This is a genomic window from Streptomyces desertarenae, from assembly GCF_042681365.1.
Lineage (GTDB): Bacteria > Actinomycetota > Actinomycetes > Streptomycetales > Streptomycetaceae > Streptomyces > Streptomyces desertarenae.
In genome coordinates, this window is record NZ_JBHUFU010000009.1 from 1 (window position 1) to 57671 (window position 57671).

The following is a 57671-nucleotide window of genomic DNA, read 5'->3' on the forward strand; positions in this document are numbered from 1 at the left end:
GCCTCGCTCCGCTCGGCCCGACAGCCCGGCGCTTCGCGCCGGGCCAGGCGCCCTCGCTCCGCTCGGGCGGGCCGGGCTCAGCCCGGCCAGGGGCCGCTTCGCGGCCCGGCGCCCCGGGCGGGCTCCGCCCTTCCGGGGCCGGCCGCCGGTTCGCTGCGCTCACCACGGCCGAAGGCGGCCCGCTCGCGGGCCGGGGGTTCCGCTCCGCTCCACCCCCGGAACACCCGACCCGTGGGCCCAGCGTGGTAGGCCGTCAGCGGGTAAACCCCGGGCGGGTGTTGGACCCGCTGCGCGGGCAGCCAGCTGTCGTGGGGAAGGTGGGCGCAGTCGGGTATGGTCACGGGCCAGAGGTGGTCGGGGTGATCATGCATCATGATTCATGCCTGTGTGGAGTCTGGGGATCCGTGTCACCCTCTCCCAGGGGTAGGAAAATTCGACGAGTCACCGAAATTCTCGGGGCGGGGATTCCCGCCCCGCCCCGAAAAACCTCATCAGGTCGTTCCGTCCCCTCCCACTCGAAAAGCGGTTGAGAGGGGACGGAACGTCATCGAAAAAAGAGCCGGTGATAGAGGACCAGTTTTGGGCTGGCGTTCCGAGGACCATCCCGGCGGCTGTGGCCGTGACCTTCGAACCATCGGCGATCGCCTCCTTGACCACCTTGCGGTCGATGGCGAACAAGGGGCGGTCGCCGTCGACTCCGGCCGTGCCACCGAGGCGGGTGACACGGCGGCCCGGCTTACCGGGCCGCGGTACTGACGACGAGCGTCACCAAGGCCGCCAGCAGCATCGCCCCGCTCACAGCGGCCGTCAGCGGCTGGGCGAGGGTCGGGTGACGGTGGACGGCATAGCCGAGCCCACCAACGAACATCAGGCCCACCAGGACCATCAACAGAACAACCAGCAGAACAAGCGCGGACATATGGACTCCTCCATCTGAGTCAGGGCACGCAGGCACACACCAGTGCCTCCCGCTCCTTCGTTGTGGACGCACGCGGCGGAAACGCTCGCCCCCACGTGGGAACCGGCGAGCGACTGCCGCAGCCGGCAGCACAGTGAGGGATGCAGGGGTTAGCCGCGCAACCCCTGCCTGACCTGCAACAACACCGACAGGAGGCCCGCCCGTCGGCGCCCATACACGATCACGGACCTAGAGCGTGTCTCTTTGATGGGTTGATCAGTTGATCGGGTGTGACTGTCCGGTTAGTGATCACTGATGCGATGTGGGATCGGATCGAGCCGCTGATGCCGGCCGATCCGGTCCGTGGACGACGGTGGGCCGATCACCGTCGGACCCTGGAAGCCATCGTGTGGAAGTACCGCACCTGCTCGCCCTGGCGCGACCTGCCAGAAGAGCTCGACCCCTTTCAAACTGCGCACAAACGCCTGATCAGGTGAGCCAGGGACGGCACATGGGAACGGGTCCTCGCGGCCGTCCTTGCAGCGGCGGACGCCGATGACGACCTGGGCTGGACAGTCTCGGTGGACTCCACCGTCTGCCGGGCTCACCAGCATTCGACCGGAGCCAGGAAAAAGGGGCGCCCGGTCGTTTCGAGCCCGAGGACCACGCTCTCGGCCGCTCCCGCGATGGCTTGAGCACGAAGGTCCACCTGGCCAGTGACAGCCGGGCACGGCCTCTGTCCATCCACGTCACCGCAGGCCAGGCCGGTGACGCGCCGGCCTTCGAGGCGGTCATGGCCGGGATCCGAATCCCGCGGAGCGGACTTGGCAGGCCAAGAACCCGCCCTACAGTCGTCCTTGCGGATCGCGCCTACTCTTCCCGCGCGATCCGTGGGTACCTCCGTCGACGTGGCATCCGTGCGGTCATTCCGCAGCCCGCCGACCAGATTGGCCATCGCCTGAGGCGAGGCCGCGCCGGAGGCCGCCCGCCCGGCTTCGACGCAGAGATATACAAGGAGCGCAATGCCGTCGAGCGGTGCATCGCGCGACTCAAGCAATGGCGCGGTCTCGCCATGCGGACGGACAAGCTCGCCATCACTTACCAGGCCGCACTCCACCTTGCTGCCATCCTCATCTGGACTCGGCACTGAGCAAAGCGCCCAAAGGGTTCGTCAGGCCAGCCCATGGGATGAGTCGATTCTGCTCTCCGTCAAAGATGCTGACCAGGACGTCGGCCTCCTGCCGATGTCCGTCGAAGAGACCCTGCTGGTCGACGTGCACGATCAGGATGTCGTGGCTGTCGATGACCTTAGAGATGCCCCGGGTCTGGATCGTGTCTGACCACGCGTCCAGGTTCCGACCGAACCACTCTGGCAGACCGCATGGCTCGCTCACCGCGTCCCAGAAGTCGTTGAGTGTCTCGATCAGCCGGCCGCGCAGGTCAACGATCAGCTCGTTGTCCATCATCGCAGCAGACTAACCAGCCACACCACGAGTCACTCACTGGTTAAAGAGACAGGCTCTAAGGCCGCCAGCGCGGTCGGCAATGCCGCCGGGAAGGCGACTGTCCACGCCAGGGCGGCGGGTTCCGCTGCCAGCAACTATGGCCTGATCGGCAGTCTGTACGGGACCCCGCCGGCCGGTGTGTCCTCCGACGCACCCGTCTCAGCGGACGTGGTCTTCGACAAGTGACACAGCAGCACCTGGGTCTCAGGAGGGCGGCGCTGTTGGTCGGTGCCGCCCTCCTGGGCGGTCACTTCGCCATGGCGGCTCTCTCCCAGGCGCCCCTCAGCCCCGCCAAAGTCCGCTACTACGAATCCGTTGACTCCTACCTCTCCCCGTATTTCTCCCAGAACTGAATGCTGTTCGCTCCCGACCCCATTACCGACGACCGGGGAATACTAGCCCGCGCCAAATGCTCAGACGGCACGGTGACCGACTTCTACGATGTCACCTACCCTCACATCAAGGCGGCGCAGGACAGCCGTTTCTTCCCGTCTCGCATGTCACGGCTAGTGACGAACGGCCTCCAGGCCATCAACAACAGCGATGAACTGCTTAACCGTATTCGCAGAAATTCTCAGAACGACAAGAAGCCGGCCCTGCCCCTGACGCCTTTCGAGAAAAATAGCAGAACCGACACGATCTCCTTTCTTGCTCGCTACTCCACGAGCCAGATGCCGACAGCGTGTGGGGGAAGTTCGATGAAATACAGGTCCGCATGTACATTAATCATCTCCCTTTTTGGTCGCAGCGCAACAATCCGCAGGCCAAGGAGAAGATTGAGGTGGAGGACTTTCCCTGGCTGAAGGCAAAGGAACTGCGATGAGAAAGATCCTTGTCGGTCTTGACAAGTGGGCCAGCTGCCCAAGAGGCATCCTAGGGGTATCGGCAGCGCGAGCTGTACTAGGGTTCGTCGGACTCATGTTCTATGTGAGTCAGTACAGTGAACGCCATTACCTTTTCGGCCCCAACGGAGTGATCCCCCATGACGATTTTATCCGCCAGATAAACGACACAGGAACTTTCAGCCTCTACGCGTGGAGCGCCTTACCCACCTGGTCTGAGATCGTCTTCCACGCAGGAGCACTCGCTGCGCTGGCAGTCATGCTGGGCGTCGGAGGCCGGGTCGGCCTCGCGGTGCACTGGGTCTTCCTGTGGTCCGTCTACCAGCGGCAGATCGCGATTATCGACGGCGGTGACAATCTCGCCTACATCGTGATCCCTATGCTGCTGACCCGCTGCTACGACCGATTCTCGTTCCCTACCGGCGCCGCTCGCCGTCTCACTCGCAGGATTCCCGGCAGCATCAAGACTCTGTCGACGCCGCTGCATAACCTTGGTGTCCTGGCGATCGCGGTACAGATCTGTCTGGTCTACATGGTCAGTGGACTGTTCAAGGTCCAAGGCGATGTCTGGCAGGACGGCACCGCTCTCTTCTACATTCTCCGCGTCCCCGAGTTCACCCTGCCTGGTGTCTCCGAACTGGTATACGGCAACGACTTGCTGGTGTACCTGGGCACTTACATCTCCGTCCTCTTCCAGATTTACTTCCCGATGGGCATCCTCGTACCCCGCCTCCGCCCGTGGGCTGCCCTGGCCTCCATCGGCTTCCACCTGTCTATCGCCGTCCTGATGGGCCTGACCAGCTTCGCGCTCACCATGGTGGCGTGCGACCTGATCTTCCTCAGCGGAGCCATCGACAAAGCCCTCGCACTCGCCCGCAGGACCTCCGAGCGGACGACGCGCCGAGACACATGGGATGATCGTGTCCAGCCCGGAGCCAAGGGCCCTCGGCCCATTGCGCAGCCGGAACCTGCCACACGACAAGAGTCGGAGGCCCCAGCATGATGGTATTAGCGGAGCTGCTGTCCAACTTCCTGCCCGGCAAGATCAAGACACGCATCGACTACCTATGGTCAGCCCTGATCATGTCGGTGATCACGCTGCTCGTGCTCACCGGCACAGCTCATTTCTTTGGACAGGAATGGTCCAAGGCCCTGCGGTGGACCTCCATCGTCGCTGCCTGCGTAGCTGCCGGATATGCGGTCGTCTACCCCTTCCTCAAAAACAAGCTGGTCAACGAGTGAACCGCCCCCACTCCAAGGTGTGGCAGTCGGCGTCCCGCGGCGGCGCACCGCCAGTCCTGGCCGCCACCGGCTGCTTCCTGCCACTGAGGTCATTCGAGAACAGCCGGTTGCCGCAGCTCACCGCTGACGCGCCTCACCAGCGGGGAACCACCGCCTCTCTGCTCCGGCCAACTGCACGGACACGCTGATTCACAAGACAGCCTTGGCTTGACGGAACGACCGCTTCGGTCCACTCCCCCTGGGCCGACTGCATGCGACCGGATCCGCTCGCACGGCGAAGGCGCACGCCTGGCTTTCAACACCTCGGCCGCCAAGGCCGACCCAGGTTGGAGGAACCCACCAACACACACCTGCCCACCTTCGGGGCCGGGCCGGCATGCAACGCCCGGCAGACACGGCGATCAGGGAAGAGGAAGCCTGCCGCGATGATGTTCCGAACACCCACCTGCGTCCTGGGAAGCAGCAATACCCGCCTCCAAGCCTCGAACGGGCACAGCCCGGATCAGTTCATTTAGCTGGGCTCACCGACCAAAGTCGTCACCGGGGCATTGCTCATGCAACTGGCGGCCACGGGAACGGTCTCACTCGACGAGCCCATCAGCCACTGGCTGCCAGCGCCGAAAAGCACAGCTATCACGCTGCGGCACCTCGCACAGCACACATCCGGCCCCCCCGCCTCCCCCCAGGACTCGCTCCCAAGACCCCTACAGGAACTTCACCGACCAATCCCTGTGGGATCTGCTGCCCCACCTGAACGAACTCGCCACATCCAGCCCGGGGAGCCGCGAGGAGTACTCCAACCTCGGTTACGCGATCCTTGGCGCTGCACTGGCCGCCGCCACAGGCTGCCGATACGAGGACTTGATCCATGACCGCGTCCTCGCGCCTCTTGGCCTGCCGTCCACTGCGATGACGCCGCATCCGCCCTTGGACAACCGGCTCGTGCCGAGAAGTTCCGCCGCAAGCTCACACCCTGGACACTGGACGGAGCAATCCTGCCGGCCGGAGGACTATGGGCCACCGTCCGCACCGTCGCCACCATGGTCACAGGGTTGATCGTTGACCGCGCTCTGGGAGAGCCGGCCCCCACCTGGATGAAATCCGGTTCCCTGCTGTGGCACAACGGCGGCACCCGCCACGCTTACCTGTCAGCCTGGGCCTCACCGTGCGGACAGTGGGTAGTTGTCCACCGGCTCGGCGGATCGCCCTCTGAAACAGACCGGATAGCGCTCAAGCATCTTCGATAGGCTCCACGGCGGTACCTCTGCCTGGTCAGAGGAGAGGCGGCAGGTCTCCCGAGGAGGTCCTCCTCGGGGACGGTGAACGGCCCGCGGCGACTGCGCTCGGACCGTTGACGCTGGGGACGTTGGTGGTCAGACCCGGGGCAGGGGCCTCACCCAAGTGGAGGATTATCCACGGAGTCGCCACTCACGCTTGCCGAATACTCCGTAAGTTGTCCGGCCACTCCAGATGGCCAGCGACCTGCCGAAGACGCCGTGCCCGCTTGGTCAGTACCTGGTAGGTGTGCTGCGGGGTGTCGGCCATCACCTCGAAGACCCGGCGCACGTAGTCCAGTGGCACCCGGGCGTGGAAGAGGCCGCTCATGGAGTTCACGAACACCGTGCGCGGGCTCTTCCACCCGTAAGGCACCCGCAGGGCGTCCGGGTGAAGCGTCAGCCCGAACCCGGGGCCGGAGGTCCGCGGGTCACCGTCGGCCTGATACTTCGGCGAGCCCACCGCCTTCAGGCGCTTGGCCAACGTCAGCGCGTAGCAGTTGTCGCAGCCCTCCGATACACGGTCGCATCCCGTGGTCGGGTGGACCATCCCCGCGGGTGCAGGGCCGACCCGCCTGCGTCACCACCCGCCCGGGTGAGCGCCGGACCATCCCCGCGGGTGCGGGGCCGACGCTTGCTGAGCTGCGGTTATGTCCGGGTGGGGGCTGTTTTCGTTTAGGACTTGTCCGGTCGATCTTGTGACTGCTCCATGTCCGGGTCGTTGAGGTGAGCATGGGCCGGGGTGATCTGACGGATGCCGAGTGGGAACGACTGCGGCCATTCCTGCCGGTCAGCAACGGGCGGTGTGGCCGGTGGCGGGACCACCGGCAGGTGATCGACGGGATTCTGCACCGGGTGCGGACCGGCGTTCAGTGGCGTGACCTGCCCGAACGGTTCGGGCCGTGGAAGACGGTCTACGAACGCCACCGCCTGTGGTCGGCCGACGGAACCTGGGAGCGTCTGCTCCAGCAGGTCCAGGCTGCGGCCGACGCGGCCGGCAAAATCGACTGGGACGTCTCGGTGGACTGAAACCATCGTGCGGGCCCACCAGCACGCCGCCGGCGCCCGCACCGAGCCGCCGCCTGCACCAAAGGGGGTCGAAGCCGCAGAACACCAGGGCGAAACACCCTGGCAGAGTCTGCCGGCCCGCCTGGTGGAGGTGGTGCAGGAGGTGAGGGCCTGGGGCGCTCGCGCGGCGGGTTCACCGGCAAGCTCCATCTGAGTGCGGACGGCCGCTGCCGCCCGCTGTCCCTGATCGTCACCGCAGGCCGGCGGGCAGACTGCACCCAGTTCATCGACGTGTTGGAGAAGATCCGAGTGCCGCGGACCGGTCCGGGCAGGCCGCGCGGGAAGCCCGCGAGCCTGGCGGCCGACAAGGCCTACAGCAACCGGCCCGTCCGTGCATACCTGCGACGCCGGGGCATCCGGCACACCATCCCGGAGAAGACCGACAGCCAGGCCGCCCGCCTGCGCAAGGGCTCCCGCGGCGGACGGCCACCCGGCTTCGACGAAGAGCGGCACAAGAAACGCAACACCATCGAGCGCGCGATCAACCGCCTGAAACAACACCGGGCGGTCGCCACCCGCTACGACAAACGCGGCTACGTCCACCTCGGCACCGCAACCGCCGCAGCCCTCACCATCTGGCTACAAACATGATCGGCCGGACAAGTCCTAGTGGAGCTCCCGCCCCGGGCGGTGGGTCGGTCTGGACGACCAGGTCGTCATTGATCTGTGTGATCGACTTGTCCGGGCCGGGCCCGGGCGAGTAGACCGCGTCGGAGTTCCCCACCAGGACTCCACGAAAACCGGCTTCAGGCCACACCCCGGCCGGGCCGGTGGAGTGGCCAGTGGCCAGTGTGGACATCAGTCACCGGTGTCGCCGGATGGGATACCGGGCCGGACGCGGCGGCAGATGGAGTGGCCGAGGAGCATGTCAGGGTCGCCGACCTCGTTACTCCGCCACCACTTCCAGGCCCTGACCTGGGTTCGAAACAGGAGTAAGGGCCAACACGGACAGCAAACGCCATATGCCCCTTTTATTGAAAAATACAGCAGTTTATGGGTCATGGTCCCTGGTGACTCCGCACTGTGGTCCCGCCTCGTCGGCATGGGCCGTCAGGGCATTCCGAAGATCACCGACATCGTCAAAGGCAGGTGCACATGACCACCCAGATTGCCTCTCGGACAGCAAGGGCCACACGTCAGGTGGAGTTTCCGGTCATCGAGCCCTTCACTTCCGGGCACACCGCCAACCCCCACTGGAAACTGAGGGGCAGCGCCGCGCTCAACGGCAGCCTGGAACTCACGCCGAACCAGAAGGGCAAGGCCGGCACCGCGTTCCTCGACCAGGCGTTCAGCTCCAAGCTCGGGGTGACCATCGACTTCGACTTCGCCGTGGCCGGTGGAATCGACCCGACCTTCGGCCTGGGCGACGGCTTCTGCGTCTACCTCATCGACGGACAGTACACCACCGAGCCCGGCGGCCTCGGCGCAGGGCTCGGCTACGCCATGGAACGCCGCGCCACACCACCCCAGCCGGGGGTCACCGGCGGATACGTCGGCATCGGCTTCGACAACTTCGGCAACTTCGCCTCCGATCTCGCCGGCCCGGACGGCCCCGGCAGCCGCTCCAACATGCTGGGAGTCCGCGGTTCCGGCAGCGGAACGGAAGGCTTCAGGTGGCTCACCGGAGTCCAGGTCCCCAACGGATTCCGCGCAGACTGGAAGGCGGGTGCCCACCTCCAAGTCTCCGTCATCGACGGCCGCCTCACCGTCCGCCGCTCCAGCACGGCCGACCCCAACGGCACCCTTCTGCTCGACGACTACCCGCTGACCGACCAGCCCGGACAGCAGCAGATGCCCCCCACCTTCAAACTGGGCTTCTCCGCCGGCACAGGCGGCGCCACAGCCTCCCACCAGATCAGGAACCTGAAGGTGGCCCTGCCGGTCCACATGTCGCTGGACATGGAGGGCCCCATCCAGGCCGACGCCGGGCAGCGCATCCACTACCTGGTCAACGTGTCCAACTCCGGCCCCAACGACGCGCCCGACGCCCTCGTCGAAGGCACCATCCCCACGCAGCTCTCCGACGTGCGCGTGGAGTGCACAGCGAGGGACGGAGCCGTGTGCGGCCCGGCCTCCACCTCGGACGGGCTGCACCAGCCGGTGGATCTCCCCGTGGACCGCTCGGCGCAGATCGTGCTCAGCGGCAAGATCGATCCGGCATACGAAGGCCCCATGACCTGTGCCGCACTGATCAGCTCCCCCACCCGGGCCAACGCGGCGCTGCAGCACCACGACTCGATACGGACACAGGTCACGATCCCCCCGGCGAACGCCGACCAGGAGATCGCCGGCCAGTGGCAGCAGACGTGGCCCGAGGACGCCCTCGGCCATGTCGTCAGCAGCAATCTGAAGATGCGCGCCAACCAGGACCGGGTCGTGGAGTGGGAAATCCGCTTCGACGTGCCCGAGGGGACCAGGGTTAACCCGGTCCAGCAGCAGTGGTACCAGGTGAAGGAGGACGGCCAGAACGGCTCGGTCGTCCTCGCCTCCCCTGGAGACGGGAAGCACACGATCGAGCCGGGCGCCGGCCTGACGGTGCAGGTCCAGATGCTGTACCCGTCCAAGGCGGTCGCGGGAACCGGCGAGCTGAGGAACCTCCGCGTGGCAGAAGTGACAGGAGGGTGATCACAAAGTCGCCCGGCCGTCCGCAAGGCCATGCGGTGGTCGCTCTCCTCACCGGCGTAGCCGGTGAGGAGAGCGACCCGGCCATCGCTGACGGAACGACCGGCCCCAACCAGGGCCGGGTGACGCCACCGCTGTCGAGTTCGCCTCTGCCGGCGGCGTGAGCGCGGCAGAGGGAGTGGCTGTCGCGGCTACGCCCGAACAACTCGATGATGGGGTCTCGTCATCGCCGAGCGCCCGTAGCGGATAGGCAACGGGTTGCGATCGGGAGAGCCAAGTCAACACCGAGGGCCTTTGCACGCTCGCCGCGCGCCCCGGCCCACCGCCGCCGGTGAGAATCCGCCGCCGCGGACCGGTCGGTCAGGGTCCGCTCCGCGTCCGGGTACCGGCCCTGGCCGAAGAGGTTCCGGCCCGCGCCCCGATTGACCTCCTCCTCCGCCGCCGGGCACGGCCCATCCCCCAGCCCGCTGCGGACAGGCCGTCGGGAGAGGGTCACTCGACGGCCCACCGGCAGCCTTGCCCGCGGCCCGACGGGGACGGTGCGCCGGCGGCGGAGTGGGGTGGCGACTACTTCTTCAGGCCCGTCTCGTCTCGCTGCGGCCTCGGCAAGAGACGGGGCGGGTGAGCTGGGAGTCCCCCGATCAGCGCGGTAGGCCGCCGCGTGTGAGGATCCGGGGCTTCCCCTTTACCTCTCCGGTTCGGTTACCTCACGCATGCTGGTGCCGCCGCAGGCCCGCAAAGGTCTGCGGCGGCACGGTGTCAGCGGTCGAGCCGATTGGGGAGTGGGCCAGGGCGCGGCCCTGACCCGGTGGCAGGGGTCAGCCGGCGTAGCTGTGCTGTCCGAGGACGGGGGCCGCGACCTTGGTGGTGTAGCTGTTCTCAGCGATCGCGAGTACCGGGGTGGTGCGGTTGGTGGCGGTGCCGTCGCCGAGTTCGCCGTTGGGATTGTGGCCCCGGGCGCGGGCGGTGCCGCCGGAGACAACGGCGAGGCTGTGGTGACCGCATCGACCGACAGAACCGGACCCGTATGCCTGGATACAGCATCGCGGACCGGCCTCGGCAGGTCCGCCAACGTGAGTGCCTTCATCATCGATCGTCTGCCTCTCGCCCGTAGGGTCCTGCTGCACACCATGACCCGGGAGTGTCTTCTTGTACCGCATGCGCCCCGCCTCCGTGAGCGACCGCAGCGACATCGAGTGCCTGGCGGCCGACCGCTTCCGGTGGATGGCCGACCGGGGGCACGCCCCGTGGCCGCGAGACGCCCGTGAAATCGCCGACAAGGCCGGGCGGGCGCCCATGTGGCGCCTGCAGTCCGGACGCGGTCGGCGACGCGTCGGCTCAGGACCGGGGCCGCGACGCTGCTGGGGGGTAGCCGATCCCCTCCCATTCCGGTGGGCCCTGCCGGTCGGCCTCGACGCGCTCGGGGAAGTCGGCCGGATCGCCTCGCATCTGCCAGCGGACCAACTGCTCACTGGGGACGAAGACGGTGCGCAGGCCGTCCCGGAAGAGAGGCAGGATGCGGTACACGGCAGGGCCAACGGAGTGGGGCGCCGCATGCTCCGCAGCGTCCCTGAGAGGCCGAGTGTCAGCGCTCTCCAGCCGCCACGCGGCAGCAGGCGTTGCACGGTGCGGCACCCCGCGGGTGCCCTACTGGGACCGCTGGAAAACGTTCCCCACAGGTCAGCAGGCTCACAACCGCTCCCCCGTATCCGCGCTTCAGGCGAGCAGGCGGTGGCCGCCCTCAAGCCCTGGCGGCTACTGCGCAGGCTCTGATGCTCCACCACCCGCATCACCAGCCTCGTCCAGGCGTTCCTCACCCCACCTGACGTGCTCAAACTGAGGTTGGAAAACGCTCACTGGGTGTCGGAGGCGCCGGCGGCCTGGGCGTCGGACAGGCGGGCGGCAGGTGCTGGGGGACGCGGCGCATCCGGCCGTCGTCGGTGGAGTCGGGGCGGCGGTGAAGCCGAACCGGGCGCGGGCCTCCACCGCGATGCCGCCGGCGGTCGCAGCCCGGCGGCGGGCCCGCTCCTTCACTCGCGGCTGCCACCGGGCGCGCACCTCACGGTCTCGCCCGCCCGGTCCGCGGCAAACAAGCCCCTCTACGCCGGGTCAACCCCGACCCATGCGACGCCCGCCCGGCAACCCGAGCCTGGGCACCGCGCCTGCGCCGGGGCCGGATGCCCCCGCTTGTTGATCTTCTTCCCGCTTCGGCAGGCTGCCCACCTGGGTTCTGTCCGGCGGATCACTGGCGGAGCCAGAGCCGGACTGCTGCGGCGGTGACGGCGCCGTGGAGGACGTAGGCCCGTTTGTCGTAACGGGTCGCGACCGTGCGGGAGTTCTCGAGCCGGTTGATGGTCCGCTCGACCTCGTTGCGGCGCCGGTAGTGGTCGCGGTCGAAGCCGGTCGGCCTGCCGCCCGCGCTGCCCCTGCGCTGCCGGTTGGCCCGTTGGTCCTTCGGTTCCGGGATGGTGTGCCGGATGCGGCGTTTTCACAGGTAGCGGCGGTTGCGGCGGGAGCTGTAGGCCGTGTCGCCGCTGACGTGGTCCGGCCGGGTCCGGGGGCGTCCGCCCAGTGGCCGGGGGATCCGGATCCGGCCCAGCACCTCGGCCGGCTGCGGGGCGTCGCCCCACCGGCCCGGCGTGAGCAGGAGGGCCATGGGGCGGCAGCCGCCCTCGCCGGCCAGGTGGATCTTGCAGGTCGGGCCGCCCCGGGACCGCCCCGGTCCCCCGTCGGGGCGGTGGTGCCGGGGCGTCGTCCCTTTTCTCGGGACCCGCAGGCGGGCTTTGCGGGCGCCGACCGCGTGCTGATGGGCCCGGTAGGACGTCGAGTCGACGCCGACCATCGACCGGTCGACCCGCCCCGCCGGGTCGGCGTCGGCCTGGACCGCGTGCAGGAGCCGGTCCCAGGCGCCGTCCGACGACCGGCGCCGATGCCGCTCATGGACGGTCTTCCACGAGCCGTAGCGCTCCGGCAGGTCACGCCACGGGACACCGGCCCGGACCCGGAACCCGTTGGCCACGGCGCGGTGATCGTTCCACCGGCCGCCCCGACCACCCGAAGGCGGCAGGTGCGGCTCCAGCAACGACCACTCGCGATGCGTCGGATCCCCCCGGCCCATGACCGAACCAACGAACGACCGGCTAGAAGGCCACATGATCCACCGGACAGAACCTGGTGAGCACGGCACTGCGCGCGGTGCTGGAACTCCACGCCTGATCACCGCTCACGAGCAGGGATCGCCCGCCCGTGGGGCGGCCCCCGGCGGAACCCCGGTTTCATCGCCGGTGAAGCCGTTGTGAGACGGTACAGGCCGGGCGGCTATCGGCGAAGCTCCGGTTCGGGCAGCGGAGCGCCGCCGGAGGGCGGGGAAGGCTCCTGGAACCCGCCGCTGCGGACAGCTTGGACCATCCGGTTGAAGGAGTCGTTGTCGGAGTAGTAGAACACCGACGGATCACTCGTCTCCTCACCGTCTCCGCGCGATCCGGCCGCGACGAGCAGCCGGGCGAGCCGGTCGTAGAAGCGGTCCCGCGGGAGCCGTGTCCGGAAGAGCGAGTGGTAGCAGTCGAACAGCTCGGGGTCGTCGTCGACGAGTTGGTCGCGGACCTCGTCGTAGAGGTCGGTGCCGGGCAGGGGGGTCAGCACGGAGAAGCTGGGCATGTCCACACCGAGTTCCTCGACGGTGCGGCTCAACCGGTCGAAGTCCGCCTCGTCCCAGGAGGGGTGCACGATGAAATTGGCCCGGACCTTCACTCCCAGGCTGTGGAACAGGTCGAGCGCCTCTCGTGTCTGACGGGCGCTGGTGCCCTTGTGGTACCCGTTCAGTTCGTCGTCCGTCATGGACTCGGCTCCGACGAGTACGGAATCCAGTCCTATCTCCGCCCAGCGGGCGATCACGTCCGGACGGCGGAGCGCCGTGTCAGTGCGTACGTACATGTGGTAGCGGCGGTCCAGTTTCGCCTGGTCGATCGCGTCTGCCAGTTCGAGCATGCGGGCGGGCTGGATGAAGGCCTCGTCGTCCACGACGTACAGGTTCCGCTGCTCGATTTCCTCCAGCTCGCTCACCACGCGCTCGGCCTCCTTGACCAGGTAGCGCCGGTCGGTTATCCGCCAGAGCGAGCAGAAGTGGCATTGGTAGGGGCAGCCCGCGCTGAACCGGACCAGCGCCACGGGGTTGTAGAGGGAGTGGAAGTAGGAGTTCCGGTGCCGGGCCAGCAGGGATCGGTCCGGGCGCGGCAGCGAGTTCAAGGTGGCCGGTTCCGGTTTGACGGTCCGGCGCAGTTCCGATCTGGCCTCGTACGGTGTCAGCCCGGTCACCGGTTCCACCGGGGTGCCGCGCTCGAGGTGGCCGATCAGTGTGAGCAGCGGGTCGGCTCCTTCGCCGGCTATCACGTAGTCGGCCGCGAAGCCGTCCGTCCATTCGCGGGAGACGGTCACGTGGTGGCCTCCGAGCACCACGGGGACATTCGGCCACAGTCGTTTGGCCTCGTGGCTCGCCCGTCGGCTGACTGGCACGTTGGTGGTGTAGGGAACCGCGATCCCGACGAGGTCGGGCGGCTCGTTCGCCTCGGCGTACTCCCGCAGCGGGGGGTCGAGCCTGAGATCGTGGATGGTGACGTCGTGGTGCGCGCGCAGCGCACCGGCCAGATACTCCAACGGCAGGGGCTCGCAGCGGCTGAGTTCGTCGCTCAGAACCGCACGCTCGTTGCGCGGCCACACCAGGAGTATTCGCATGGGCACTTCCCCCTTCAGTCCGGCGGACCGCTGCCGGGATCCGCCGTGGCGAATTGTCTGCGCGTTCCTCAGTACACGCCTTCGACCCTGCCCGACTCGGTGAACTCGGGGCTGTAGGGGTCACCGATCCAGGCCCAGGGATGCGTCTCGGCGGCCGTTCCGTACGGGCGTACACGACGTGCCCGGTCCCGTTCCCGGAAGCCGGGGATCAACTGGTCGTCGGTGAGCCGCCAGACCCTCACCCACCCTTCCTCGCCGTACTCCACGTCGGTCCCGTCCTCGTCCACCACGTCCAGGAGGATGTGCGGGGAGGCGGGGATGTAGACCACCCGGTGGTCGTCCTCGGGCTCGAAGGGTTTCTGCCAGCTGACGCCGGTGGTCGAGGTGCCGTACATCCCGACGACGGGAACGCCGGGGAACACTTCTTCCCGCAGGATCCGGTGGGACTCCGGCTCCAGGGTGGTTCCCGCGTGGACGATGGCCCGGAGTCCCGGGAGGAGGGACGGCTCCAGGTACTCGGGCAGCATCTCCAGCAGGCGGGAGGTGCAGAACAGAACATCGATGTCCTGCGAGCGGACGATGGCCTCGGTCTGGTCCCAGATGTGCCGGACGTACCGGTCGGCGGACGCGGTCATCCCTTCTTCACCGAACACTTTGACGATGCGGGGGTCGAGGTCGATGGAGAAGCAGCGACCGCCCCGGCGCTCCGCGTACGAGACCACGAGGCGGCCCGTCGTGTGCGGTCCCATGGGGCCCATGAAGAGCCAGTTCCCGCCGCGCTCGACTCCGTGCAGGTCGAGGAAGTAGTCGGACCAGTCCAGTACGTTCCGCCAGTAGGTGGAGCCCCAGGTGCCGTGCTTGGGCACGCCGGTGGTGCCGCCGGTCTGCGCCGCCCACAGGAACTCTTCCCGGGCGAGGACGTCGCGGGGGATGAAGTCCTCCACCGGGCGTCGGCGCACCGCCTCCTCGTACCGCGCCTGGTCCTCGGCGTCCCGCAGGGCGACGAGTTCCATCGCGTCGGCGAGTCCGCCGACCTTCTCGTAGGCGTTCGCGCCCAGTTCGCGGTCGCGCTCCAGCCAGAACGGCGAGCCCGTCTCCGGGTGGAAGTGCCGGCGGACGACGCGGCGGACGTGGTCGTCGTCGACTGCGTGGAGAGGAGAGGGCGTCGCGGGTCGGGGCACGGGAATCTCCTTCGGGTGCGTGTCGTCCCTCACGGGAGGAGGGCTTTCTTCTGGAACAGGAAGTCGGCGAGGTAGCCCTCCTGCGGGTCGACCGGGTCGTAGCCCCTGTCGAACATGTCTCCGCCGAAGACCTTGGTGATGGTGGGCTCCTGGGCGAGCGTCCTGGCCACGTCGGGGTGTTCTCCCACGACCGAGACGATCAGGGAGTGCGAGCACGCCCTGCCCAGTCGGTTCCGGTCCACCCGCGCCACGGCGGTGAAGGGGAAGGGCAGTTCGGTGCGGAACAGTGGGGAGTCGGCGTCGGTGAGGAGAACGGTGGGGCGCAGGAAGGCGGCACCGTCGATCTCGACAAGCAGCGGGGTGCCGCTGTGCCGAGCGGTCACGTCGACGGCGCCGGCCGCCACTTCGCGCTTGATGTGGCGTACCAGGGCGTGCAGTCGGTCGCGGTCGGGGAAGGCGGGGACCCGCGCCCGTGGTGACGTCAGAGGCAGGACGGGGTGGTCGTCGAACGCCTCGGCCAGGCGGGTGGCGGCCGATTCGGCGTCTCCCACGACGGCGAGCGAGCTGACGTTGGTGCACAGCCGGCCGGACCCCTGGAAGGCGAGGCGTGCCAGGCGGGTCCATGTCTCCGGAGCGGGGTCGTCGTCGAGCAGTACGGCCTTGCTCCGGCCGAAGTGGTAGGTCTTCAGGCGCGACGGTTCCAGCGGAGGAGCGTTCTCGCCGGGCCAGACGACCTGGTCGGCGAGGCGGACCCAGGTCTCGGCGTCGCCGTGGCACAGGGAGACGGCTCCGTCGGGCAGCCCGGCTCTGTACAGGGCGGATGCGAAGATCGCGGCGGTGAACGGGTCGCGTTCGGAGGTGTTGACGAGGGTGGGGCGTCGGGCGGCGAGGGTTTGAAGCCACTCGATCTGGATGGTCGGGAAGTTGCCTGGCACCCGCACCATGCAGGTACGGCCCGCGGGGAGCCATGCCCAGGGGGCCGCGACCTCGCCCGTCCGGTAGGCGGAGACGCTGCCGTCCGGCGATTGGGCCGCCATGATGTCCGCCAGCCGGCGCATGTGCGCGGTCACAGCCGTGATGCCTCGCTCCACCCGGAGTCGCGGCAGGCCAGTGGTGTCCGAGATCGCGCGGACGGTCTCGGAGAGCTCGCCGGTCGACAGTTCGCGCTCGATCAGGTCGGCGGCCCGCCGGAAGTAGCCGAACCAGGTGTCGTCGTCGATTTCCCGCAGTTCGCCGGCGACGGCCTCGGCCATCCGCGCTCCCTTGGCGAGCAGGAGTCTGTTCGGCCGGGCCACCTCCGCGACGATCTCACCGCCGCATCCGCTCAGCGGTGTGCGGCGCGTACCCGGATGTTTCTCACGGCCCGTCCAGACGGGCGATTCGAGTACGGCACGGGGCCGGAGCTTCTCCTCAAGCACGGTGGACTTCCGGTGTCGGGGTGGTGGGGAGGACGTCCGGCCGCCGGGCCGGGCGTGGGGGACGGGTGCTCATATCTCGTACCAGCCCTCGTTGTTCCAGGGGTCGGCGGTGAAGTCGAAGCGGACGTGCCGTGTGGACAGGGCGATCAGTGATGCGGAGACGGATCGGTGGGCTCGGCCGGAGACGGTGCGGTCGACAAGGGGGCTGCGCGGATCGCGCTCCGCCGGCACTCCTCGGCCGAGCAGCTCCATCCATCCTTTCCAGGCTGTCTCCGGAGGGGCGCCGGGCCGCGGATCGATGTCCGGGGCGTCGTTCAACGCCCGCAGCACTCCCACGGCACGGTCGTGGCCCTTGTCGTCGAGGCCGTGGAACGTGAGGACGTGGTCGCCCGGTGGGACCTTCCGGTGGGTCAGCTCCCGCCGGTTCCAGCTCCACAGGCAGGCGTCGGCGGGGCCGCAGACCAGAAGGTGGAAACCGCCCATGGCGAGCAGGTCCGGCATCCTCGGCGGAAGCGTTCCGGTCAGGGCGCGCAGCGGGCACAGGCCGCGGCTGGCTCGGGTGCCGGGCGGTGCGGGGGCGGCGGCCTCCGCGCCGTTGACCAGCACGGCCACCTGCGGACCGTTCGGGTCGAGGGCGAGCCAGGTCCCCCCGGCGGCGAGATCAAGGCCGCCCACGAGGCCATGGTGGGGGGCGTCCCAGTGGCGTCCCGGGGGCTTCCAGGCACGGTCCGTGAATTCGTCGCGCACGGCGCCGAGGAGCAGCGGGGATCGCTCCCCGTGTCGGAGTCTGAAGAAGACGGTGCACACGTCCGGTCGTTCCCTTTCGCGCTCGTTCCGTGTTCGTCTGCCACGGAGCGTCCCGACGTGCTCGCGAGGCCGGGCCCGGGGGCCTTCTCGGCGGTTCGCCGAGGGCCGGGGATGTTCAGGGTCGGAGGGCTACCGTGCTCGGACCCTCCGCACGGCGCGTTCGAGGATCGGCCAGGGGTCCACGGGTTCCAGTTCGCCGTCGGCGGCCCGCTCCAGAAGTTCGGCGAAGCAGGCCCGGTACAGAAGGTCGCGCCGGGGGACGCCGGTCTCCTTCTCCAGACGGCGCGCCACTCCCTGTTGCAGGCCGCCGCCGTGGTGGACGGCGATCTTCCTGCGCCAGGCGATCGGCCTGGGCACCCGGGCCGCCATGGCGGTGCGCAGGTGGAACTTCTCCCGCCCTTCCCTGACCTTGCACTCGGGGGCGGTCTCCAAGGCGACGCGCATCACCGGCCAGGACCAGAAGGGGTGGTGCACGGTGGTGCCGTAGGCCAGCGGCATGCGGTTGGACAGTTCGTTGCTCAGCCGGGTGCGGTCCACCGCGGCCAGGACCTGGGCGATCAGCTCGTCTCGGTGACGGTAGGGCCGGTAGAGCCCGGCGTTGATCAGGTCGCTCCCGTAGCCGGTCAGAAGGACCCGGTCGGCTGGAACGGCCGCCAGGCGGTGCACGGAGGTGGCCGTCAGCGCGACCTCCACGGTCTCGGAGTCGACGCTGCCCAGCCAGCGGACGGCCTCCGGGATGGAGGCGATGATCTCGTCCTCGGTCACGTGGACGGGCTTCAGGTCGACGCCCAGCTCCGCGCAGAGTTCGGCCGCGTCGTCCAGCTCGTCGCCCCATGGCGTGGCCACGCTGTAGGGGGTGACCGGCAGCCCGCCGGTCACGGCGAGGTAGGTGACGGTGCCGGAGTCGATGCCGCCGGACAGCAGCGTGGCATAGCGGGTGCCGTTCGGCGCGGTCGTGTGGATCCTGGCGATCTCCGCGGTCAGCGCGTCGAGTTGGGCTTCACCGGCGGCCGATGGATCGTCGCGGTGCGGTGTGTGGAAGTCGCTCAGCGGATCGTGCTCGTCGGCCGTCTCCGTGAGCCAGCCGGTGCGGCCTCGGCGAGTGCGCGAGACGCTGCCGTGGCGCAGGCGGTCGACACCCCGCAGGAGCGTGCCGTGTCCGTGTGCGGGTGGGTCGCCGGTGAGTTCGACGTCCAGTCCGAGGGCGGGTAACACGAGGGGGGCCAGCAGCAGGTCCGTGAAGTACGCGAAACGGCCTCGTAAGCGGTTGGCCGCGTAGTAGACCGGATCCTCGTTGAGGGCCGAGACCCGCACCGTGACCGCTTCCGCGTCGATGCACAGGGTCGAGGTGAAAGCGGTGGCGGGTGCGTACGGGCCCGGCGTCAGGGTGCGCACGTCGAGGGTGACGGACGGAGCGTCCGGCAAGGCCGCCCCCTCGGGCCCGCGGTGGTACACCTGTAGGTCGCCCAGGTCGGTGTGGTGCGACAGCGGGGTGAGGTCCGTGACGGGCGTGTTGGCGACGACGCACCACTTGCTCAGCGGTGCCATGGTCAGGCCTTTCCGATGACGCGCCGCATGCGTTCCTGTGCCTCGCCCGTCGAGAACGCGGTGCGGTGGGATCGCTTGCCCTCCTCGCGTATTCGCCGCAGGCCCTGCACGAAGGGGCCGTTCACACGCGGGCGTGTCGACTGCACCGCCGCCGTGGTGTAGGAGGCGATGCGTCGGCCCGTGTCCAGCGCGCGGTCCAGCAGGGCTTCGGGGGTGGTCACTTCGTGCAGGAGCCGGTCGTTGAGCGCGCGTTCGGCCGACCACTCGCCGGCGGTGTAGAGCATGTCCTGCATCACGCTGCGTCCGGCCACCGCTTCGAGCAGGTAGCCGCCGAAGTTGCAGGCGATGCCGACGCGGAACTCCGGCATCACGAGTTTGGCGGAGCTGCTGCCGATGCGCAGGTCGCAGCAGAGTGCGATCTGCAGGCCGACGCCGATGGCGTAGCCGTCGATGGCGGCCACGACGGGCTTGGACACCCCGGCTATGGTGCTGTACAGGTCGGTGATGTCGTCGATCCAGGCGTCGACCTCGTCGCCGCCGTGGAACTCCGACACCTCGTTGAAGTCGCCTCCGGCGCCGAAGGAACGGCCCGGGCCGCCGTACAGCACCACGCAGGCGACGTCGCCGTTGGCCTCCAGGTCCAGCATCAGCCGCGTCAGCTCGCGCATGCGCGCGCTGCTGAACGGATTCTGCTCGTGTGCCCTGGAGAACTCCACCAGAGCCACTTCTCCCGGAAGGACCTCGCACCTCATGCTCGCCGCCGTGGTGTTGACCGCTGACACGCAACCTCCCGGAACAGGGCGTCGGAACCGGATCGCCGCTTCGAGGGCGATGCATGATTATGCAGTGACAGAGTGCAGGGCGCGGTCGCCGGAGGCCAATAGGCGTCTCAAGTAATGGAAAACGTAGGCTTGTTCCTGCTCTGTTTCTCGCCAATCAAGAACTCGCCTGGACAACATGTGCGATACTCTGCATCATCATGCAGTGAGGGCAGCACCGTCCGGAAGGTGGATCCGCTGCTCGGCGAGAGAGGAACCTCGGCCAGTGCAGGTAGGGAACATGGCTCCGCGAGGCTTTCGCGGTGTGTCGAGGAACATGGGGCTCAAGGACGTCGAGGACGACTTCACGGCCGTCATCTCCGAGGTGCCCGCCCGTTCCGCGGCGGTCTTCACCCGGTCCCGGTTCTCGGGTCCCAGCGTCGTCCTCAGCCGTGCGGCCGCGTCCCGGCACAGCGGTCGCGGCATGGTCGTACTGGCCCGCAACGCGAACGTCGCGACCGGACGCGCCGGAGCCGAGCACGCCGCGGAGGTGCGCCGCCGAGTCGCCGAGATCGTGGGCATCGACCCCGAGGACCTGGTCATCGCCTCCACCGGGGTGATCGGCCGCCCCTACCCGATGGAGAGCATCCGGGCCGGACTCGACGCGCTGGCCTGGCCGTTCCCCGAGGCGGACTTCGTCGCGTCGGCCAAGGCCATGATGACGACCGACACCCGTCCCAAGTGCTTCTCGGTGCGGTGCGGCCAGGCCGTCATCACCGGCATCGCCAAGGGCGTGGGCATGATCGAGCCGAACATGGCCACGCTGCTGACGTTCTTCTTCACCGACGCGGACGTGCCGGCCGACGAGTTGGACGCAGTGTTCCGGCGTGTGGTGGACCGGACCTTCAACGCGCTCAGCATCGACACGGACACCTCCACCAGCGACACCGCGGCGGTCTTCGCCAACGGGCTGGCCGGTGCCGTCGACCCGGTCGCTTTCGAGGCGGCGCTGTACGAGTGCGCCTTGCACCTGGTGCGGGACATCGCCTCGGACGGCGAGGGCGCCGGCAAGCTGATCGAGGTCCGGGTCACCGGCGCCCGTGACGACGCCCAGGCCAAGCGGGTGGGCAAGAGCGTCGTCAACTCCCCACTCGTCAAGACCGCCGTGCACGGCAGCGATCCGAACTGGGGCCGCGTGGCCATGGCCATCGGCAAGCTCGACCAGGAGACGGACATCGAGCCGAACCGGGTCCGCATCCGGTTCGGCGACCTTGTGATGTACCCCGAGGAGCCCGACGACGCCCTGCTCGAGGAGGCCGCCGCGTACCTCTCCGGGGACGAGGTGGTCATCGGGGTCGAGTTGGGCATCGCCGACGGGGCGTTCACCGTCTACGGCTGTGACCTCACCGAGGGCTACGTGAAGATCAACGCCGACTACACCACCTGACGAGGACGGGCGCACATGGGTTTCTCCCCGTTACGGCTCGATCGCGTCCACACCGTGGAGCGCGCCGCGGACCTGCCCCGTCGGGAGTGGGACGCCCTGGCCCGCCCGTCCGATGTGTTCCTGACGACCCGCTGGCTCGACGTGGTGGAGAACACCGCGGGCGTCCCCATGGCGTACCTGTGGACCGAGCGCGACGGTGTGCCGGTCGCGGCCCTGGCCACCGCGTCGGCCACCGCGTCGGTCCCCTGGACGCTGGGTCGGCCCGATGTGGTCCTGCGCAACAGCGCCGAGGCCGGCCTGCCGGGAGCGGCCGGTTTCCTGGCGGGCCTGGGCGGGGACGCGACCACGGCGCTGATGCCCTCCGTGGTGGCCGGCGGCCGGCACGTGGGCAACACACGGATCCTGTACGGGGCGCGGGCCACCGACGAAGACCTGGAGGCGCTGGTCACCGCCGCCGAGGCACGGGCGCGTGACCTGGGAGCGGCCAGTGTCGCCTTCCTCTATCTGGACGAGACCGACCGCCGGCTGGCCGCGGTGCTGGGCGCGCGCGGCTACGCGGGCTGCGTCTCGGGCCGCCACAGTTCCCTGAGCGTCCCCGCGGACGGGTTCGACGGGTACCTGGCGTCCCTGCCGCGCAAGCGGCGGGTGTCGGTCGCCGCCGAGCGCCGCAGGCTCCGTGAGGCGGGTGTCGACGTCCGCCTCGAATCCCTCGACGGTGCCGACCTGCCGCGCTTCGCGGCACTGGAGGCGGAACTGCTGCGCAAGTACGGCATCGAGTGGCGCGCCGACCAGTCCCTACCGCAGTTGCGGCAGGTGCGCGACCGCTTCGGCGACGACGCGTTCGCGGTCGTCGCCCGGGACGGCGGGGAGATCCGCGGCTTCGGACTGATCCTGCGCCACGGCGGCCACTGGTACGCGCGGCAGACCGGCTACGACTACGCCTACCAGCGGCGCACCGGGCTTCCCCTGTACTTCGAGCTGCTCTACTACCGGCTGGTGGAGGAAGCCGCCGCCGCAGGTGTCCCCGTCATCCACTACGGGCTGGGCAGCGAGGACACCAAGCGCTCGCGCGGCTGCACCGCGACGGACCAGTACTGCCTCCTGCTGCGGTTGTGATCCGGGCCCCGGCTTCCCGGATCGGAGGAACATCACGGAAGGGAGCGGCGTGCTGCGCGGCAGACATCCCCGGAGTGTGTTCGCCGTCGTCGAGAGCAACCTGGGGCCCTTCGGGCTCGCCCCGCTGCGGGCGGCCCGGGAGCAGGGCCTGCGGACGGCCTTCGTCACCGGCGACGTCACCCGGTACACCCCCGACGCCCGGGCCCGGGAGGCGCTCACGGCCTGCGTCGACGACCTGATCGAGGCGGACACCCACGACAGCGCCGCCGTGGTGGCCGCCCTGAACGGGGCCTACGGCGAAGGCGGGTTGCGAGGGGTCTACTCCACCACCGACTACAGCGTCCCGGTCGTCGCCGAGGCCGCCCGAGCCCTGGGTCTTCCCGGGCTCTCCCCGTCCGCGGCGCACGTCGCGCGCAACAAGCTGAGCACCCGGCGCGCCGCCGAGCGGGCGCGCGTGCCCGTGCCCGCCTGGGCCTGGGCCCGCACCGAGGACGAGGCGGTGACCGCCGCGCGGCGCATCGGCACGCCCTGCGTCGTCAAACCGATGACCGAAGCGGGAAGTGTGGGCGTCAGACTGTGCCGCACGGAGCGGGAGGTGGCGGCGCACTTCCGTGTCATCGCCTCCGAGCCCACCGACTACCGCGGCGGCCGGCGTCCGCCGGGCGTCCTGGTCGAGGAGTACCTGGTCGGCTACGAGGTGAGCGTGGAGTCGGTGACCGTCGACGGCGGGCGCACCGTGATCGGGGTGACGGACAAGGCGTTGGGGCCGCACCCGCACTTCGTCGAACTCGGCGAGACCTTCCCCTCCATCCTTCCGGCAGACGTCCAGGAGGAGTGCGTCGGCATTGCGCTCGCCGCTCTGGACGCGGTGGGGCACGACTTCGGCGCCGCACACGTCGAGATCAAGATGACCGCGGCGGGGCCCAGGCTCGTCGAGGTCAACGCCCGCGTACCCGGCGCCCAGATCACCCGGCTCGTCCGCGAGAGCACGGGAATGGACCTGCAACACGAGATGGTGCGCCTGCACACCGGGCAGACGCCGAACCTGCGCAGACGGCGGTCGGGGGCGGCCGCGTCCCGTTACCTCACCGCGTCCCGCGCCGGTACGGTGCGCGCGCTCCACGGCGCCGACCTGGCCCGGCGCAGCCCCGGGGTCGTGCTGGTGGACCTGTACGCGGCGGAGGGGGCGACGGTGCGGGAGGCCCGGGACAACGTCGACGTGTTGGGGAGCGTCGTCACCGTGGGCCGGGACGGCGGGGAAGCGGCGCGTCGAGCCGACGCCGCGGTGGGGCAGTTGGGAATCGAGGTGGAGTGATGGCCGGCGACGCACCTGCCGGGGGTCTCGTCCCGCGAGCCGTGCCGTGAGCCGCGCGGAGGCCGGGAACGAACGGCACCGCGCGGCCGTCTCCGGCGGCATCCTCCCACGCGGTCCGGGAGTCGGCTGGTTCGGCGCGGCGGGCTTCGTCAACGCCCTGGGCACAGGGTTCTTCTATCCGTTCTCCCTGCTCTTCTTCACCGGGGTGTCCGGCCTTCCCATGAGCACCGTGGGCGTGGTCCTGACCGCCACCGCCCTGGCCGCCCTGCCGGGCCTGTTCGCCGTCGGAAGGCTCGTGGACCGGTTCGGGCCACGCTCGGTGATCATCGTGTCGGCCCTGGTGCGCGGCGGCTGCTTCGTCGGTTTCGTCTCGATGCCGGGCCTCGTCCCGTTGGCGCTCTGCAGTGTCGTCCTGGCCCTCGGCAATCGTGCCGAGCAGGCGGCGGCCCCGCTCCTGGCGGTCGGGCTGGCCGCCGAAGGCCAGGGCAGCCGGTGGCTCGCCCTGTCCCGGGTGGTCTTCAACGCCGGGGTGGGGGCGGGAGCGCTGCTGGCCGGACTCCTGATCGTCGACACGGCGTCGGGTTTCGTCCTCCTCGGCGTGATCAACGCCGCCGGCTTCCTGCTGGCCGCGGTTCTCTACTTCAAGGTGCCCGCGGCCGTGGCCGACCGCCGGAGCGCTGCCCGCCGGCCGTCGAGGCGACACGACCGCCCCTGGCGCGACCTGCTCTTCCTGCGGGTGGCCGGCGCCAACGCCCTGCTGTGGATGGCCGCGCTCGTCATGGAGAGCGCACTGCCGGTCTTCGTCCTGCGGGAGCTCGACCTGCCGTCGTGGACGGTCGGCGCCCTGTTCGCGGTCAACACCGCGTTGCTCGTCCTGCTCCAGCTACCGGTGAGCCGCGTGCTGGACCGCTTCCGGCCGGGCCCGGTGCTCGCGTTCGGCGGCTTGTCGTACATCGTGCTGTACGTGGGGGCGGCGCTGGCCTCGTCCGCTCCGCAGCACGTCCGGTCGGCCGTCCTGATCGGTGCCATGGCGGTCTACACCCTGGGGGAGATGGCGGTGTCCCAGGCGGGTCTGGTGCTTCTGACGGGGATTCCGCCGAAGCGGTCGCAGGGCTCGTACCTGGCCTTCAACCAGGTGTTCATCGGTACGGCCACCGCGTTCGTCCCCCTGATCTCGACCAGCGCGCTGGAGAGCCGGCCCGCCGTACTGTGGTGGGTCCTCACGGGCGTGAGCGTGACGGCCGCCGCCTTGGCCGTACGGTGCCGGCCGCGGGGGGACGGGGAGGCCGGCGCGCCGGGCGGCGGGGGCGGCGCTTCCGAGCAGCGCCGCGGAACGACGGTCTGAGCGGCGCCCCGTCGTTCCCGTCGCGGCCCCGCGGGGGGCCGCCGACGGGCCCCTGGCCCGCGGTGTCCGGCGCCGTGGGGGAGCCTCAGCCCGCCGGCTCCGCCTTGTAGGTGTACTCGGCCATGACGCGGCGCGCCGCCGCCCGGACGCTCCGCTCGTCCGGGCCGGTCAGCCGGAATCGGCCGGGAACGTGGAAGTAGCCCCCGGTCCCGTCGAACACCTCGCCGACGGCGGGCAGCACCTCCGCGTACACCTGGGGCACCACGGACGCCATCGACGTACACGACACGATCCGGCTCGGCAGCCGGGTGGGCTCCGGGAACACGACCCACCCGACGGTGACGGAGTCGGGGAAGCGGCTCCCCTCGGTCTCGAGCGGTAGGCCGACCGAACTGCGGAAGGTCTCGGTCATCAGGTCGATGCCGTGGAAGTCGCGGTGCACGAAGGGCACTTCCGCACCGCCGGGGCGCAGTCCCACCTCCAGGAAGAGGAGCTCTCCGGTGGGGCGGCGGATCACCTCCAGGTGGAAGCAGCCGTCCTTCAGCCCCAGCGCGGTGACGCACTCGACCGCGAAGTCGGCGATGCGCGTGCGCAGCGGCCCGGGGTCGAGGACGACCGATCCGAGCGGCAGCCCCCGGGCGAAGTCCAACGGGGTGTTGGCGTAGCCGGAGACGCTCATGAAGTGCCTCCGTCCTCCGGAGAGCACCCCGTCCGCGTGGTAGATCTCGTTGGAGACGTACTCCTCGCACTCGTGGGAGTCCGGTTCGGTCAGCGCGGCCAGTTCGGCCGCCAGGACCTCGCGGTCGTGGATGACGCGCACCCCGGCGGACCCCGCCCCGGAGCGCGGTTTGAGGACGACGGGCAGCCCGACCGCCGCCTCCACCTCGGCGACCGAGGAATCGGGACCGACCGGCACGAACCGGGGCACCGGAACACCGGCCGCGGACAGGCGCCGCTTCATCTCGACCTTGTCCTTGAAGCCCCGCACCAGGTCGTGTGATGGTCCGGGAACCCCCAGGGAGTCCCGGACCGCGGCGGCGGTCAGCACGTCGTACTCCGAGAGTCCGGCCACTCCGTCGAACGCCCCGTACCGCCCGGCCAGTTCCCGTGCCGCCCGGAGGACGGCGTCGACCGTCAGGGACGGCACCACCGCGACCCGTCCCGGATCGGTCGCTTCCAGGGCGGCCACACAGTCGGACGGGGTGACGTAGGAGAGGTCGCAGGCGTGCCCGGCGCAGTGGCGGGCGTGGTCGGCGTCCTCGTCGTCGTAGCGGTTGATCACCAGGTAGTGCGCGCGGTCGGCAGGGGACATGTGTGCTCTTCCGTCGGCTTCTCGGTCGGCGTTCCCGCTCAGCGGAGCGAGGCGGGCAGGCAGGGGGCGAAATCGGCTTCGGAGACGGGGTGGAACCATCGCGCGTACGCGCCGGGCGACGGTGGTGTCGTGTCGGTGAAGTCCGCGGTGTTCGGTTCGCCGTGGGCGCCCAGGCGGTGCCACAGGTCGGTGCAGTAGTCCGGCATCAGGGGGTGGCCGAGCAGGGCGACGCCCTTCAACCACCAGTAGTGCCAGTCGGGGGTGTCGCCGCCGTCGGCGAAGGCGTCGATCCACGAGTCGAGCACCGCGCAGGTCTCGACCAGACGGACGGTCGGCCCGTCCAGCGCGCGCTCCATCCGTTCCAGCCGGTCGTTCAGCGCGGTCAGTACGCGCCCGGGGAGGGGGCCGGGGACTTCGGGACGGGACTTCCACGCCGCCTCGACCCGGCTCTCCAGTTCCCCGGCCAGCCGGCCGTTGACGTGGGCGAGGAACTCCCTGACCACGAAGTCGGTCTGCCGTGTCTCCGGACTGACCAGGGCGAGGTAGTGGCGTGTGGCGTCCACCGGAAGTCCGGGCACGCGGGCGACGGTCGAGGCACGGATCGCGTGCTTTCTGCTGGTGGAGAACTTCTCGCCCTCCAGTAGATGGAACTCGTTGATCAGGCAGCGGTCGTACGGCCTGGTGTCGCCGTGTACGAGGGCGACGGCGTTGATGCACAGCACGGTCGGCACGATGTTGTCGCTGCCGAGGCTGGTCACGGTCACCACGTCCGACAAGGGGGAGAAGGAGTTGGCCTCGGCTCCGATCCGCCGCCGGTGCAGCTCGCCCATGAGCCGCGCGAACATGAAGCATCCGGCGTACGAGAACAGCGAGGCCGGGACGGGGCCGTGGCCCGGGTGTCCGGGCAGGTGCCCGGGCAGCGGCATGCCCCAGCGCTCGGGCACCGACAGCCGGAAACCGCCGCCGCACCGGCGCACCAGCGCACGGACCGTGTCGCGGTGGCGCTCCGCGAGGTCCAGCCGGTCGAACTCGGTCTCCAGTTCGGCGGGCGTCACGGTGCGGACGAAGAGGGATTCGACGTCCCGCCACTCCCAGTGCTCCTCGTCCTCGGCGAACCGGGCCCGGGGACCGGTGATCTCCTCGGGACGGAAATGAGCGCCGCACTCCTCGCAGAAGTAGCCGGCCACCTCGGCCCCGCAGTCGGGGCAGCCGCCCAGGAGCAGAGGTCCGATGACGAACCGGCCGCCGCCGGGGTCGTAGGGCATGCGTTCGGTGCGGGTGACGATCGCGCCCCGCTCCCGCAGGCGGCGCACACAGGAGTCGATCTCCTCGCGGAACTCGGTGTGCCAGGGCTCCTCCACGGGGTCGACGAAGGTGTCGATCCCGATGCGCAACGCCTCCAGGTCCGTGCGTATCTCGCGGTGGTAGTGGGAGGCGACCGTCATCGGGTCGGTGCCGCTCGTCCTGGCCTTCATCGCCACCCACGGTTCGTAGGCGTCGGTTCCGGTCATCACGACCGGCAGGTCGCCGCGCAGGCGCAGGAAGCGGGCCAGCACGTCGGTGCGGAGGAAGGGGCCCGCGATGTGACCGAGGTGGAGCGGCCCGTTGGGGGTCGGTTCCGAGGGAGCCAGCAGGTAGTGCCGGGGCACTCGTCGGGTGGAGAGCAAGCGGGTCTCCTAACGGAAGTCGAGAAGGTCGAGGGCGCGGTCGGCGATGGCCGGGGCGAGCCGGAATCCGGAGCCCGCCCCGCCGGTCGCCAGGACCGCGTCGTTCCGGCCGTCCAGGGGGACCGTGAGCGGACGGAAGTCGGGCGCGTAGACGTCCGCTCCCACCCGGCCGCCGACGACGTCGCCGCGGAAGCCCGGCAGGTGGTCGCCGCGGACGGCGTCCAGCTCGGCCCGGTCCGGACCGGTGGCGTACAACTCGGTGCGGCCGGGAGGGCAGTCCCAGTGGGTGCTGGTGATGCTGCACCACCAGTCCGTCCCGCCCCCCGCAGCGGGCAGCAGGAAGGCGTCCGGCTCGTCGACGACCAACAGTGGCCGGGGGCCCGCCGGCTCCGTGCCGCGGCCGGGAGGTGTGGCCCGCAGCCGGTAGGCGACGATCTTCTTGGTGCGGGCCCCGTGCCGTCGGGCGGTCCGCGCGAACGGCCCGTGCAGCGCCCAGGCTCCCGGCGCCGCCAGCACCTTGCGGGCTCGCAGCTCGCCGCCGTCCTCCGCCACGAGGCGCCACCCGTCGGGGCAGGGCAGGACGGCTCGTACGGTGAAGCCCTCGACCAGGGCGTTGCCGGGGCGCCCGGTCAGCGGGGCCAGTAGCTGCCGCACCGCGGCGGCCGGCTCCACCACCCGGGCGGGAGCCGAGCGCAGCAGCACCGTGCCCGGGGCCGCCGGCAGTGGGCCGAACGGCTCCGCCAGACGCGCCTTCTCCCCGGGGTCGCAGGGCGTCAGCCGGTCGCCGACCAGTTGCCCGTCGGCGGCGGCGACCCCGTCCTCGGGGACCAGCCAGTACGTCGGAACCCGCCGGCCGCGCAGTGCCGGGGCGACCTGCTCCAGCAGCGTCGACAGCCGGAGGCTCCTGGCGGCCAGGGAACGCTGCTCGGCCGTCCGGCCCGCGGGAATGTCGACGGCGAGCGAGAGGTCGGTCGAGCCGTCGTGCGCCGTGCCGGAGCAGACCGCCAGCAGGGACGCGTCCGGGCGTCTCGCCGCGGCCAGGGCGACCGCCGTGGCGCCGATGATCCCCGTGCCGATCACCGCCAGGTCGTGGATCCGTTCGGCGGCACCCATCTACGGCTGCCACCACAGCGACACGACGGTCATCTCCTCCGGTCCGGCGTGGAGTCGGTGGACCTCGCCGCCGGGCAGGGCGACCAGCGCGCCGGGCCCGACGACGTGCTCGCGATCGCCGCAGCGGACCCGGCCGTGCCCGCTCTGCACCAGCCACATCTCGTGCGATTGGTGGCTGTCGGGCGGTGTGGCCGATCCGGCGGGAACGGTGAACACGGCCAGGTTCACCGGCAGCCGCCCGACAGCCGTGAGGACTTCGGCGGCGTCCAGGTCGGCGTCGCGGCCAAAGGTGCCGGTCTCATCGGTCTCGGGAGGCAGGAACCGCAGCAGCACGGAACGTCCGGATGGGGTGGGCTGGGCCGTCACGGGGTCACACTTCCCTTCGGGCGGGTGCCGGTCGCGTCGCGGATGCTGTCGAGGATCACCTTGCTGCGCCAGGCCACCAGGCTGAGGTTGGGATCGGCGACGCCGAAGGCGTGCCGGGCGCCGTTCTGGAGGTAGATGCGGTGTTCGTCGGGTCCGTCCCACTCCACGGAGAAGTCCTCGCGGACCACGGGCGCTCCGTCGGCCATGCGCAGCCGGGGGGCCAGCGGGGCGGTGCACGGCGCCGGGTGCTGTTCGTAGCCGGTGGCCAGCACCACGGCGTCGGCGTCCAGCGAGGTCACCGAGTCCACCGATTTGAGGGTCAGTCGGTAGCCGTCGTCCACGGCGGCGGCCCCGACCACCTCGTAGCCCGGCAGCAGGTCGATGAAGCCGGTCCGGCCCTCCACGTGGGTGGCGAGGTAGATCCGCTGGTAGATCTCGGCGAGCAGTGATTCGCTGATGCCGTCGGAGGTGTACCTGCGCTCCCGCAGCAGGACCGTGCGTTCGGCGGGTGAGCGGCCGAAGAACTCGCGCGCCGCCTCCGGGTGGTACAGGTGGTTGGCGAAGGCGGACTCGTCCAGCGGGACGAAGCCCGGTCTGCGGCTCACCCAGGCGATGTGCTCCGCGGTGCCGGCGGCCAGCAGGTGGCGGACGATCTCGGCACCGCTCTGGCCTCCGCCGACCACGGCCACCCGCCGCCCCGGCAGGACCGCCTCGTGCCGCAGGAAGTTCTCGGCGTGGAAGACGCGCTCCCCCAGGTGCTCGCGGAACACGGCGGGGACGGCCGGTGTGCCGCCGGTGCCCAGCACCAGGTGCCGTCCCCGGAAGGCGCCGTGGTCGGTGAGTGCTTCGAAGTGGTCGCCGCGGAAGTGCACCTCGCGCACCTCGTGGCCGAACCGGACGGTCGGCAGGCGCCGCGCCGCCCAGGCGAGGTACTCGTTGTACTCCGCCCGGTGCACCGCGGGGAACCGGGCGCTGAGGAAGTCGTAGAACCGCCCGGTGGAGACCAGGAACGACGGGAAGGAGTAGTCGCTGGTGGGGTCCACGGGCGTGACGAGGTCCTTCAGCGGCGATATCTGGATCACCGCGCCGGGGAGCAGCAGACCGGGGTGCCAGGCGAATTCCCGCTGCCGTTCCAGGTGGATCCCGCGCAGTCCGGGCACCGCCTCGGCCTGCGCGGCCAGGCTGAGGTTGGCCGGTCCGGCGCCGATCGCCACGTAGTCCGTCACCTCGGGATCCGGTGTCTCAGGCATGTGTGTCCCCCGCGGGGTTGACCTGTAAGGTCTCGTCGATGCGCCGCCGCAGTTCTGTCGCGGCCTCGTGCGATTCGGCGGTGAAGACGGCCCAGCCGATCCGGCAGCGGAAGTCCGTCGGCGGGTGGATCGGGTCGCCGGGTGCGAGGTCGATCCGGGCCTGGCGGACTCCGGGGAGCGCCAGGACGTCGGCCAGTCCGGCGGCGCCGGTGAACCGGTCGGCGTCGGGCGCGGTGAAGAAGTGGATGCCCGCGACCGGCGCGGCCGGGGTGAGCGTCCCGGCCGCTTCCGGAGTCTCGCCCAGCAGGGCGGCGAGCCACACACGGGCCAGGTCGACGCCCCGGGCCAGCTTCACCAGATCGGTGATCCGGTCCCCGCCCATCCGGGCCCCGATCTCGACCAGCACCGGCCCGTGCTCGGTGATCCGCACCTCGCAGTGGAAGGGTCCGACGGTCAGCTCGACGGCGCGGACCACGTCCTCGACGTAGGCGCCGATCTCCTCCTCCAGCCCGGCAGGCAGCGGAGCGGGCACGGTGTGCCCCAGCTCGACGAAGTGGGGCTCCGGGCCGAGGATCTTCTCGGTGACGGCCACCACCGTCGCCCGCCCGTCGAGCACGTACCCCTCGACGCTGTACTCGGGACCCGCCAGGTACTCCTCGACCAGTGCCCTCTCCCCCATCGGGCGGCCGAGGTCGATGAAGGAGTCACCGCTCAACCTCTGGTAGGCCGCGGCGAGTTCGGCCGGGTTGCGGGCGAGTGTCACATGGAGGCTGCCGGACTGGTCGACGGGCTTGAGCACGCACGGGAACCCGACGTGCTCGCCGGCCTTCGGCAGTTGTTCCGCGTCCGTCACCTCGATGAACCGCGGGCAGCGCAGCCCGGCCGCGGCGACCGCCTCGCGCATCCGCGCCTTGTCCCGTACCCGGTCCACCACGGCCACGTCGAGGCCGCGCAGGCCGAGGTCCGCGGCGATCCGTGCGGCTGCCGGCACGTACACGTCGCAGCCGGGGAAGACCGCCGACACCGGTTTGCGCGCGTGCAGTTCGCGCACCGCCGACAACAGCGCCGCGGAGTCGTTGGTCTCCACGGTCACCGATTCCTCGATCCGGTCGCGCAGTTCTTCCGGAATGGTCCGGTCCGCCGTGTCGGCGCTGGCGATGACGACCCGATGGCCCTGGCGGAGCGCCTCCTGCGCCAGCAGCGCGCCTCCGGAGACCGCTTCGACCACCAGGACGCGTGGTGGGGACGTGGGTGAGGGCGTGAGTGGTTCGGGCATGTCGACCACGGGTGGTGTGTCCTTCCGGAGAGGTTCCACAGTGACGGTGCCGCCCCGGGCCTGGCCGGGATCCGTCCCGCCGGCCGTCGAGGAGGCGAGGGCGGGGCGCCGAGAGGCTCTTGTGAGCGACGGCGACAGCACCAGCGTGAGCAGCAGCGCCCCGACGGCCGCGATCTGCAGCACGAGGCTCGGACTCGCGTGCTGTCCGAGCACTGCCAAGGTGGCGCCGGCCAGTGGCACGGGGGCGACGGCCAGCAGGCCGAAGACGGTGACGGTGCTGCCGAAGACCTCTGTCGGCACCCGCTCGGCCCTGCTGGTGCGCATGTACACGCTGAACAACGAGTCGAGGGCGAGGAACACCCCGAGACAGGCTCCGAAGAGGGTCATGGTGGGTGCGAGGGTCAGGGCCAGGCAGGCTCCGCCCGAGGCCAGCGCCGTACCGATGCCGTACCACGCCAGTCCGAAGCGCCGGATCAGGTACGGGGCGGCCCCGACCACCACGACGGAGACGACGCCCGCGGCGGAGTAGACGAAGCTCAGTCCGCTGGCGGAGACTCCGAAGGCCGTCGAGACCAGCTCCGCGGCGCTGCCGGTGACGAGGCCGAGCAGGTAGTTCAGCAGCATGGTCAGGACCACCACCGACCGCAGCAGCGGATCGCCGAGGCTGTGCCGCACGCCCGACAGCAGCCGGACCCGTCCACCGGTGGTCCGCGTGGTGGGCAGGGACCGGTCGAGCAGCAGGCCGGCGGCGTAGCCTGCGCTCGTGGCGAGGACCAGTGCCACGGGCGGCGCGAGCAGCAGCAGGCCGCCGAGTGCCGGGGCGGCGATGATCGCCGCCTGTTCCAGCGCGGTGAGCGCGGACTGGACCCCGGCCGCCCGCTCCGGTGCGGCGAGCAGTTTGCCGGCCTTCTCGCCGGCCACGAACGTCGGCTCGAACAGCACGCCCGCGATCACGGCGAAGGTCAGGACGGCGGGCAGCGCCGACTCCGGCCGGGCCACGATCGCCAGCGAGCAGACCGCACCGACTCCCAGCCGTACCGCGTCGCAGAGTATGAAGACGTGCTTGATGGACAGCCTGTCCAGCAGGGGGCCGGCCCCGGCGAGCGAGACCAGCCGCGGGGTCCACAGCAGAGCGACCGCCGTTCCGGACCAGCTCACGTCGCCGGTCATGCGGTAGCAGAGCAGGGGGGTGCCGAACAGCAGCAGATTGTCGGCCAGCCACCCGACGGTGCGCAGGCTCAGGTACAGGATCATGCCCCGCGCGCCTTCAGTGTCCGATTCCGCCCCCTCGCCGGCTCGTGCGCGGCGAGAGGCGACGGGTGTGAGCGGGGTAACCCCGCCTCGCTGTGGTCGTCTCCCGTGTTCGGATCGGGGGGCGGCACAATCCTCCCGCTCTCCGCCGATCCCCTTGCGCCGCCATGCCTGCTCCCGGCCATACCGCTCCTGAAGTCCGGTGAATCGGATTTCCGCACAGCGCCCCCCCGGGCGGCCTCGCAGCACGCTACCATTTCCGCCGCATCACGGGTTTGTTTCTTGCCATGCGGCGATATCGGGATGCCGTTCCTTGACAGACTCGCCGGGGTTCAATGAGCATGGGACCGGCCGGAGGGGGCCCGGGCTTTCTGCCGCCTTCCCCCTGGGCTATTGAGTCGCATGCCGATCAGACCATCGGCCTGGATTCCCGTTTCGCGCACCGACCACAGGGTGCGGCGGGCCGAAACGGCATCGGCGATTTTGCTCTATTGCATTCGCTTCGCCGTCCGCATCGTACTCACCTCACAGGGGACATGTGATGAGTCGCTATGTGCTCGACAGTAACGAGAAGTCAGGCATACGGGATCTGGCCTACAAACTCCTGGTGAACTCCCGCCCGTGGGACGCGGTTCGCTCCGTGGAGGAACTGCGCCGCGAAGCCGAGGAATTACCCGTGGGGCTGCGCCGTTTCATGGCCGAGGCCCGGGTGAAGGAGGAGCCTCTGATCGCCGTGGCCAACCTCCCGGTCTCGGAGGACCTTCCTCCCACTCCCGAGTCCTGGCAGGAGGCCCACCGGAACGAGGCCGGCCTGCTGGAGGAGGTCGTCCTGCTGTTGTGCGCCTCGCTCCTCGGGGATCCGTTCGGCTGGGCCGGGAGCCAGGGCGGTCGGCTGGTGCACGACGTCTGCCCCTCCCGCGGCATGGAGGAGTCGCTCACCAACGCCAGCAGCCGGGCCGCGCTGAACCTGCACACCGAGGACGTGTTCCACTCCTGTCGCGGCGACTACGTCTCGCTTCTCTGCCTGCGGAACCCCGACCGGGTGGGCACGACGATCTCACGCATCGCCGCCCCCGACCGCCTGCGGGAACTGACCGCCCTGTGGGACGATCGATTCCGTTTCTTCCCGGACGACGCCCATTTCGCCGACTCCGCCGAAGTCGACCTGGACGGACGGCGGTTCGAGTGGGGGCCTGTGCTCTTCGGTCCCAAGGACGACCCTTACCTGCGCATCGATCCGGACTTCACCCGGCCCGAACCCGGCGACGACCAGGCGGAGCGGTCCCTGCGCGCGTGCGAGGCACACCTCGCCGACGCGGCCGAGCGAATCGTGCTGGAACCCGGCGAGGCGCTCTTCGTCGACAACTACCGGGTCGTGCACGGCAGGGAGACGTTCACCCCTCGCTACGATGGCACCGATCGGTGGCTGAAGCGCACCAACCTGATCCGCGACATTCGGCGTGCCTACATCCACCAGCGTTCCCGTTCCCGGGTGCTGAGCTGACGTCCTCGCTCCCGCATATCCCGACCACCCGCGACAGACGCCGGGGCACGCCCGAGGGCACCGGCCGACAAGGAGAGTTCGCCCGTGACGCCCCCTCACGACGTTACCGCAGGCCACCGCCAGGGCACTGCCCCGGCTCTGCTGCTGATGGTCGCCGTCACAGCGGTGTGGGGGTCCACCTTCGTCGTCATCCAGGACGCGGTCGACCGGATGCCCGCGAGCGGCTTCAACACCGCCCGTTTCGCGGTGGCCGCCCTGGTGCTCGTCGCGCTCCGGCCGCGGTCCTTACTCGCCCTGGACCGAGGCGGCGTCCTGCGGGGTGTGTTGCTGGGCACCGCCCTGGCCGCGACCTACCTGCTCCAGGCGTACGGCCTGCAGCACACCTCGTCGACCGTCTCCGCCTTCATCACCGGCATGTTCGTCGTCTTCACCCCGCTGATCAGCGCTGTGGTGCTGCGCAAACGGCTGGCAGCCGCCACCTGGGCGGGCACGGGGCTGGCCGTGGTGGGCCTGGCCCTGCTGACCCTGCGCGGCTTCGCCATCGGCCACGGTGAGGCACTGACCCTTCTCTGCGCCTTCTGCCTGGCCCTGCAGATCGTCGGCACCGGCGAGTGGGTGACCGGCCGCGACCCGTACGCCCTCGTCGTCGTCCAGCTGCTCACGGTGACGGTGCTGTGCGGAGCCGCCTCGGTGCCGGACGGGTTCCGCGTGGTCCCCCCGGACGCCTCCGCGTGGTTCGGCGTCCTGATGACGGGAGTGCTGGCGACCGCGGTCGCCATCGTCGTCCAGACCTGGGCGCAGACCCGGATCAGCGCGGTCCGGGTGGCCGTGGTGATGACCATGGAACCGGTGTTCGCCGCCCTGATCGGACGGCTGGTCGGCGACTGTCTGACCCTGGTGCAGATGGCGGGCGCGGCGCTGGTCCTGATCGCGATGTACGTGGTCGAACTGGGTTCGGCCGGCCGCGACCGGCCCCAAGCGCCCCGCCGGCACCGGCTGGAGAAACCGCCCGTCGACCTCTCCTCCGCCGGTGGGGCCTGAGCGGTGTGTGCCCCGTGACCACGAAGCCGCTCGCCGCTACGGCGGACCGTACCCCTTGCAAGGAGACACTGATCCACCGATGACCGACATCGCCACCCGGACCCCGCCCACCGAAGTGCTCTTCCCGGAGGGAACCCTCCACGCGAAGGCACGGGTCCAACGGGTCGAACACGACGCCGACGGCAGGCTGCTGCTCGTCACGGACCGCACCCCGTTTCATCCCTTGGACCACACCTGGCCCGACCAGCCGGCCGACCGGGGAACCGTGGTCTTCGGCGGTACGCGTCACACCGTGATCGACGCCGTCACCGGGGCCGTCGGCCCCGGGGCCGTCGGCCCCGGGGCCGAGGAACTCCTCACCGGAGGGGACATCCCGGTGCGCCGGGGAGACCCGGACTGGTCGTTCGTGGTCGTCCACGTGCTCGACCGGCCGGAGGACGGCACGGCGCCACCGGCCGTCGGGCAGGAGGTCGACCTGGCCGTGGACGGGGAGCACCGGGCGGGCCTCAGCGCCGGGCACTCCGCATGCCACCTTGTCTCGCTCGCCCTGAACGAGCGGACGGCGGATCTGTGGTCGAAGAAACCGCCGCGCCTGGACTGCCTGGGCAACCCCGACTTCGACCAGACGGCGATCGCGGAGTCCCGGATCCTGCCCTACGGCAGTGTCGACAGGTACCGGCTCGGCAAGTCGCTGCGCAAGGCCGGGTTCGCCGCCGCCGTCCTGGCGGAACGGCTCGCCGAGCTCCAGGACGCCGTGAACGGGCAGGTGGCCGCCTGGATCGCGGCCGGGGGCGCGGCGCGCATCGACCGCGAGGAATCCCACCTGTCCGCCCGCCGCTGGTGGACCTGCGACCTGCCGAGCGGCCGGGCGCGCATCCCGTGCGGCGGCACCCATGTCGCCTCGACGGCCGACCTGGGGTCCGTCACCGTCACCCTCGACCTGTCCCCCGGCGAGTTGACCGTACGGACCCGGGTGGCTCCCTGAGAGCACGTCCGCCGCCGGCGCCGGTACTGCCGGCGGCGGACGGATGCCCGGTGGCCGGAGTGATCCCGGGCGCGGCGGATGTCCTCGTGGGTCTGCGGGCTTTCCTCAGCGCGTGCACGTTGTCGCGGCGCTGTAGGCGTACAGGGCGACGAAGCCGACCACGCAGGCGAGGATCATCCGGGACACGTGGAGCGGTACGACGGTCTGCGAACGCGCCGGAGCGGTGGTGCCTCCGTCCAGGACGCGGCCCGCGCGGAGCAGGATTCCGTCCCCGCGTCCCGAGGGGGCGAGGCTGATCCGGCGCTGCACGTGTTCCCCTGGATGACCACACCCCCGGACCGGTTCCGGTACACGGTGTGCCGACGCCAGAGCACATCTGCTAACTGCGCTGCTGTTTCTCTCAGAAGCCGTTGTCTTTCCGAGAGTGATGGGTTCGTTTTCGCTGGCCAGGTGTAGGGGTGGTGTTTCGGCGGGAGGGACGGGGTGTCGTGTTGTCTCTTCGGCGGAGGTGCCGGGGTGCCGTCGGTGATGGGGTCGCTGGAGGAGCGTGAACGCGCCGCTCGGCAGCGGGTGGAGGTTCTCCAGGCCGAGCTGCGGGAGGCCGAGGCGGTGTGGGAACGGTTCGTGATCGCCCGTGAGACGGTGGGTGAGGTTCTGGCGGAGCTCCGTGGAGGCGAGGACGTGGTGCCGGTCGCGGCGGTCGGTGAACGGCCGGTGCAGGTCTGGCTTTGTTCACGAGTTGCGTCAGCGGTTGTACACGGGTTTGGAAGGCGCCCAGATCCACGGTCGGGTGATGTTCACGAGTTTTGTCAGCACCGGGGTGCTTGCCAGGACAGCACCGGGGTTTTCCCGGTGAGAGGTCCTGGTCATGCCGCAGATAACGAGTCCTTCGGCGGGTGGACGAAGACGTTCACCGACCCCCGCCTCTGCGCGGCCATCGTGGACCGTTTGACCTTCAACGGCGCGATCATCGAGACCGGCACCGATTCCTACCGGCTGGCCAGCACCAGGGCCCGCGCCGAGGAACACGGCGTCGCCAGCTGAAGATCTTCCTCCCGGCCTCTGAGCACCTGGCCAGGGGCCGGGAGACCAGGGATCACAACGCGATCAGTCCCGCCGCTGTCTCTCTGAAGCCGCAGGCATCGAAGTAGAACGTCCGCAAGTGCTCTTCGAAGTCGACATGCAGCCACTCACACCCTGCCGCACGGCACTCCTCAGCAGCCGCCCTGATCAGTGCGGATCCCACTCCGTTCGAACGACAGCGCTGAGCTACGACCGTATCCAGAACGAATGCATGGACTCCGCCGTCCCAGGCTACGTTGACGAAGCCGACCAAACGATCACCTTCCCAAGCGCAGACCCAACCGAGACTGTGACATTGAAGCCTTGCTCGCCAGTCCGTCTGCCCGACCGGATGACCGAAACCTTCGGCATGCAACTCGTTGAGAGCTGAGTTGTCGACGTCGCCTCGCCACTCATACGTGATCGTCATGGTCCGAACCTAGTGACCATCAAAGCCGGACTACAGGACGGGCCGACTCACCCAGCCTCGGCTGCCGTCAAAACTGCTGAACAACGAGCGCGTCGAAGATCGCTAAGTGCCGCTCAAACTCGTCGATAACTGTTGCCGCAACAAACGGACGAAGCCACAGGTCAGGCAGGCGGTGCCCGGCTCAGTGGTGCCGCACTGGGAGGAAGGGCTCGCCCCGGCGGTTCTCGCGCCGGACTACCGGCGGATCATGGACGTCCCGGCCGATGGGAACGGGATGCGCGGGGAGGCGATGGACTGTCGTCGACTCGCGGCCGCGCTGGGCTGGAGCCGGTCCCCTGCCGGCGGACAAGGGCTACCAAGGCACCCGCGACAATGCCCGGGGCCCTTCCACGGTCAATGGGATGCGCTCCCCACCGGTCAACAGGCCGCGAACCAACCCCGGGTCAGGATCCGCGCCCTCGTCAAACCGGCCATGACACCCCTCAAGCCCTGGCGGCCACTGTGCCGACTTCGATGCTCGACCGCCCTCATCACGAGCCTCGTCCAAGCCGTCCCCAGCCTCCACCACACCTCCTCAACCGCAAGGTGAAAAAACCTCACCGGCGGGTGCAGCCGACGCCAAGTCCCCGCAGGCCGCCGGAGTTTGACGGTGCGGAGGCGCTGAGTTGACCTCGTTCCGGCCCCGATGAAAGGGTTCTTGTATCCCACACGTTTCCGTAGACGGGAGCTTTTGTCATGGGCACTCTCAGATTCGCCGGAAAGTCATGCGTCGCCGTCGCTCTGGCCTCCGCGGCCACACTGCTGATGCCGGCCACACCGGCCTCCGCCGCGGACTGGGACCGGAGCTGCTACAGCATCTCGGCCCCCTACAAGGGCATCAGCGAGATCATCGGCAAGGCCGGCAAGACCAGCAGCAGCTGCACGGACGCCACCATCTCCCTGCAGCGCCACCGCTGGTACGGCTGGCAGGAGGTGGACTGGGCTCCGCTCGAGAGCGGCTCCAACATGGCGTGGTGGACCTGCACGGGTTCCGGCACCTACACCTACAAGACGGTCGTGGGCGTCGACTCCAACCTCGCCGTCTACGAGAGCGCCGAACGCCGCCTGACCTGCTGAGGACGGACGGCGGCCACGGGCCGCCCCGGAGGCTGGTCGAGGTCAGAGCGGAGCGCCGCCGAACCCGATCTCGTTTCCGTCCGGATCCCGGTACGTGACCTTGCGGACGCCATTGGAGTAGGTCTCGCGGCTTGCGGGCTCCAGCCCCCGATCGGCGATCCCGGCGACACAGGTGTCGAGGTCTTCGACGAAGACGGTGTGCAGGGCGTGGCCGGCGCGCCCGGGCCGGTGCTCGACGTACACGTACCGGTGTTCCGCCAGCTCCCACACGGCCTCCGTGTCGTTCGGGATGAATGTCGGCGGGGAGCCGAGCAGCCGCTCGTACCAGACCAGCGCCGCTGCGTAGTCGTTGACGGGGATGCCTGCGAAGAGGTCGACGGCCATGGCGCCATGGTAGGCCCGGGACGCCCGGCGTCCCGGGCCGGCTCACGCGTACCGGCAACGAGCCGCAAGGCCGGGGCACGAGCTCCGAAAGAATTTTCTGTCCCTGCCAGGGTGTTTGGTTCCGGCTTGGAGGGCGGACCGGCTCGTAATCATTGAAGCGGCAGAGGCCTTCCGTGGCTGGTGGGATGCATGGGGAGCCGCAGGGAGCCGTTTCACTGCCTTCGCTCCTATCCGATCCAAAATCGCCCCCGTTCAGCCCGGTTTGCGCCCTGGGTCCGCGGTTCAGCGGTCGGTACCACCGGAACGTGCCTCAAACCTCGGCCTCACCCCAGCGACCTGTCCGACGCCCGCTGAAAACTGATCGAACCCACGCTGACCGCCTGGCGCACCGAGCGCCGTGGCCGGGACCTGACCATCGGGCACCCGCCCCGGCACGACCTGCGCCGCATCCTGGATGCCATCTTGTACGTGGACCGCACCGGCATCCCCTGGCGTTACCTCCCGCACGACTTCCCACCGTGGGGGATCGTCTACGGATACTTCGCCGCCTGGCAGGCCGACGGTGTCTTCGCCCGGCTCACCGGGCCGCTCCGCCGCTTGGTGCGGGAAGCCGAAGGACGCGATGCCGAGCCGAGCGCGTGCGTGCTCGACGCCCGGAGCGTGAAGACCTCCGCGAACGCGCCGGCCGGTGCCCGGCGCGCGCCACGGGCCGGCGTGGAGCCCGGGATCTCAGGAAGGGGAGGGTCCGAGCCTGTCTGCCAGCGCGGCGAGGGCCTGTGTGCCCACCAGGTCCCCCGGCAGCAGCGGCACGTCGAGCAGGGGGACGTCCGGGATCCGCTGCCGCAGCCTGGCGAGGTGTTCGTCCTCCTGTCTCCGGCGGCGGTCGAGCAGCTCGCCGGCGTCCGCTGGGGAACGGCGGTTGGCGACGAGTGCGGTCACGTCGACACCGAGGCCGGCGAGCTTTTCGTACACCTCCATGGTTTCGGCGATCGGGAGCAGTTCGGCGGTCAGTACGAGCACGAATCCGGTCCGCGCCGGGTCCGTCACCATCTCGCGCAGCCGGGAGAAGCGGTTGCGTCGGCGCAGCAGGATGCGGCGCAGCTCGGCGTCGCGGTCGGTCTGCCTGCCGCCGCCGAGACCCCGCATCGCGGCGCCGAACTGCTCGGACCGGTCGCGGTTGGCGAGCAGGGTCTCGGTCCAGGAGGTGAGCTGCTCGGGCAGCGCGAGCAGCCGCAGTGTGTGCCCGGACGGCGCGGTGTCGAAGACGACCAGGTCGTAGGCCGCCTCCCCGAGTTCCATCGCCTCGGCGATCCGCTCCAACACCGCTGACTCGTGGGTGCCGGGCGCCTGTCGGGCCAGTTGAAGGTGCCGGGCGGCCGGTGCGTGCATCCGCTCGGGGAGCAACCGCCGCATCGTCTCGGCGACCGCCGACAGGTGCTGCTCGACCGTGCGCTCCGGGTCGATCTCCAGCCCGTCGACGTGACCGGTCGTCCCCGCCCCGGAGGCGAGGTCCGCGGGGCCGGCGAGGCGCACGGGCTCGTCACCCACGGGGCGGCCCCAGAGGTGGCCGAGGTTGTGGGCGGGGTCGGTGGAGACCAGCAGCACGCGGGCGCCCGACCGGGCACGGCCGAGGGCGAGCGCCGCGGCGACGGACGTCTTGCCGACCCCGCCCTTGCCTCCGACGAAGACGGCCCTGCGCGAGGTGATGAGGTCTAGCAGCACCCGACGTGCCCCAGTGGTGAGCGGTCCATGCCCATGCGACGGTGCCAGGCGTGGAAGTCCTCGTAGAGGGCGGGCATCAGTTCGGCGGTGTAGTACGCCGCCGGATCCGGTACGCCCAGTGCCTCCGCCAGGACCACCATCCGGAAGAGGTCGTCCTCCTCGCGCCGGGCGCGGGCGAAGGTACGCCGGTAGGGACCGGCGTAGAACTCCTCCAGCCCGGCCCGGAGCGAGGCCCAGCGCGACGTCACTTCGTCAGCCCGGTCTTCTCCGTCGCATCGGCGTCGGGAGCGTCCGGCGGCTCCTGGGACACCCGCCGCATCGCGAGGACCGCCTCGAAGGCGACCCACAGGGCGGCGACGATGATGACGAGGTCGATGGTCAGCAGCAGCCAGTCCCGGGCGTCGTAGAAGTCGCCGAGCTGCACGACCGCGGCCCAGAACGCCATGACGAACACGACCGTGAGCGGGATCAGCGCAGGTGCCGGATTGCGCCGCTCGCGGATCAGCATGACGGCGACGATGGACAGCGTCAGGGAGGCCAGCAGCTGATTGCTGGTTCCGAACAGCGGCCAGATGCGGAGGCCTCCCTCGCCTCCGGCCCCCTGGCTGAAGGTGAGTCCCGCACCGACGGCGAGCGCGATGAGGGTGCCGACGACATTGTTGATCTTCATCTTCGCGGCCTCGCCGGCCTCCTGGACGACGAAGCGCAGCAGACGCATGCCGGTGTCCATGGTGGTGGCAGCGAACAGGATCGCCATGGTGGCCAGGACCGTGGAACTCAGCGATACGGGCAGGCCCAGGCCGCTGTTGAGGATCGCGCCGCCGCCCGAGACGAACGCGGCGACGCCGCCCTCGCCGAAGGCGCTGTAAACGGCCTCCCAGTCGGCCAGGGTGCGGTAGCCCGCGGTGGCGGCGATGATCGCGCCGAGCGCGAGCATGCCCTCGCCGACCGCGCCGAAGTAGCCGACGAAACGGGCGTCGGTCTCCTTGTCCAGCTGTTTCGAGCTGGTGCCGGAGGACACCATGCCGTGGAAGCCGGAGATCGCGCCGCACGCGACGGTGACGAAGAGCAGCGGCACGAGATCCGGGGTGCCCGCGGGCACGGCGTCGTTGAAGGCCGGAGCGACGACCGTCGGAGCACTCAGCAGCACCGAGACGAACAGGATGCCGAGTCCGACGAAGAGCTGGACGCCGTTGATGTAGTCACGAGGCTGGAGCAGCACCCACACGGGCAGCAGGGAGGCTACGCCGGCGTAGGCGAAGAGGGCGATGATCCAGAAGGTCGCCGGAGACATGCCCAGGATCGGGTCGGGCAGCTCCACCGGGACGGCGTCGCCGAGGAGGATCAGGCCGTAGAGCGCCGCGACGCCGACCACGGTGACCAGGCCGAGGCTCATCTTGTAGCGGTAGACCGCCTGACCGACCAGCAGCGCCACCGCGACCGCGCCCCAGGCGGGGATCACCGCCGAGGGTGTGGAGATCAGCAGATTCTTGATCACCACCGCGAAGGCCGCGACCACCATCAGGAGCAGCAGGAAGATCACGACAAGGAAGAGATTGGCGCCCCGGACGCCGATGTAGCGGCCGGAGAGCGTGCCGATCGAGCGGCCCTTGTTGCGCGCCGAGGCCCACAGGGCACCCAGGTCGTGCATGCCCGCGAAGAAGACCGTACCGAGGGTGACCCACAGGAACGCGGGCAGCCAGCCCCAGATGACGGCGACTGCGGGGCCGACGATGGGCGCTGCGCCCGCGACCGAGGTGAAGTGGTGTCCCCACAGCACGAACTTGTTGGTCGGGACATAGTCCACGCCGTCCTGCAGTTCGTGCGCGGGCGTCTGAAAGGACGCATCGAGCTTGTAGACCCGGTTGCCCAGGAATTTCGAATACAGGACGTATCCGCCCGCGAATATCGCGAGACCGATCACGAGCAGGAGAAGTGCGTTCATACGGAAGGCTCTCTGAGATCTGGAAGACGGGGCGCCGGTCTGCACGAGACGTGTGCCTGGCAGGCGGACGGCGGAGACGGTGGAACATGGCTCTTCTCGGCCAGAGCAGGAGGCCGGCTACGTGCGCCCCTTTCAGACAGCTTGGTGGCGAGTCCGGGCGTGGCGTGCCGCACCCGGACGGTGACCGCGCCGCAGTCCTCGGCAGACAGCTCGCCGAGGCGAAGGCCGGTCTGGGCCGACTCGGGGGCACTGCTTCCGCCGCGCACGCCGTGGTTGTCGGTGTCGCCGCCGGCTCCGACCTCGATTCCGGATTTGGCGACGTCGACCGAAAACGCTCCCTTCATGGTCCGCTCATGCTAGGCGACTGACCAAGCGATGAGGAGCCCCTGAAAGCTGGTGGCGACCGACACACCGGGCGGGCGCCGCACCTCCAGCCCATCCCGCTTATCCATTCGGGACAGATTAACCGACTTCATGTGATTTGATCGATAAAATACCCAAATCGCACCGGCATCGGCGTTGTCGGGGGTGGGGCTTCGGCCGGAGCGGTGGGCGAAATTCGTACCCGGCCCGGGCGCGGTGGCCGACTTGTCGGCCCCGGCTCCAACCAGAGCCGGTGCCGGCACCGGACGCAAACGCCACCTCGCCACCGACACCCTGGGCCTGCTCCCGGCCGTCCTCGTCACCGCTGCCGGCGCCACGACTCCACCGCAGGCACCCACCTGCCCGACCACCTCGCCACCCACCACCGAAACATCACCAAGGTCTGGGCCGACGCCGGCTACAAGAACGCCGCCGTCGAGCACGGCGGCGGCCACGGGGATGGCTGTGTCGAGGTACGGATCCAGATCGTTATCGGGCCTCGCCCGCGTACCATTCGCTGAACCACAGCGGGACCGGCTCGAACTGTGGCGACCTGTCACCGCCACCTGCCCCACGGCATCCGGGTTCCCGTAAGGCCGACCGTCTCACCGCTGCCCGCACCGCCGACGACCCGTGGACCGCCCTCCTCGACATCGTCGACCCCCTCGCCGCCCCCGCCACCGACCCCGCCTTCACCTCGGCCGCCCAGCTCCCCACCCTGCGCCTGATCCTCCACCGCTTCCTACGGCCCCACACGCCAGGAACCGGAGCGATGAACGGGCATCCATAGGACCCAATACAGCGGCAAGCACACAGAGTGACCTTCCGGCCGCATTGGCGGCGAATACGCGACACCTCAACCTGCGCGCCTACCAGTCCCGAGGCCGGGTCCCGGCGGCCGTGGTGCCGCGCGGGGGCAGTGATCGTCGGCGTGAGGGCCGTCGGGGGGCTGCGGTGGATGCCTGGCAGCCCGGTGGCCGTCCCGGCGTGCGTGGGTCGCCGGAACGGCCGTGCGGGTGGTCGGAACGGTGCCGGGCTCTGGCTGCCCTGGGCGGAAGGGGACACCGGAGACAGCTCGGGACACTCCGCGGCCAGCTTGGCGCGGAGGCGGGCCGGCTCCTCGGCCTCCTCCTGCCGGCGAGCAGCGGCCTCGGCGGCCCGGCGCTCCTCCTCGGCCCGCTCCCCTGCGCCCACCGGGCGACGGCGGCCTGCGCGGCGGCGGCCTCGTTCCGGCAGGGAGCGCACACCCCGTCTGCGGGGACGTCGCCGGGAAACGGACGCCCGCAGTCCAGGCACTCCGTCAGCCTCCGGAGGCCGGCGCCCCGGCTGCCCTGCGCCACGGGCTTCTCCGCCTGACGGGCGGCGCGGCGCTCGGCACGCCGCTCCCGGCACAGCCGGCACTTGTAGTCGGCCGGGTCGTCGCTGTCGATGTCGAGCCTGTACGACGACGGCGCTCCGGCGCCGTACAGCTCGCCGTCCTCGCACATGATCTCGGGGCACTCGCCTGGGGCGGCCAGGGTGTGCGCGACCGCGACGGGGCGCTCGATGCGCCGGCCGGGGGTGTAGCCGCAGGCGACGTCCGCGTACCCGAACCCCACCCAGCGGCGCGCGATGCGGTCGATGAGCCGAACCGAGGCGACCTCGGGCCGCTCCAGCTCCCTGGCCGGCACCGGGCACACCTGGTTGGGCAGCCGGTTGTGCGGCAGCAGCTCCAGCAGGCCCTCGGGAAGCTTCCGCTCGATCCCGCTCAGCTCGGCCGCGTGCTCCCGGAGGAGACGCCGGTCTTCCTGTCGCATGCTGCCGGCCTTGGACTCACTCGGCGCGGCAGCGCCGGCAGCAGAGCGCGGAGCTCCTGCCGGACAACGGATCCGGGAAGGGCATGAGAGCCCATGGCTGTGCCTCCAGGGTGGAAGTAACGGAACCGCCGGACACCGCGGTCATGGGAGCCGGGAGGCTCTCGACCGGCACGGACGGCGCCCGGTCGGTCGCCGGGTGACGTACGCCGGGCGGCAGCGGTCCTTCGACACAGGCACGGGGGTACTCCATCGCTGCTCAGCCGGAGGCGCCACGCGGCGCCGCACACCTCTCCGCCTGCATGAGGCGTCAGGATGCGTCGGCGTGAGCCTCACCGGAACGAAGGACGGGGTGGTGCAGGTGTTTCGGTGTGCGGATCTGCCGTCTGCTGTGCGCGGCTCTGCCGTACAGCGCAGTCCGCACAGGACCATAACGTTCGAAACATCGAACAATGGTCGGCCATCCAGACAAGATATTGCGGAGTTGACAGCGCCTCGTCAACCCTCGCGGCGCGAAAAATTTTCGCCCACATGCGAAACTTTCAGACCCTCGCGAGCCGGGCGGATCCCTGAACCGGCGAGCCGCGTCGTGAACCTGCGGATACCCAGTCGGTGTGGCGGCTTGTCGCATCCGGGGGAAGGAAGGGTTTACGGACAGCTCGGTGGCAGGTCTTGACCGGAAGGCCTCGCCTTCTTAGCTTGTGGCGTCACAGAACCGGAAAACATCCGAAATTTTCGAGCCTGCCCTTGCCCCCGGCGCGACCGTTCCAGGGTTCATCGGCGTCATCTCACCCCCGCCCCCAAGGAGGCCCTCTGATGTGGCTTCGCCGCTCGTCTCCAGTCCACCCAAGGCGCTTACTCGGCGTCTTTGTCCCCTTACTGCTGGCGGCCGCCTTCCTCGGTGCCCAGCCCGCCGAAGCCGCGACCGTAGACCCCAGCGCCTCGTATGTGCTGGTCAACCGCAACAGCGGCAAAGCCCTGGACGTCTACAACATGGCGACCGACGACGGCGCCCGCATCACCCAATGGACCAGGAACAACCAGAGCCAGCAGCAGTGGCAGTTCGTCGATTCCGGGGACGGCTACTACCGCATCAAGTCCCGCCACTCGGGCAAGGTACTGGACGTCCACAACTGGTCCACCGCGAACGGCGGCTCGATCGTCCAGTGGACCGACCTGAACGGCACCAACCAGCAGTGGCGGCTGGCCGACAGTTCGGACGGCTACGTGAGGCTCATCTCGCGTCACAGCAACAAGGCCCTCGAAGTGCAAGGCGCCTCCACCGCCGACAACGCGAACATCGTCCAGTACGACGACTGGGGCGGCGCCAACCAGCAGTGGCGGCTCGTCACGGTCGGCACCGAGACCCCCGGCCCGTGTGATCTTCCGTCGGCCTACCGCTGGACGTCGACGGGCGCGCTGGCGCAGCCCAAGCAGGGGTGGGTCTCGCTCAAGGACTTCACCGTCGCCCCCTACAACGGCAGACAACTCGTCTACGCGACCACGCATGACACAGGGACGAGGTGGGGTTCGATGAACTTCGGCCTGTTCACCGATTGGTCGGAGATGGCCTCGGCCAGCCAGAACACGATGTCCAATGCCACCGTCGCACCCACGCTCTTCTACTTCGCTCCGAAGAACGTCTGGGTGCTCGCCTACCAGTGGGGCAGGACCGCCTTCTCCTACCGGACGTCGAGCGACCCCACCAACCCGAATGGCTGGTCATCCGAACAGGTGCTCTTCTCCGGAAACATCTCCGACTCCGGAACAGGGCCCATCGACCAGACGCTCATCGGTGACGGCACGAACATGTACCTGTTCTTCGCCGGCGACAACGGCAAGATCTACCGGGCCAGCATGCCGATCGGGAACTTCCCGGGCAGCTTCGGCTCGACCTCGACAGTGATCATGAGCGACACGACGAACAACCTGTTCGAAGCCCCGCAGGTCTACAAGTTGCGGGGCCAGAACCGCTACCTCATGATCGTCGAGGCGATCGGCTCGCAGGGCCGGTACTTCCGCTCCTTCACGGCCACCAGCCTGAACGGCTCCTGGACGCCCCAGGCCGCGACCGAAAGCAATCCCTTCGCCGGCAAGGCCAACAGTGGCGCCACTTGGACCAACGACATCAGCCACGGCGAACTGATCCGCACCAGCCCCGATCAGACCATGACCGTCGATCCCTGCAACCTGCAGTTGCTCTACCAGGGACGCAGCCCCAACTCCGGCGGCGACTACGGCCTCCTGCCCTACCGTCCGGGTCTGCTGACACTGCAGCGCTGACGGCATGACACGATTCCGGCTCCGGTAGGGAGCCGGCGTGGTGGGCTCGGCGGAAGGCCGAGCCCACCACGCCGTAATCCGAAAAGCCCAGGTCCCCCGCCGGCACAGTGAGCCTTTCCGTCCCCACTCCGAGCCGGCCGGATGCAGGGCGAGGACGGCCTGGACGAGGCCGGTGGTGCGGGTGGTCGAGCAGCGGAGCCTGCGCGGCAGTCGCCAGGACTTGAGCGTGGCGACGGCTTGCCCGACGAGGGCCCGGATCCTCGCGTGGGACCGGTTCACCGCCTGCCGACCGGTGGGCAGGGTCTCCCAGCGTCCCCAGCACGGGCTGCGGACCGTGCCGCCGGCGCCTCGGTGACCCTTGCCGGTCCAGCACCACGTGATGCCGACCTCGTTGAGGGCGTCGACGATGCCGTGTCCGCGAGCCGCGCGGACGTCGTGGACGGCGCCGGGCAGGACCGGCGAGGCCCACAGCCTTCGGCCGGGAGGTGCCCCCAGGCGATCGGCAGGAGCGTCCCGTCGAGCAGGAGGCAAGGCTTCCTCGAAGCGGCCCGGACGGCCTCGTCGAGGGTCGGTGCGAGTGCGGCCGGCAGCTCGGCGGCCTCGGTGGTGTACCGGTAGGCCGTGCTCGTGGCAACCTCGAAACCCGCTACGAGCTGGGCATACGTGGTCCCGTTACGCAGATGAGCCAACGCCGGCAGGGCCTGGTGGCCGACCGGGAGCCGGCGCCGGCGGCTTCCGATCCGACGACGGTGTTCGCGCAGGCGAGCGCCGGGGAAGGCCAGGGACCGACCGGACACGTCCATCCGGCGCCGGACGACTACGCCACCTGCAAGACCCCGGCCGTCAAGACCCGGCTGCCGGTCCACTTCCACTCTCACCTGCACTTCACACCCACCGGATCGTCCTGGCCGAACCTGGTCGAGCGGTGGTTCGCGGAGCCGGCCAACAAGCGGATGCGGCGAGGAGTCCACTAAGAGATGACCTCAATTGGCGTTGTGCGGCAGCGGTGGCCGCCGGGCTGGGGCCACTGGATGAGTCCGGTGGCCCCAGCCGGATGTGGTCAGCGAGGGTCGTTCAGGCGGCTGCTGATCTGTTCGTGGAGTTCGTGCGGCAGGTGGATGGTCCAGCGGTCGGCGGCCTCGGCGGCCAGGTCGCGGCTCCAGCGCCAGCTGTTGCGTGCCGCGGTGCGCACGTCCTGGTCGCGGACGGTGGCCGTGGTGGAGGCGTAGCGATGGCGGTCAGTGTCGGGCAGGTCCTGTTCGAGCGCGCGGCTGGGGGTGAGCCAGTGGGCCGTGCTGTTGCGCAACAGGCGGCAGAGCTGGAGTTGCTGGGGTGCGATGACGGTGTGCAGCAGGGCGTGGGCCCGGGCGGTCTCGCCGCGGGCCAGGACGTGGGCGAGCATGAGGGTCCAGTTGGTCAGCTCGTTGGTGAGCTGCTGGGCGGTGGTCACCGGTTCGGGCGGTTGGAAGGTGGCCAGCTGTCGGGCGGCCTGGGTGAGCCGGCCGGTGCGGTCGAGCAGGACGGCGTCGTCGGGGCGGGGTAGGTGCACCATCCCTTGCCAGGTGGGGACTTCGTCGATGCCGGGACCGGCGGGGGTGAGGTGGAACTCGCCGCGCATCAGGTCGTCGAAGACGACGGCGAGGATGCCGTACATGTTGGTGTAGGAGAGCTGGAGCGGTGCGAGTTGCGCCAGGAAGGCAGGGCCGTCGAAGTCGGCGAGTTGATCGTCCTGGATGTAGAGGTAGGCCTCGATGTCGGAATGGGCGTCGGCCTCGCCCACGGTCCACGAGCCGTAGAGCAGTACGCCCTCCAGCCGGGTGTCGGCGCGGGCGAGCTGTCGCAGGCGTGCGATGCGGTCGTCCAGGGTGGAACGGGCAGAGTGAACGGACATGGTGTGGTCGTGTCTCCTGAGGTGAGCGTGTGGGCACGCTGACGGGGCCCGGCACCTGCCGGGCGGATGTCTGTGGGCCGTCGCGGCCCGCTCAGGAGAAGTTGCCCATGATCCAGATCATAGGGGACGGCTCAGCCGCCGAGTCGGCGGCAGCAGATCAGGGTAGCCGCGATACCGGCGAAGGCCAGGAAATGCTCGGCCTTGCGCTCGTAGCGGCGGTGCAGGCGGCGGCACCCGGACAGCCACGCCACCGTCCGCTCCACGGTCCACCGGTGGCGGCCCGGCTTCTGGGAGGACTCGATGTCTCTGCGGGCGAGGCGCGGGGTGATGTTTCGCGAGCGGAACCATTTCCGCAGGTGGTCGTAGTCGTAGCCCTTGTCTCCATGGAGCTTGGCGGGCCGCCGTCGGCGGGGCCCGCGCCGGGAACGGATGGGAGGTATGCCCCGTACCAGGGGTTCAAGTCCCTGACTGTCGTGCGTGTTCGCGGCGGAGACACCGATCGGGAGGGGCAGAACGGTCCGCTCGGTGATCAAGTGGGTCTTTGAACCCTTCTTTCCGCGATCTGCGGGATTCGGACCTGTCAGGTCCCCCTTTCATCGCGCGCGTGTTCACCGAGTCGATGGCGCACCGCGACCAGTCCAGGTCGCCTCTGGCGCCGAGCTCGTCCAAGACCAGGCGGTGGAGTTTGCCCCACACACGAGCCTGGCTCCACTCGGTGAAGCGGCGGTGCGCGGTCGGCCCGGACGGGCCGCAGGTGGTGGCGTCCGTCCACAGCGGCAGGTCGATCTCCCAGCCGTCGGCGGCGAGGATGTGGGCCGTCTTGGTCACGGAGCCGTCGTTCTTCACATCCACCTCGGGCACGTGGTGCGGGAACTGTCCGCCGTCGGACTTCTCGCAGCGCGTGATGGCGACCGCCCGCAGCCTTCACGTGGGGCGGGTTGTGGTGAGGGTGAGGCGGCCATTCGTCCATTCCGGGAGGCGGCGGGCTAGTTTCTTGAGGGACGGGCCGCGGACGTGGTGGAGGTGGACCGCGAGGTTTGTGCCGAAGAGGGTGTGGAAGTACGAGCCGAGGGCGTGGCCTGTGCCGGAGAAGGGGTCCTCCGGGGTGGGGGGCGGCGGGGGGCTGAGGTGGTAGATGCAGAGGGCCTTGCGGCCTGGGATGGGGCCCGGGAGGAGCGCGACCGCGCGGATCGCCGGCCAGCCCAGCTTGAGGACGGGGGTGTGGCCGTACGCGTAGTGGTACGCGACCCCCTCCGGGTGGAAGCGGATCGCGGGGTCGTCGGGGCGGGCGGGGGTGGGGCCGCCTGTGTAGGCGCGGAGGGTGGTCAGCCAGGTGCTTGCGGGGCGGTAGAAGAGGGATTGGCGGTAGAGGTTTCTGTAATGTGCTTCGGCGGTCACCGCGGGGCTCCTTCATGGGATCGGTTCCGTCGGTTTTTCGGGGCCTCCCCGGGATGTGTCCCCGGCAGGGGCCCCGAGCGAACAGCCCCCGCCTGCGGCGGGGGCTGTTGCTTTGCGGATGGCCCGGAGCGCTGCGGACCGTGACGCGAACGAGTTGACACTGCACGACCTCAAGGCAACGCAGCGCGGTTGGGCCGGTGGCCGCCTTCGTTGTTGTGGTCCTCGATGGTGGGCGCGTTCCCGTTCAGCAGGATGGCTCGCGGCCAACGGGTCAGGTGGGCGGTGACGCGTTCGTGGTGATGGGGGCGGGGCCTGGCTGGCCTTTCCACGGCAGACGGTGTCCGTCGGCGCCTCGCAGCGGGGGGCAGGGCACCGACCGGACCCCCTCGGCGTGCCTGTGGCTGGGCGAGGACGCTCTGGTCGAGATCATCGGGGAGCCGGCCAGGGAGAAGAAGGCCTTCCGGAGCGCCGCCGGTCAGGGGAGCACCTCGACGTAGCCGTCGGTGCCGTGGACGCGGATCCGCCGGCCGTCCTGGATCAGGCGGGTGGCCCGTTCCACGCCCACGACCGCCGGCAGGCCGTACTCCCGGGCGATGACCGCGCCATGGGTCATCAGGCCGCCCACCTCCGTCACCAGGCCCGCGATGCCGACGAACAGCGGTGACCAGCTCGGGTCCGTGTAGGCCGTGACCAGGATGTCGCCTTCTTCGAGGTGGGTCTGCGCCATGTCCGAGATCACGCGGGCCCGTCCTTCGACGGTCCCGGCGGAGACCGGCAGGCCCAGCAGGGCACCGGCCGGTGCGTCGTCGCGTCGGTACGCCCCGTTGACGGCTTCACCGTCCGAGGTGAGCACCCGGGGCGGGGTCAGCTCCTGGTACGCACGGAACGCGTCCTTGCGCTGCCGGATCAGCTCGGCGTCCGCCCGGTGCGAGCGCGCGGCTTCGTGCAGTTCCTGGAAGGTGAGGTAGAAGGCGTCCTCCTTCTCGGCGAGCACGTCGGCCCGCACGAGCCGTTCGGCCTCGGCCAGCAGGGCCCGCTTGTAGACGAAGTAGCGGCTGACGATGCCGTACTTCGGGTACTCCCGGTACCCGATGAAGGTGCGCACTCGGTCGATCATCCGCTTGGTCTCGTCGGCCTTCCGCTCCCCGTCCGGCAGGGCCCGCAGGCGGGACAGGACGTCCTGTTCCTTCCGCAGCGCCTTCTGCCGGCCTTCCTCGAAACGCCGTGCGGCGGCGCCCGGCGGGAAGTTCCGGACGTTGTCGAGGATCGCGGGCACGAGGGCGGCGGGCTGTTCCCGCCAGCGCGGCCGCGTGATGTCGATCTCGCCGACGCAGCGCATCCCGTAGCGGTCGAGGTAGGCCTCGATGGCGTCGCGCGCCTCGGGGCCGCCCGGAAGCTTCGCCAGGTCGTCGAGGAAGTCGTCGTCCTCGACGCCCTGCAGGAACGCCACCACCTCCGGGTGCGGGCGGACGGCGTCCGCGACGTCCATCAGCGCCAGTCCCATCTCCGAGGTGACGTTGCCGGGGGCGGACAGCGTGAGCGTGTCGGCCGCGTTCTTCTCCCCCAGCCAGTCCCGCAAGTGCTCGTTGAGCCACCAGGTGGCCTCCATGCCCGCCATGATCACCTGCATGCTCAGCGGATCTCCGAGGACGCGCTTGTGGTCCTCGAAGGCCTCCAGCAGGAAGTCGAACAGCTCCGGTCCGGTCTTCGTGCGGATGTCGCGCTCCAGCGCGGCGACGGACGCCTCGCTGCGTTCGACCAGTTCGGTGACGAGGGCCGGATCGGTGTCGATCGGGGCGGGGGCGCCGCCGGCCGGGGGTCCGCCGGGTCCCGTGTCGGGAAGCGACGGGACGAAGTCGCCGCGGTCAAGGAGCGTCTGCAGCGCGTCCGTGATCAACGGGTCGTCTCGTCCCATCATGTTCAGGAGGGCGGCGCGGCTCGCGGGTGCGGCCAGGCGCGGGGTGACGTCCACGAACAGCCGCCCGCCGGCCTCCTGCATCGGGACCATGGCCGTCATCCGCCACAGTGAGAGACCGAGGGGCTTCATGGCGTCGGTCATCATCTGCTGGTGCCCGACGGAGACGTAGACGTGGTTCTCCCGGTCGTCGGCCTCGGGAACGGGGAACAGCGTGGTGATGGGCCGGCTCTGCACGATGTGGAAGTCGTCGCCGTCCAGGCACCATTCGATGTCCTGAGGGCGGCCGAAGTGCGTCTCGATCCGCCGCCCGAGCCGTACGAGCCGCACGGCCTGGGCGTCCGTCAGCGCCGGCTGTTCCTGCCGCCGCGCGTCGACGGCGACGTCCCGCGTGCCGCCGGCCGGCAGGGCGTGGACGGCGCGCCGTTTGGCGGCGATCGTCCTGTCGACGATCTCGCCGTCCCGCACCTTGAAGACGTCCGGGTTCACCAGTCCGGAGACCAGGGCCTCGCCGAGCCCGAACCCGGCGTCCACGGTGGCGGTCTTCCGGTGGCCCGTGACGGGGTCGGCCGTGAACAGGATGCCGGACGCCTCCGGGAGGACCATCCGCTGCACGACCACGGCCATGCGGACGGCGCGGTGGTCGATGCCTCTCCTGAGCCGGTAGGCGATGGCCCGTTCGGTGAACAGCGAGGCCCAGCACCGGCTCACGTGCTCCAGGACCGCCGTCGGCCCCACGACGTTCAGGTAGGTGTCCTGCTGGCCGGCGAAGGAGGCCGTCGGCAGGTCCTCCGCCGTCGCGCTGGAGCGGACGGCGTAGGCGGCCCGCTCGCCGAACCGCGCAAGGGCACAGGTGATCGCCTCCGCGACGTCGCCCGGGACGGCGGCTCCCTCGACGGCACGGCGGAGCCGCGCGCCGAGCGTGCGGATCGTCTCCCGGTCGTCCGGGCCGACCCGCGCCAGCTCGTCGAGCTGCTCGTCGACCGACGGCAGGTGCGCCATGACCCGCCGGAAGGCATCCGTCGTCACGCAGAAGCCGGCCGGCACCCGGATCCCTTCGATCCGCGACAACTCACCCAGGTGCGCCGCCTTGCCGCCGACGACCGCAACCTGGGTTCCGGTGACCTCTGCGAGGTCCACCACATACTGCTCGTTCATCGCGCCGCCTCCCGAGACCACCGCACCGCCGCTCCCCCACACATCGACCACCGCACGCACACGTCGCGTCCCTCGTTCCCACAGGTTGTCGGGTATCGGCCGCCGATTCTCCGCCCTGGCGGGGGCCTTGTGGCAAGCCCCCCGGTGCGCTATAAGTTGAGTACGGCAAGGGGAGCGCTCTCCTTGCCTTCCGTGTTTCTCGGAGGGGCTGCGTCGCAGGCGTTGCGGGTGCGGGGGCCGTTGCGCTGCGGGGCGGTCACGGGCTCGACCCACGTCGTCCCGGGGGCGCCGCCCCGGTTTCTTCCCGCAGGGCGATGTGTTCCGTGAACCGGCCGGGCGCAACGGGACCACCCCCCGCCTGCGCGCGACCGGCAGGCCGACGCCGTCGCGTACGACGGCCAGAGGGTGTGGGTCGTGGAGACCGAACGGTACGGCGGGGGCGGGCCCGCGCACCAGAGAGGCACGGCCGGTCCCGTGTGAGGACATCTGCCGTTCGCCCTGCGCGTGCTGCTGCCCGGCATCCACGTCACCGCCGAGGCCGGGCGGGCCCCGCCGCCTGGCCGACGAGACGGCGCACGCCTGGGAGGCGTGGGAGGAGCGCGGGGCGCCGGGGCTGTACGACTTCGGCCTCGCCCGCACCCGGCATGAGCAGTGGGTCTGGAGCGGCGCCCCGGACGGCCCCCGCCGGCAGTCGCTGGCACCCACAAGGGTGCTTGACCTCCGCGATCGGCCCGGCCGTGGTGTGGAGGCCGCGCGGCCCGCGCTGCGCGGTTCGCCTGCTCCACGGGGCCGATCTGCTGCAGCCCCTCGGCGGGCCGGCGGCTTCGCCCGCAGCCGCCGGAGGGCGTGCGGGCGCTCCGGGTGAGAGCTGGGGAGGTGCCTTGGGCTTGGGCTCCGGCGACCGGCGCCCAACGGCCGGGCTTGGGCCGGGTCAGCCGATGTCCGTGGCGGGTGAGGGAGGCATCGGTGATCCCGGTCTCAGGGGTGTCGCTTGGTGTGACTCTGCAAGGCCTGCTGCAGGTCCGCCAGTGCTTGCTCGCTGGTCTTGTCACCCCTGAGCGCGGCGTGCACCTCTTTTTGGACGGCGGAGGTCACCTTGCCGTACTCCGCCACGTGCGGCCGGGGCATCGCGTAGATGATCGACTCCCTCAGCACGGGTAGGTAGGGGTGACTGGTGAAGGCGGACGGCTCGTCGTACAGGGTTTCGTAGACCGGGGCGTTGGATCCGATTTCCAGGTTTTTACGGGCGTTGTCCTCGTTGGTGATGAACTTGATGAAGTCGATCGCCGTGGCTTGGTTCTTCGCGTAGGACGACAGGGCCAGGTTGCGTCCGCCGAGACTGGAGGAGCCTGTCCTCGTCAGGCCGGGGAGGGTGGTGACGTCGAACTTTCCCGCGACTTTGCTGGAGCCGTCGGTGGCGTTGGCGGCGGCGTACAGGTACGGCCACTGGCGGATGAAGACCAGCTTTCCCTGCTGGAAGGCCTGCCTGCCGTCCTCCTCGGTGTAGGTGAGGGCACCCTCGGGTACCAGGCCGTCCCGGAAGAGACCGACCAGGAAGTCCAGTCCTTCCCGGGCCTCGGGGGTGTCGACGTGCGGCTGTCCCCGGTGGTCGAAGACGATGCCGCCGGCTGATGCCACGGCCTCGGAGAAGTTCACCGTCAGGCCCTCGTACTCATCGAACTGCCCGGCGTAACAGGACATCCCCTTCGCCTGGGGCAGGGCCAGGACCGCGTCGCAGGCATTCCGCATATCGGCCCAGGTCGTGGGGGGTTCGCTGATGCCGGCGGCTTGGAGCAGGTCGGTGCGGTAGAAGAGGATGCCCCCGTCGGAGATCAGCGGCACACCGTACAGACCGTCCTTGTAGCGGGCGGTCTCCACTACCGGCTCCAGCATCTCCTCCAAGGGGAACTCCTCGGCGGGCAGCCTTTCGATCCACTGGTTGGCGGCGAATTCCGCAGTCCACACCACGTCCAAGGACAGCACTGTGTAGGCGTCGGATTTCGTCTTCGCGTTCTGAATCATCAGGCGGCGCTGCTCGTCGACGGCTTCGGGCAGCTCGATGAAGGTGACCGGCTCGTCGGGGTGTTCCTTGTTCCACCGGTCGAGCTGCTTTTGCACTACGCCGGTGGTGTCCTCTCCCGTGACGTAGGTGATGGGGCCGCGGCCCTGGTACCCGGCGCTGCTACCACCGGGTGTCTCTTCGTCGGTGCCGGGCAGACCGCAGGCCGCGGTGGCGAGTAGGGCAAGTGTGAGGAACGGGGCGCATGTGGCTGCTGTCTTCCTGGTTTTCACGGCTGTCTCCTGCTGAAGGTGCGCAGTGGTCGGAGAGCGTTCGGCCCTGACCGGAGGGGTGGAGCGCTTCGGGGTGGCGGGGCTGCTGGGTCGGCCGGAGGCTGTGCCGGCAGCGCTCCTCGGCTCGTCCGCCAGGGCGGTCCGGTTCTGGTCGGCGCGGCGGGCCGGCGGGTCGTACCGGTCGCGGCCGGTACGGCGGAGGGCTCCGGTACGGGGTGGGACCGGTGTCTTCTGCCAGGCGGCTCTCGCGGGAGTGCCCCGGATCCGGCGGCGGGGTGGGGTGGGCCGGATCCGGGGCGGCGGTGGAGCCCGGTGGGCGGTTACTTCACGGCGCCGGCGGTGAGGCCGCGGGTGAGGGAGCGCTGGAAGATGAGGAAGAAGACGATCATCGGGATGACGCCGAGGAGCGCTGCGGCGCTCATGGATGTGGGGTCGCTGGTGTACTGGCCCTGCATCACGGACAGGCCGAGGGGGACGGTCTGGTTGTCGTTGGAGACGAGCAGGACGAGGGGGTAGAGGAACTCGTTCCAGCTCCAGACGAAGAAGAACACGCACATCACCGAGAGAGTGGGCCAGCTCATGGGCAGGATGATGCGCCACAGGATGGTCCAGCGGCCGGCGCCGTCGAGGGACGCGGCTTCGATGAGTTCTCGGGGGAAACCGGCGAAGACCGAGGAGAGCAGGTAGGTGCCGAAGGCGCTGTAGGTGATGCCGACGAGGATGGTGTAGCCGAGCTTGCCGTCGTAGAGTCCCGCCTCCTTGAAGAGGTAGTAGATGGGGTAGACCAGGCCTTCTTGCGGCAGGACGTTGACGCCGAGGAAGAAGACGAGGAACGCGGTGCGCCAGCGGACGCGTCCGATGCCGATGGCGTAGGCGTTGAAGAGGGCCAGGACGACGGCGATGAGGACGACGCCCAGGCTTATCTGGACGCTGTTGACCAGTTTCTGGGTGAAGTCGACGCGCTCCCAGACCTCGCCGACGATGCTCCAGTTCCACTCGGTGGGCCAGGACAGTGAGCCGTTGGCGCGGTAGTCGGC

43 protein-coding genes and 9 pseudogenes (1 of these 52 running past the window's edge) are annotated in these 57671 nt (G+C 69.9%); 20 read left to right on the plus strand and 32 right to left on the minus strand.

Translation table 11 applies throughout. From position 1 onward, the window contains the following. Positions 1-736 precede the first annotated feature (736 nt). Positions 737-919, minus strand: a complete 183-nt coding sequence (locus ACFSJS_RS16000; protein WP_380900835.1) for a hypothetical protein — start codon at positions 917-919, stop codon at positions 737-739. Positions 920-1188: 269 nt separating this feature from the next. Between ACFSJS_RS16000 and ACFSJS_RS16005 the strand changes: the two are divergent. Then, positions 1189-2048: pseudogene (locus tag ACFSJS_RS16005) on the plus strand (IS5 family transposase). On the opposite strand, the gene ACFSJS_RS16010 reads toward ACFSJS_RS16005, so the two are convergent. Then, a complete protein-coding gene (locus ACFSJS_RS16010) occupies positions 2029-2364 on the minus strand; it encodes a barstar family protein (RefSeq protein WP_380900837.1) in 336 nt (111 codons plus the stop codon). The pseudogene ACFSJS_RS16005 and the gene ACFSJS_RS16010 sit on opposite strands and share 20 nt — an antisense overlap. A 392-nt stretch (positions 2365-2756) precedes the next feature. Between ACFSJS_RS16010 and ACFSJS_RS16015 the strand changes: the two genes are divergently transcribed. From ACFSJS_RS16015 to ACFSJS_RS16030, 4 genes and pseudogenes are all read left to right on the plus strand, one after another. Beyond that, positions 2757-3206, plus strand: a complete 450-nt coding sequence (locus ACFSJS_RS16015; protein WP_380900839.1) for a DUF5819 family protein — start codon at positions 2757-2759, stop codon at positions 3204-3206. Between the two features lie 115 nt (positions 3207-3321). Further along, positions 3322-4248 carry an HTTM domain-containing protein gene (locus ACFSJS_RS16020; protein WP_380900841.1) on the plus strand — a complete coding sequence of 309 codons (927 nt, stop codon included), beginning with the start codon at positions 3322-3324 and terminating at the stop codon, positions 4246-4248. Further along, on the plus strand, positions 4245-4487 hold the full coding sequence (locus ACFSJS_RS16025; RefSeq protein WP_380900843.1) for a hypothetical protein: 243 nt from the start codon (positions 4245-4247) through the stop codon (positions 4485-4487). The genes ACFSJS_RS16020 and ACFSJS_RS16025 overlap by 4 nt, the downstream gene beginning before the upstream one ends. Before the next feature lie 554 nt (positions 4488-5041). Continuing rightward, positions 5042-5543 (plus strand): annotated as a pseudogene (locus ACFSJS_RS16030) (serine hydrolase). 372 nt (positions 5544-5915) lie between these two features. On the opposite strand, the gene ACFSJS_RS16035 reads toward ACFSJS_RS16030, so the two are convergent. Continuing rightward, the gene (locus ACFSJS_RS16035) at positions 5916-6311 is read right to left on the minus strand and encodes a DUF5131 family protein (RefSeq protein WP_380900845.1); all 396 of its coding nucleotides are present in this window, start codon (positions 6309-6311) and stop codon (positions 5916-5918) included. Between the two features lie 182 nt (positions 6312-6493). Here ACFSJS_RS16035 and ACFSJS_RS16040 point away from each other — a divergent pair. Both ACFSJS_RS16040 and ACFSJS_RS16045 read left to right on the plus strand, forming a co-directional pair. Continuing rightward, a pseudogene (locus tag ACFSJS_RS16040) lies at positions 6494-7420 on the plus strand (IS5 family transposase). 549 nt (positions 7421-7969) lie between these two features. Beyond that, positions 7970-9454, plus strand: a complete 1485-nt coding sequence (locus tag ACFSJS_RS16045; RefSeq protein WP_380900847.1) for an L-type lectin family protein — start codon at positions 7970-7972, stop codon at positions 9452-9454. 815 nt (positions 9455-10269) lie between these two features. Here the strand turns inward: ACFSJS_RS16045 and ACFSJS_RS16050 are convergent. Together ACFSJS_RS16050 and ACFSJS_RS16055 are read right to left on the minus strand one after the other, a co-directional pair. After that, positions 10270-10611: a hypothetical protein gene (locus ACFSJS_RS16050; protein WP_380900849.1), complete on the minus strand. Its 342-nt coding sequence runs from the start codon at positions 10609-10611 to the stop codon at positions 10270-10272. A 178-nt stretch (positions 10612-10789) separates the two neighbouring features. Then, a complete protein-coding gene (locus ACFSJS_RS16055) occupies positions 10790-10978 on the minus strand; it encodes a hypothetical protein (RefSeq protein WP_380900851.1) in 189 nt (62 codons plus the stop codon). Positions 10979-11081: 103 nt separating this feature from the next. On the opposite strand from ACFSJS_RS16055, the pseudogene ACFSJS_RS16060 reads away from it, so the two are divergent. Beyond that, a pseudogene (locus ACFSJS_RS16060) lies at positions 11082-11221 on the plus strand (IS5/IS1182 family transposase); the annotation flags it as partial. A 472-nt stretch (positions 11222-11693) separates the two neighbouring features. Here the strand turns inward: ACFSJS_RS16060 and ACFSJS_RS16065 are convergent. The 7 genes and pseudogenes from ACFSJS_RS16065 to ACFSJS_RS16095 form a co-directional block, all read right to left on the minus strand. Then, positions 11694-12569, minus strand: a pseudogene (locus ACFSJS_RS16065) (IS5 family transposase). A 200-nt stretch (positions 12570-12769) separates the two neighbouring features. Continuing rightward, a complete protein-coding gene (locus tag ACFSJS_RS16070; protein WP_380900853.1) occupies positions 12770-14182 on the minus strand; it encodes a B12-binding domain-containing radical SAM protein in 1413 nt (470 codons plus the stop codon). A 68-nt stretch (positions 14183-14250) separates the two neighbouring features. Continuing rightward, positions 14251-15363 (minus strand): AMP-binding protein, encoded by a 1113-nt coding sequence (locus ACFSJS_RS16075; RefSeq protein WP_380900855.1) that lies wholly within the window; start codon positions 15361-15363, stop codon positions 14251-14253. A gap of 29 nt (positions 15364-15392) precedes the next feature. Then, positions 15393-16781: an aldehyde dehydrogenase family protein gene (locus ACFSJS_RS16080; protein ID WP_380900857.1), complete on the minus strand. Its 1389-nt coding sequence runs from the start codon at positions 16779-16781 to the stop codon at positions 15393-15395. 69 nt (positions 16782-16850) lie between these two features. Further along, positions 16851-17588 (minus strand): NRDE family protein, encoded by a 738-nt coding sequence (locus tag ACFSJS_RS16085; RefSeq protein WP_380900859.1) that lies wholly within the window; start codon positions 17586-17588, stop codon positions 16851-16853. A gap of 129 nt (positions 17589-17717) precedes the next feature. After that, positions 17718-19136, minus strand: coding sequence for an asparagine synthase-related protein (locus ACFSJS_RS16090; RefSeq protein ID WP_380900861.1), 1419 nt, complete (start codon positions 19134-19136; stop codon positions 17718-17720). Between the two features lie 2 nt (positions 19137-19138). Beyond that, positions 19139-19852 carry an enoyl-CoA hydratase/isomerase family protein gene (locus ACFSJS_RS16095; protein ID WP_380900863.1) on the minus strand — a complete coding sequence of 238 codons (714 nt, stop codon included), beginning with the start codon at positions 19850-19852 and terminating at the stop codon, positions 19139-19141. A gap of 343 nt (positions 19853-20195) precedes the next feature. Here ACFSJS_RS16095 and argJ point away from each other — a divergent pair, with 343 nt between their 5' ends. Genes argJ through ACFSJS_RS16115 form a run of 4 tightly spaced genes read left to right on the plus strand, consistent with a single transcriptional unit; the run spans position 20196 to position 25117 of the window. Continuing rightward, entirely contained in the window at positions 20196-21341 is a 1146-nt protein-coding gene (argJ, locus tag ACFSJS_RS16100) for a bifunctional glutamate N-acetyltransferase/amino-acid acetyltransferase ArgJ (protein WP_380900865.1), read from the plus strand. A gap of 15 nt (positions 21342-21356) precedes the next feature. Continuing rightward, a complete protein-coding gene (locus ACFSJS_RS16105) occupies positions 21357-22457 on the plus strand; it encodes a GNAT family N-acetyltransferase (RefSeq protein WP_380900867.1) in 1101 nt (366 codons plus the stop codon). Positions 22458-22506: 49 nt separating this feature from the next. Then, a complete protein-coding gene (locus ACFSJS_RS16110; protein ID WP_380900869.1) occupies positions 22507-23772 on the plus strand; it encodes an ATP-grasp domain-containing protein in 1266 nt (421 codons plus the stop codon). A 46-nt stretch (positions 23773-23818) separates the two neighbouring features. Continuing rightward, complete coding sequence (locus ACFSJS_RS16115; protein ID WP_380900871.1) at positions 23819-25117, plus strand: MFS transporter; 1299 nt, start codon at positions 23819-23821, stop codon at positions 25115-25117. 85 nt (positions 25118-25202) lie between these two features. Here the strand turns inward: ACFSJS_RS16115 and ACFSJS_RS16120 are convergent, their stop codons facing one another. The 6 genes from ACFSJS_RS16120 to ACFSJS_RS16145 are packed head-to-tail and all read right to left on the minus strand — an operon-like array spanning position 25203 to position 33355. Then, positions 25203-26429: an ATP-grasp domain-containing protein gene (locus tag ACFSJS_RS16120; protein WP_380900873.1), complete on the minus strand. Its 1227-nt coding sequence runs from the start codon at positions 26427-26429 to the stop codon at positions 25203-25205. Positions 26430-26467: 38 nt separating this feature from the next. Next, on the minus strand, positions 26468-28096 hold the full coding sequence (locus ACFSJS_RS16125; protein WP_380900875.1) for a class I tRNA ligase family protein: 1629 nt from the start codon (positions 28094-28096) through the stop codon (positions 26468-26470). 9 nt (positions 28097-28105) lie between these two features. Beyond that, complete coding sequence (locus ACFSJS_RS16130; protein WP_380900877.1) at positions 28106-29209, minus strand: FAD-dependent oxidoreductase; 1104 nt, start codon at positions 29207-29209, stop codon at positions 28106-28108. Then, complete coding sequence (locus ACFSJS_RS16135; protein WP_380900879.1) at positions 29210-29575, minus strand: cupin domain-containing protein; 366 nt, start codon at positions 29573-29575, stop codon at positions 29210-29212. Next, positions 29572-30825 (minus strand): lysine N(6)-hydroxylase/L-ornithine N(5)-oxygenase family protein, encoded by a 1254-nt coding sequence (locus ACFSJS_RS16140; RefSeq protein ID WP_380900881.1) that lies wholly within the window; start codon positions 30823-30825, stop codon positions 29572-29574. Before ACFSJS_RS16140 ends, ACFSJS_RS16135 begins: the two co-directional genes overlap by 4 nt. Next, a complete protein-coding gene (locus ACFSJS_RS16145) occupies positions 30818-33355 on the minus strand; it encodes an ATP-grasp domain-containing protein (protein ID WP_380900883.1) in 2538 nt (845 codons plus the stop codon). The genes ACFSJS_RS16140 and ACFSJS_RS16145 overlap by 8 nt, the downstream gene beginning before the upstream one ends. Positions 33356-33905: 550 nt before the next feature. On the opposite strand from ACFSJS_RS16145, the gene ACFSJS_RS16150 reads away from it, so the two are divergent. From ACFSJS_RS16150 to ACFSJS_RS16160, 3 genes are all read left to right on the plus strand, one after another. Beyond that, positions 33906-34856 (plus strand): TauD/TfdA family dioxygenase, encoded by a 951-nt coding sequence (locus ACFSJS_RS16150; protein ID WP_380900885.1) that lies wholly within the window; start codon positions 33906-33908, stop codon positions 34854-34856. A gap of 84 nt (positions 34857-34940) precedes the next feature. After that, positions 34941-35897 carry a DMT family transporter gene (locus ACFSJS_RS16155; protein ID WP_380900887.1) on the plus strand — a complete coding sequence of 319 codons (957 nt, stop codon included), beginning with the start codon at positions 34941-34943 and terminating at the stop codon, positions 35895-35897. Positions 35898-35976: 79 nt separating this feature from the next. Continuing rightward, on the plus strand, positions 35977-36882 hold the full coding sequence (locus tag ACFSJS_RS16160; RefSeq protein WP_380900889.1) for an alanyl-tRNA editing protein: 906 nt from the start codon (positions 35977-35979) through the stop codon (positions 36880-36882). A gap of 105 nt (positions 36883-36987) precedes the next feature. On the opposite strand, the gene ACFSJS_RS16165 is transcribed toward ACFSJS_RS16160, so the two are convergent. Then, positions 36988-37191 (minus strand): hypothetical protein, encoded by a 204-nt coding sequence (locus ACFSJS_RS16165; RefSeq protein WP_380900891.1) that lies wholly within the window; start codon positions 37189-37191, stop codon positions 36988-36990. Positions 37192-37755: 564 nt separating this feature from the next. On the opposite strand from ACFSJS_RS16165, the pseudogene ACFSJS_RS16170 reads away from it, so the two are divergent. Further along, a pseudogene (locus tag ACFSJS_RS16170) lies at positions 37756-37926 on the plus strand (ATP-binding protein); the annotation flags it as partial. Between the two features lie 52 nt (positions 37927-37978). Here ACFSJS_RS16170 and ACFSJS_RS16175 read toward each other — a convergent pair. Beyond that, positions 37979-38374 carry a GNAT family N-acetyltransferase gene (locus ACFSJS_RS16175; RefSeq protein ID WP_380900893.1) on the minus strand — a complete coding sequence of 132 codons (396 nt, stop codon included), beginning with the start codon at positions 38372-38374 and terminating at the stop codon, positions 37979-37981. A 735-nt stretch (positions 38375-39109) separates the two neighbouring features. Here ACFSJS_RS16175 and ACFSJS_RS16180 point away from each other — a divergent pair. Next, positions 39110-39490 carry a hypothetical protein gene (locus tag ACFSJS_RS16180; protein WP_380900895.1) on the plus strand — a complete coding sequence of 127 codons (381 nt, stop codon included), beginning with the start codon at positions 39110-39112 and terminating at the stop codon, positions 39488-39490. Between the two features lie 42 nt (positions 39491-39532). Here the strand turns inward: ACFSJS_RS16180 and ACFSJS_RS16185 are convergent, their stop codons facing one another. Further along, on the minus strand, positions 39533-39874 hold the full coding sequence (locus tag ACFSJS_RS16185) for a VOC family protein (RefSeq protein ID WP_380900897.1): 342 nt from the start codon (positions 39872-39874) through the stop codon (positions 39533-39535). A 357-nt stretch (positions 39875-40231) separates the two neighbouring features. Between ACFSJS_RS16185 and ACFSJS_RS16190 the strand changes: the two are divergent. Beyond that, a pseudogene (locus ACFSJS_RS16190) lies at positions 40232-40561 on the plus strand (transposase); the annotation flags it as partial. A 42-nt stretch (positions 40562-40603) separates the two neighbouring features. Here ACFSJS_RS16190 and ACFSJS_RS16195 read toward each other — a convergent pair. The 4 genes from ACFSJS_RS16195 to ACFSJS_RS16210 all read right to left on the minus strand — a co-directional run bounded on the left by ACFSJS_RS16195 (position 40604) and on the right by ACFSJS_RS16210 (position 45700). Next, positions 40604-41596 carry an ArsA family ATPase gene (locus ACFSJS_RS16195; protein WP_380900899.1) on the minus strand — a complete coding sequence of 331 codons (993 nt, stop codon included), beginning with the start codon at positions 41594-41596 and terminating at the stop codon, positions 40604-40606. Beyond that, positions 41587-41844: a cory-CC-star protein gene (locus ACFSJS_RS16200; RefSeq protein ID WP_380900901.1), complete on the minus strand. Its 258-nt coding sequence runs from the start codon at positions 41842-41844 to the stop codon at positions 41587-41589. The genes ACFSJS_RS16195 and ACFSJS_RS16200 overlap by 10 nt, the downstream gene beginning before the upstream one ends. Continuing rightward, positions 41841-43541 (minus strand): carbon starvation CstA family protein, encoded by a 1701-nt coding sequence (locus ACFSJS_RS16205; protein ID WP_380900903.1) that lies wholly within the window; start codon positions 43539-43541, stop codon positions 41841-41843. Before ACFSJS_RS16205 ends, ACFSJS_RS16200 begins: the two co-directional genes overlap by 4 nt. Before the next feature lie 1232 nt (positions 43542-44773). Beyond that, complete coding sequence (locus ACFSJS_RS16210; RefSeq protein ID WP_380900905.1) at positions 44774-45700, minus strand: hypothetical protein; 927 nt, start codon at positions 45698-45700, stop codon at positions 44774-44776. A gap of 813 nt (positions 45701-46513) precedes the next feature. On the opposite strand from ACFSJS_RS16210, the gene ACFSJS_RS16215 reads away from it, so the two are divergent. Then, complete coding sequence (locus tag ACFSJS_RS16215; RefSeq protein ID WP_380900907.1) at positions 46514-47980, plus strand: non-reducing end alpha-L-arabinofuranosidase family hydrolase; 1467 nt, start codon at positions 46514-46516, stop codon at positions 47978-47980. 126 nt (positions 47981-48106) lie between these two features. Here ACFSJS_RS16215 and ACFSJS_RS16220 read toward each other — a convergent pair. After that, a pseudogene (locus ACFSJS_RS16220) lies at positions 48107-48777 on the minus strand (transposase family protein); the annotation flags it as partial. Between ACFSJS_RS16220 and ACFSJS_RS16225 the strand changes: the two are divergent. Continuing rightward, positions 48661-48954, plus strand: a complete 294-nt coding sequence (locus ACFSJS_RS16225) for a hypothetical protein (protein WP_380900909.1) — start codon at positions 48661-48663, stop codon at positions 48952-48954. The pseudogene ACFSJS_RS16220 and the gene ACFSJS_RS16225 sit on opposite strands and share 117 nt — an antisense overlap. 86 nt (positions 48955-49040) lie before the next feature. On the opposite strand, the gene ACFSJS_RS16230 is transcribed toward ACFSJS_RS16225, so the two are convergent. From ACFSJS_RS16230 to ACFSJS_RS16255, 6 genes and pseudogenes are all read right to left on the minus strand, one after another. Beyond that, entirely contained in the window at positions 49041-49871 is an 831-nt protein-coding gene (locus ACFSJS_RS16230; protein WP_380900911.1) for a nucleotidyltransferase domain-containing protein, read from the minus strand. Between the two features lie 131 nt (positions 49872-50002). Further along, a pseudogene (locus ACFSJS_RS16235) lies at positions 50003-50621 on the minus strand (IS5 family transposase); the annotation flags it as partial. 174 nt (positions 50622-50795) lie between these two features. After that, on the minus strand, positions 50796-51269 hold the full coding sequence (locus ACFSJS_RS16240; protein ID WP_380900913.1) for a hypothetical protein: 474 nt from the start codon (positions 51267-51269) through the stop codon (positions 50796-50798). 475 nt (positions 51270-51744) lie between these two features. Next, on the minus strand, positions 51745-54342 hold the full coding sequence (rph, locus tag ACFSJS_RS16245) for a rifamycin-inactivating phosphotransferase (protein WP_380900915.1): 2598 nt from the start codon (positions 54340-54342) through the stop codon (positions 51745-51747). 978 nt (positions 54343-55320) lie between these two features. Beyond that, positions 55321-56634: an ABC transporter substrate-binding protein gene (locus ACFSJS_RS16250; RefSeq protein WP_380900917.1), complete on the minus strand. Its 1314-nt coding sequence runs from the start codon at positions 56632-56634 to the stop codon at positions 55321-55323. A gap of 320 nt (positions 56635-56954) precedes the next feature. Then, positions 56955-57671 carry the 3' portion of a carbohydrate ABC transporter permease gene (locus ACFSJS_RS16255; protein ID WP_380900919.1) on the minus strand. Its footprint extends 219 nt past the window's final position, so only the last 717 of its 936 coding nucleotides appear in the window; its start codon lies beyond the right edge, outside the window; it ends in the stop codon at positions 56955-56957.

What these genes read in the sequence shown, in the direction of transcription:
- ACFSJS_RS16000 (WP_380900835.1), bottom strand. Translation starts at nt 919, where the DNA reads ATGTCCGCGCTTGTTCTGCTGGTTGTTCTGTTGATGGTCCTGGTGGGC.
- ACFSJS_RS16010 (WP_380900837.1), bottom strand. Translation starts at nt 2,364, where the DNA reads ATGATGGACAACGAGCTGATCGTTGACCTGCGCGGCCGGCTGATCGAG.
- ACFSJS_RS16015 (WP_380900839.1), top strand. Translation starts at nt 2,757, where the DNA reads ATGCTGTTCGCTCCCGACCCCATTACCGACGACCGGGGAATACTAGCC.
- ACFSJS_RS16020 (WP_380900841.1), top strand. Translation starts at nt 3,322, where the DNA reads ATGTTCTATGTGAGTCAGTACAGTGAACGCCATTACCTTTTCGGCCCC.
- ACFSJS_RS16025 (WP_380900843.1), top strand. Translation starts at nt 4,245, where the DNA reads ATGATGGTATTAGCGGAGCTGCTGTCCAACTTCCTGCCCGGCAAGATC.
- ACFSJS_RS16035 (WP_380900845.1), bottom strand. Translation starts at nt 6,311, where the DNA reads ATGGTCCACCCGACCACGGGATGCGACCGTGTATCGGAGGGCTGCGAC.
- ACFSJS_RS16050 (WP_380900849.1), bottom strand. Translation starts at nt 10,611, where the DNA reads ATGCGGTACAAGAAGACACTCCCGGGTCATGGTGTGCAGCAGGACCCT.
- ACFSJS_RS16070 (WP_380900853.1), bottom strand. Translation starts at nt 14,182, where the DNA reads ATGCGAATACTCCTGGTGTGGCCGCGCAACGAGCGTGCGGTTCTGAGC.
- ACFSJS_RS16090 (WP_380900861.1), bottom strand. Translation starts at nt 19,136, where the DNA reads ATGGCACCGCTGAGCAAGTGGTGCGTCGTCGCCAACACGCCCGTCACG.
- argJ (WP_380900865.1), top strand. Translation starts at nt 20,196, where the DNA reads ATGGCTCCGCGAGGCTTTCGCGGTGTGTCGAGGAACATGGGGCTCAAG.
- ACFSJS_RS16105 (WP_380900867.1), top strand. Translation starts at nt 21,357, where the DNA reads ATGGGTTTCTCCCCGTTACGGCTCGATCGCGTCCACACCGTGGAGCGC.
- ACFSJS_RS16120 (WP_380900873.1), bottom strand. Translation starts at nt 26,429, where the DNA reads ATGTCCCCTGCCGACCGCGCGCACTACCTGGTGATCAACCGCTACGAC.
- ACFSJS_RS16130 (WP_380900877.1), bottom strand. Translation starts at nt 29,209, where the DNA reads ATGGGTGCCGCCGAACGGATCCACGACCTGGCGGTGATCGGCACGGGG.
- ACFSJS_RS16140 (WP_380900881.1), bottom strand. Translation starts at nt 30,825, where the DNA reads ATGCCTGAGACACCGGATCCCGAGGTGACGGACTACGTGGCGATCGGC.
- ACFSJS_RS16145 (WP_380900883.1), bottom strand. Translation starts at nt 33,355, where the DNA reads ATGATCCTGTACCTGAGCCTGCGCACCGTCGGGTGGCTGGCCGACAAT.
- ACFSJS_RS16160 (WP_380900889.1), top strand. Translation starts at nt 35,977, where the DNA reads ATGACCGACATCGCCACCCGGACCCCGCCCACCGAAGTGCTCTTCCCG.
- ACFSJS_RS16175 (WP_380900893.1), bottom strand. Translation starts at nt 38,374, where the DNA reads ATGACGATCACGTATGAGTGGCGAGGCGACGTCGACAACTCAGCTCTC.
- ACFSJS_RS16180 (WP_380900895.1), top strand. Translation starts at nt 39,110, where the DNA reads ATGGGCACTCTCAGATTCGCCGGAAAGTCATGCGTCGCCGTCGCTCTG.
- ACFSJS_RS16185 (WP_380900897.1), bottom strand. Translation starts at nt 39,874, where the DNA reads ATGGCCGTCGACCTCTTCGCAGGCATCCCCGTCAACGACTACGCAGCG.
- ACFSJS_RS16205 (WP_380900903.1), bottom strand. Translation starts at nt 43,541, where the DNA reads ATGAACGCACTTCTCCTGCTCGTGATCGGTCTCGCGATATTCGCGGGC.
- ACFSJS_RS16210 (WP_380900905.1), bottom strand. Translation starts at nt 45,700, where the DNA reads ATGCGACAGGAAGACCGGCGTCTCCTCCGGGAGCACGCGGCCGAGCTG.
- ACFSJS_RS16215 (WP_380900907.1), top strand. Translation starts at nt 46,514, where the DNA reads ATGTGGCTTCGCCGCTCGTCTCCAGTCCACCCAAGGCGCTTACTCGGC.
- ACFSJS_RS16225 (WP_380900909.1), top strand. Translation starts at nt 48,661, where the DNA reads ATGAGCCAACGCCGGCAGGGCCTGGTGGCCGACCGGGAGCCGGCGCCG.
- ACFSJS_RS16230 (WP_380900911.1), bottom strand. Translation starts at nt 49,871, where the DNA reads ATGTCCGTTCACTCTGCCCGTTCCACCCTGGACGACCGCATCGCACGC.
- rph (WP_380900915.1), bottom strand. Translation starts at nt 54,342, where the DNA reads ATGAACGAGCAGTATGTGGTGGACCTCGCAGAGGTCACCGGAACCCAG.